The sequence below is a fragment of the Sinosporangium album genome (assembly GCF_900100605.1).
Classification (GTDB): Bacteria; Actinomycetota; Actinomycetes; order Streptosporangiales; family Streptosporangiaceae; genus Sinosporangium; species Sinosporangium album.
On sequence record NZ_FNCN01000042.1, the window covers coordinates 1 to 48,317 of the forward strand.

A 48,317-nucleotide genomic window follows, 5' to 3' on the forward strand; every position below is an offset into this window, starting at 1 on the left:
CTCTCACCCGCCCAGGTGGCGGCTGCGTCCGGGAGCGAGGTCGTCACGGTCTACCCGCACCGCTGGGCCGTACCGCAGGACGCCTGGGGACGGCTGTTCGCCTCCGCGAGGCGGGAGATCGGGGTGCTGGTCTACAGCGGCCTGTTCGTCGCCGAAGACCGCAACCTGGTACGGCTGTTCGCCGACAAGGCCGACGCCGGAGTACGCGTCCGGATCCTGCTCGGCGACCCCGACAGCGCCGAAGTCGCCCAGCGCGGCGCGGATGAGGGCGTGGATGAGGCCATGGCGGCGCGGATCAGGGCCGCTCTCGTGCTGTACCGGTCGCTCCGCGCACGTGGGACGGTCGAGATGCGGCTGCATCAGACGATCCTGTACAACTCCATCTACTTCGCCGACGACGAACTCCTGGTCAACACGCATGTGTGGGGACGGCACGCCACCGACGCGCCGGTCATGCACCTGCGCAAGGCACCGGCCGGGGACATGGCCGCGCTCTACCTGGAAAGCTTCGAAAAGGTCTGGGATCGGGCCGTCCCGCTAGACTCCTGACCCATGGCGCGGCGCATCGACTTCCACGACGACCCGGACGCACCGGCCGCCAACAGCATGGTCCCCTCGGTGAACGTCGTGGTCGTCAACGACGCCGGAGACCTGCTGATGATCCACCGCACTGACAACGACAACTGGGCGGTCCCCGGCGGCGCGATCGATTTGGGCGAGTCGCTGACGGACGCCGCGGTCCGGGAGACCCGCGAGGAGACCGGGATCGACTGCGAGATCACCGGCCTGGTCGGCATCTACACCGACCCCCGGCACGTGATCTACTACACCAGCGACGGCGAGGCCCGCCAGGAGTTCTCCATCATGCTCACCGCCCGCCCTGTCGGCGGGCAGCCCACGACGAGTACCGAGTCGCGCGAGGTCCGATGGGTGCCCCGCGACCTGGTCGAGGCGCTGCGGATGGACCGGTCGATGCGGCTGAGGATCGGGCACTACCTAGCCGGAGGCGGGCCGCACCTCCGATAGCTCCCGCTCGATGCTCCGCACCGCCGAGGTGATGCACCCGGTCGCCTCCCGGATCGAACGGCTCACCACATGGTCTGCCCCGTAGCGGGCGTAGATCTCCGCCAGCCGGCCATCGACGTCGACCGGCTCACCCACGGGGCTGGTCGTCATGTCGCAATAGGTCATCGCCCGCACCATGCGCGGAGTGTCCTGCGGGAACTCCGCATGCAGCACATCCAGCAGCCCCCGCTGATCAGCTTCGAACACCGCGCACGAATGGTGCGCGACCAGACTGCACAATCGCTCATCGGCCCCGCACACATCCCGCAGATACCGCGCCCCGTCAAGCTGATGCGCCCCGGTGTCCACCAGTTCGGGCGCATACCCGATGTCGTGCAGCCACGCGGCGGCGGTCAGCAGTACGGCATCCGCCCCCAAAAGCGGGGACAGCGTCTCGGCCCGGCCCGCCACCCCACGCGAATGGTCGAAGCGGCGGGGAAGCGGGCGTTCGAGCAGCTTGCGCGCCAGATCGCGAGCCCATGCGATGTCTCCCATGGCCTTCACGATAGGCGCGAGGTCAACAGGGATCTGGTGTGGTGGGCGGACTGTCATGGGTCGTTTCTCGTTGCCCGGTGTAGACGACCCTGCGGCCGATGCCCTTCACGCAGGTGATGCGGCCCTGCTCCTGCAGGAGCCGCAGTGCCTTGCGCATGGTGGCCCGGCTGCACTGATACACCTGGGCGAGTTCCAGTTCAGTGGGAAGGAGCGAGCCAAGGGCGTACCGGCCGGCGGCGATCCGCCGGGACAGGTCCTCGGCGATCTCCTGGTAGCGGTGGAGCAGGCCCGGCCCCCGGTCGTCGAGGCGGCGCACCATCCAGCCCTTCGAATGGACTGCGACCACGATCTCAAGATCGGCCATCGTCTTCAGCGCCCGCCGCACCGTGCAGCGCGACCTCCCGAACCGGGCGATCAGCACCGTCTCGGAGGGCAGGTAGGAGCCCGGCACTCCCGGAGGACACCATGGCCAAGCACGTCCCCCATGCACTTGAAGCTGGGGAACGGGGTTGAGTTCCTGATGGCCGGTGCCTACGCCTGGAACATCTCCCACCGCGACTTCCTGATGCACCCCAAGCCATCTTCCGCTACCGGGGAAACAAAACCAATCAATACGAGAGACCCGGATACCTTCATTCGGGTCTCTCGCGAGGAGGGTGATCAAACAATCCTGAGAACTGGCCGAGTGTCGTCGATTCCCAGAAGTTGTCGAACGCGATTGGGCTTCCAGGCCAACTCGGCGGCTAGGCGATTGACAGTAAGATCAGCATGTTTTTCTGCTAGTTCAAATGCCTTCCATATTATGGTGGGCTGTTCGCCAGGATAGCCGTTTACCGGTTCTGGTGAAAATCCGGGAAGATGCTTCAGGGTATTCAGTCGCTGATAGGCGCGACTTATGGTTGCGTCAGAGACTAGACCGAACTCTCTATAGCGATAGATCAATGAATGAACTGAGACGCCCCAAGTCCTCTGCAAGGCAACTAGCTGGGAGAAATCAATTCGTGGAGATAGGAGGGGGTGAAGGCTTGTGCGAGGAGTCAGAAACTCGGCGGCGAACATATCTGCCTCCCGCTCCTGTTGAGCCTCGCCTGTAGCGACAGCATGAAGTACTAGATGACCCAATTCGTGGGCTGCGCTGAACCTGTGGCGATAAACATCATCGCTCCGGTTCGGTGTAAGCACAGCCAGGGGTCTCGGTAGGCCGCTACTTGAGAATGCATCCGTTTTGGTAGCCGTTTCATCAGGGCCTGGTGTCACTACAACTATTCCGTGTGCCTCTATTTGTCGAACTAGATGTCTAACTGGGCCCTCGCCTAGATTCCAGTACTCGCGCAGTTGCCTCGCAGCCTCTACGGGGTCTCGCGATAGCTCTATTCCCGGATGTATCTCCCCGCCCGCGAAGCCGGGTAGATTCACCGGAGGGAGCTGCACTCTTTTCTCAAGCGCGTATGTTAATTCCCAAACCTGCTCAGCGAAGCTCAACGCCTTATTTCGTTGTGTTCCGGATGTTGAGCGAAGGGTGCGGAAGTGGGCCATCGAAGAATCTAGCTTTCCGTGTGGCCGTCCAGCTAGAAAGAATGTGATTGGCACATCGAGCACTTCCGCCAATCGGGGAATGAGGTCAGGGCGCGGGCGGGTGCTTCCGGTTTCGTACTGGCCTACTGCGGCGGGTGATACGCCAATCCCCGCCGCAATATCTTTTTTTGTCATCCCTGCGAGATATCGTGCCTGAGTCAGGCGGGCAGGATCAAATCCTTCCCAGACCGCCTTGGGAGTGATAGGACCCTGAGGGACTCCGGGAAGGGAGAGTTGATTATCCTTCATTGTTTTCGGTGGTATCTGCTTCTGCGGATTCTCGTTCGGTGATTGGCGGAACATTCCGCTTCCGGTCAGCCTCTGGCCTAAGCCTAATTTCGGCCTCGGGCAAGTCTCCGGTGTCGAAGTTGGCGCTCTGATTAGAGGCGTCAGTTGACTTGGCCTTACCTGCTGGGAGAAGTGACGCGGGTTCGCCAACCCATTCGAGTTCGCCGCTATCGGTGAGTAAGGCAGCCTGTCCCCACCAAGCTTGTTGAACTCCTGAAAGGTTCATGACATAGGGGATTAGGACAAGCTGAGGGGTAGGTGCTAGCCTTGCTAAGGCTTCTCGCACTTCAATTTTCTCGTTGTCCTCCATTCCATCGAGGGTGGGAGCTTCCCAGGAGGAGGCAGGCGAGAAGGTGAAAAGCTCTTTCACGATATGCGTCACCTTCTTGGGCCACCTGGCGCCGGGTTTTGCTCGTTCCTTAGTGTCATCCCTGTAGGGAAAAAGCAGCACGTTGTGGACAACGACGAGCTTGTACCAGACGCGCAGACGTTCCACGATATGCGTGTTCGGGATCTCCAGAGCGTTTACGTGCTTGACCAGCTGATCGAACTGATTGGTCATTCGAGCGCCAGCGGCAGCGAACTGGAGGGTAGATTCCGCCTGCGCGTGAGTGTTAAGCATCGCGTTCTCGGTGGCGAGCAGGCTCATGATGACAGCCTCGGCAATCCGGTCGGCGTCTTCCTCGCCGAACAGGCTGACAGCCCATGGGGGTGCGACCTTCTCCATCTTGACCCTGCTCTCTCTGGCTAGACTTCCGAACAATCTATAACTCTATCACTCAGGCTTCAGTTGATCTAGTAAAAATTGCACTGGGGCTATCGAGTTGCGGAGCGCAGCATCACCTTGGTCTGTCGAACTCCACTGATGCCCTCCAGGTGTCACCAGTCAACCCCCATAGCTCCCATGACGCTGAAGTGCTCAGAGCTTGATCGTGCTACGCGTGCTGAGATCCACGCCCTTGGTGAGCTGAGCCATATGTTTTCGCTGATCAACGGCGATAATGGGTGTGGTGAGGCTGCCGTTACGGATCAGACGGTTTGGGGTCCGAGTCCTCTCGGCCGCGCCACATCAGAAGGCCCGTGAACAGGCGAAACGCTGTTCACGAGCCCTCGTGTTTGGCGGCTGGATCGCGTGATCTTGCCGCCGGCCCTGCTGACAGGGCGGCTCGGCTAGTCGCCGATCGTTTTCGCGAAGACATTCGCCGCTGAGGCTTCGGCTGCCCGCACCACGCAGGCGTAGACTCGGAGCGTGATCGCGGGATCGGCGTGGCCGAGGCGGCCACGACCACGTGCACGGGGACGGGGCTCTGGGGAGGAGACGGCCTCGATGCGTAGCGCAGCCAGTGCCGCAGCAGCCTTACGTAGGGTTCGGGGCAACTTGATCATTGACGTGACGCACCAGTCGTTCGAGGCACATGGCTACGTCCTCCCAGTGCCGATCCAGCCATGTGCCGGCACCTTCAGCGGCTCGGTGGCGCACGTTCTTCCGTAGGTCCTTGAGGCCCATGAGCAGGTCGGTGGGTCTCGTGGCATGGTCGCGTGAGTCACCGAAGAGACCAGCGTCTTCTGCGGCAGCGATGAGTTGGGCGAAGCTCAGCCTCTTCGCGCGCTTATTCACCAACTCCTCTAGGACCAACTCGCAGGCTGTGTGGAGTTCTTCGAGAAGCACTTCAGGCGCAATCTCCTCGAAATTCCAGGCAACGATCAGGTTTTCTGTGATGGAAAGCCTGGCGTGGAGACGCGGCACGGACGGGCATTCGTAATCGTATGGCGGGTAGTAGTAACTAGTCCTAGTAACCCCCCTTAGGGGGATAGGGCCACCTTGCTCCACGTGTCGGCCCCGCAGCATCAGGTCAGCGAAGCCCCGACCTATGCGAGCACGCTGTTCTGGGGAAAGCCCCTCAACCATGCATCCTTCGGCAACGAGGGGAAGATCGCGCTCAAGCCGGTAGCCGAGAAGGTCTATCCTGCGTGAGTTGCCGTCGATGGTCAGGACACAGTGACCGCGCTCGGCGTGACGCCATCGCCACGTGACATGGAGCTTGCGGGCCCTAGCCCGTCCGGCAGCCAGGCAGACGCGGACGACCGCTTCCTGCACTTCCGTATATGTGAACTTGAAGTCGAAGCCAGCCATACTGCACGTTCTAGCCGATCAGCATGGCCGGAGTGGAATGGCCGTGCGATAAGGAGGGCGATGAGGTCCTCGTGTGCGTGCACTGCCTGCACCGGATCCGTATCGCCCGCGGCAGCATGATCCCGGCTCCTGCGCCGCCGAGGGAGTCTGCCGCCCGGCACCAGTCAACCGTTCTTGCACGGGAAGATCGAACCTTTGTTGTCGGCAGAACCGTCATCGCATACGGAAGGTAGCTTCATGCCTTCAATCCGTGATGGCCGAGTCGGCGTGTAGCTGGTCTGCTGCAAGACAAGATCGCTAAACCGCCTTGCATGGCATGTTACGGGGCAGTTGATAGCTCTTGCTCTACGGATCTTGCCAACGCTTCGCTAACAACAGTGCCGCTCGTTCACGGCGAGGTTCAAGGCCGAGGCCATCGACGTCTACGCCCTCTCAGGAGCCCCGCAAGCCCGACATCGGATTGTTCGAGATCGCCGCCAAGCGGTGCGGCATGCCTCTCGCCGACGGGGGATGGAGGGGCGGTGACCATCCGGTTGCCGACATCGACGGAGGTGGACAGGCGGCTGGCTTCCGTACGGCAGCGCCGTACAGCAACGAAAGGTGATCGACGCATCTGTCTGCAGGTTACCGAGGCCGGTAGCCTTTCTTTTTACGGCTGGCTGGCGCGGCCCGGCGACGGGAGCCATTCTGTGCGGGTTTTTTTGCCTGCCGCTGTGCTGGTTTCTCCGCAGGGGAGGTGGGGGTACGGCCCCGCGAGCTGTTCACGGTCCGGCCGCGGACGATGCCGATGAAATCTTCCACCAGGTCAGTGGTCGCGTCGGTGGGCCAGGTCAGCGCAACCTGAGACTGCGGCGCGTCCGGCACCGGCCGGTAAGTGAGATCTTTGCGGTGGTGGAGGCGTGCCAGTGACAGCGGAACTAGGAGAATTCCAGCGTCGGCCGCTACCAGCTCGACCGCAGCCGCTGTTGTGGCGGGGTGGGTGAAGGCGGGCAGCCCGGGCCGGACCGTCCACTCGATGGTGTCGTCCAGAGGATGGAACACCTCGTCGTCGATGAGGTCGGCGATGGCCACTTCGTCGGCGGCGGCTATCGCGTGGTCCTTAGGCACCACGACCACTGTGGTCTCCACGTAGAGAGGAATCACGCTGAGTCCGTCCCGGTCGACCGGGAGCCTGGCGAAGCCGGCGTCGGCGCCGCCGTTACGCAGCAATCCCACTACCTCGGCGGCGGGGACCGCGACCAGGGTAATCGGCACGTCGGGCATTCTCTCGGTCCAGATGTTGACCCATTTCGCGGGTGTCACCCCGGGCACGTACGCCAGCCGAAACGTCCTGCCGGTCTCTCCATCAGTCACTTCCTCAGGGTACCGATGTCATAGGAACCTGTTCCGGCTGACTACTCTTGAGCCATGACCTCGCCCAAGCCAAAGACCATCCAGACAATGAAGCCCGCGACCGCGGCCAAGAAGCTGGGTGTCCTCCTCTCGGCCACTCCCGCCGAGTTCCAGGCGGGGGTCGTGTCCAGGGACGAGCTGAACGAGCTGCAGTCGACGCCACCCACCTGGCTCGTTGACCTGCGCCGCAACGGCCCGCACCCTAAGCAGGTCATCGCTGCGAAGCTCAGGGTCTCCATTGCCGGCCTGATCAGAGGTGGGATCACCGGTCCGCTCACCACCGCTGAGATCGATGCACTGAAAGCGGAGAACCCGGCGTGGCTGGAGCGCGAGCGGTCCCTCCAGACTGAGGTCCGCAAAGAAGCACTCCGCCTCAAGCAAGGCTAGACAGCTGAGATTTTGCACGTTCCCCAGACCCGTCTCCAGGTTGCCGCCACCGCCTCGCTGAGTGACTGTCTGGTGACAACGCCCGTGGACGAGGTCCACTCCCGTTGCGTGCACGGGCGTGGTATGTGAGTTGTCGCTGACAAGCCGAGCCCTGCCGCCGTACTCCACGCTTCTGCCCCTTCCAGGCGGATCAGGCGGTCAGGTGTCGTATGAGCCGCCCAGGGTTCGTAAAAGCCGATGGTGTCCTGCCAATGTTCAAGCCCTTCGGGCGCGATGCCGAACACTGCGGACGGCAAGGCATGTCAGCCGGTGCCCGGTAGGCCGCCTGGGGAGATCAGTCCGTCCCGCCCCGGCGCGGATCCACCCGCCGCCTGCGGACACATTCATGGGTCATGTGACAGAGCCGGTGGACGCGGGCAGGCCGTACGGCGGCGCTGGTGCGTCGGCGTACACCGTCCGGTGGGGCACCTCCCAGAGCACAAGGGGCCGGATCCTGCGCGGCGGCGTGGTCGCCGCCGGGCTGCTTGCCTTCATGGCGACCACGTCGGCCGCGTCCGCGCAGTCCGTGCCTGCCTTGTCCGCGTCCGTGCCTGCCTCGGCTGGCCTTTCGCAGACATTGAGCAGCACGCTCTACCTGCCCAAGCCGACCGGTTCGCATCCGGTCGGCACCACATCCCTGTACCTGAAAGACACCTCCCGCTCAGACCCCTGGGTTCCTTCGGTGAAAGCCCGGGAGCTCATGGCCTCCCTGTGGTATCCGGCCAAGTCGCCGGGCCGTAAGCGGGCTCCGTACATGACACCCAAGGAGTCCGAGCTCCTTCTGAAGAGCGGGGGGATCACCAGCGTGCCGGCCGACACGCTGAGCAAGACGCGGACCAACGCCTTCACCGACGCCCACCCGGCAGGCCGCAGGCACGGTCTACCTTTCATCGTGCTCTCTCCCGGTCACACCAAGCCCCGGACCGAACTCACGGCGCTGGCCGAGGATCTGGCGAGCCGAGGCTACGTGGTGGTCGCGATCGACCACACCTACGAGAATGTCGCCGCCACCTTCCCCGACGGACGGGTCACCACCTGTGTCACGTGCGAGATCAACAAGAACCCGGCGTGGTGGGAGAAGCTGGCGAAAAGCCGGGCGGCCGACGTCTCCTTCGTGCTCGACCAGTTGATCGGGTCGCACTCGAAATGGAAGCACGCCCGGCTGATCGACCCGTCTCGTATCGCGATGGCCGGCCACTCCGCCGGAGGAGCGAGCACCATCGCGACCATGCTCAAGGACTCCCGGGTACGCGCTGGCATCAACATGGACGGCACCACAGACCTCCGGATCCCGGACAGTGGGCTGTCGCGGCCGTTCCTGTTCCTGGGCAAGCCGGCCACCTACACCCCGGGTAAGGGAGAGGCAGCCGCTACATGGGAGCGGGACTGGAAGCAGCTGAACGGCTGGAAGCGCTGGCTCCTGGTGACCGGGGCGGAGCACACGTCCTTCACCGACCTCGGCGTGCTGGCCGACCAGATCGGCATCGACGTCGGTGCCGACATACCCGGTGTCCGCGCCATGGACATCACCCGCAAGTACGTCGCGGCCTTCTTCGACCTGCACCTGCGTAAGCAGCCCCAACCCTTGCTGGACAAGCCATCGACCCGCTACCCCGAGGTCAAGCACTGCTCGGTCGAGACGAAAACCTGCCAGTAGGATGCTGCCCGGTGCGGGCCCGGGCCGAAGAGAGGGCGGATCATCCGCCGCGTCGCGCCTGCTTAATACGCATGTAGCAACGGCATAAGGATGCCTTCTTGCGCCGCTTCTTCGGCGGCTTAGTCAACCCTTTGAGGATGCCGTCCATGCTGTCGGCCGCACCGCGCTCCACCTCATCCGGAGCGTGAGATGAGGTGATCGGGTCCATGGCGTGAGTGAATCTCGGCCAGGCGCTCGGTCACGTTGAGATGGGTGCCGTCGGACCGGTGGTCGTGTCGCAGCCTTCAGGCGCCGGTGGGATGAGAGCCGACTGATCGAAAGCCCCAGCTCAGGGGGTCTCAGCCGGGGCGCGGTCGAGTTCGTTTAGGGAATCATCGCACGCCAGGCGCTTGACGGGACAGAACACATCCATAAGGATTTATCGTCTTAATCCGTTTCTATTGCAACGTTCCGAAAGGGTGGAATTCCCTTGTCCGAAATCCCGCTATGGCTCCAGGGGCGTTCCGCGGTGGTTGCCGCCGCGGATTCGAGCGAATGGCGCGGCGGTCTGCCCGACTACGATCTGTCACACGAAGTCATGCCGCAGCAGCGGACGCATCACTTCGAGCCCGACTCGCTGGAGGCCGTGGTCGAGCGGATCGTGCAGGTCTTCGAGATGGAGGTCTCGCACAAGAAGGATCCGGCGACCTGGGTCTCGATGGTCACCGAGCGTTTCAGAACCAACGTCAACGGCGGTCCGTGGGCCACCGCGGCGGATATCGCGGAGATCGGCAGCTACAACATCCTGATCGGGGACAGCGTCTTCTACCGGAGCCGGCAGGAGACCTTCGATTCCTCACACCGCGTCTTCCACAGGGCATTCCCCGGAGGATTCTTCTGGGAGGTTCTCGAAGTGCTCAGCCCGCCACCCGTTGTCACGTTCAAGTGGCGTCACTGGGGCGCGTTTGAGGGTGAGTACCAGGGTTTCCCACCCAACGGGCAGACGGTTGAAATGTACGGCATCAGCGTGGCAAAGCTCTCCGATGACCTGAGGCTGGTGGAGGTCGAGCACTACTACGACCCCAACGATTTCCTCGGCAAGTTGACCGGCGGCTGCCCGGTGGCGCACGGGGAGTCGTGATCGCTCGGGCCTCGGTCATTCGCTGACTCCACGGCCGGACTGTCGTCGGTGGGGCTGTTCCCTTGCCCCCGGTCGACGTCCGGCCCTTCATCTCCTCGGGTAGCGTGACCGTGCCGTGGGGAGAGCGGTCGCCGAGGGTCCTGGGCGTCTGCAGAACCGCTGGGCGGCCATCGCTGGCCTCGTACGGACGTGTGCTCGACCGGTGACGGCCGGGCCTGGAATCATGCCCGCATGATCGACATGAACCACCCCAGCTCCGCCGAGCGCGTCGAGCCGTTCCGCCTGGACGTCGCGGAAGCCGATCTGGCCGATCTGGGCGAGCGCCTGGACCGCACCCGCTGGCCCGACGAACTGCCCGGCGCGGACTGGGATTACGGGGTGCCACTCGCGCACCTCCAAGAGCTCGCCCGGTACTGGCGGCACGACTACGACTGGCGTGCCGCTGAGGCCCGGCTCAACGAATGGCCGCAGTACACCACCCGGATCGACGGCGCCCGTGTCCACTTCGCTCACATCCGCTCACCCGAACCCGGTGCCACGCCCCTGCTGATGACCCATGGCTGGCCCGGCTCCCTGGTCGAGTTCACCCACGTCGCCGGCCCCCTCACCGACCCGGCGCGGTACGGCGGGGACCCCGCAGACGCCTTCCACCTGGTGCTGCCGAGCATCCCGGGCTTCGGCCTCTCGGGTCCCACGCGCGAGCGCGGCTGGGAACCGCGCAGGGTGACCGCGGCCTTCGCCGAACTCATGCGCCGGCTCGGCTACGAGCGTTACGGGGTGCAGGGCGGTGACTGGGGCGCCGCGATCTCCCGCGAACTGGGCCGTACGCGCCCCGAGGTGATCGGTGTCCATCTGAACCTGCTGCCCAACGGCTACATGGCGCGCGAACCCGGAGAGCTTTCCGGACTCTCACCGCAGGAGGCCGCGAACACCCGCCGGTCCTGGCTCCGCTTCCAGGCCTGGGTACGCGACCAGCAGGGCTACGCGGACATTCAGTCGACCCGGCCACAGACCCTGGCGTACGGCCTGACCGACTCGCCGGTCGGCCAACTCGCCTGGATCGCGGAGAAGTTCCACGAGTGGGCCGAACACCCCGTGGACCGTGACCTCCTGCTCACCAACGTCATGCTGTACTGGCTGACCGCCACGGCAGGCTCCTCGGCACGCATCTACTACGAGCGCGCGCACGCGGACTACTGGGGCGCACCGCCCGAACCCTCCACAGCACCGACGGCCGTCGCCCACTTCCCCCACGACAATTTCGTCCTGCTGAAGCACATCGCGCAGGAGACGAACAACATCGTCCAGTGGACCGACCACGACCGCGGCGGCCATTTTCCCGCGCTGGAGGAACCGGACCTACTCGTCGACGACATCCGGAGGTTCTTCCGCCTCCTGGGCCTAGGGGTTCATAACTGAACGGTAGTACGAATTGCTGCGTGCGCCTCGCTGCGCGCGATTGGGGTATGTCGGTCCAGCACACCCCATTCACGGAAGGTGAGAGTGAAGAGCAGTGCCGAGATGCGGCATCAACTGCGCTTCCAACTCCTGGACACCGGCCGCGTTCTCCGAGCCGGTCCAGGAGCCGGTTGGGGATGATCTGTTCTGGACGCTGGTGCATCAGTCCAGAGGGGTGAGCAACCACCCGCGTGATCAACTTACAGGGCCGAGATACAGGCCCACAAGCCCGTGCGATGAGGTGCCGGGTGTGGTCGCGGAGGCCGAGGGCGGTCAGGTCTTCCAGGGGTGGATGCGGCTGTCGAGTGTTCCGGTGGATTCGGCGGCTTTGGTGGCGTGTTTTGGCGACGTTAGGAGGCGACTGCCGTACCGGTCAACTCCCCTTCGGTGGTGATGGGGCGCAGGTCGAAGCGGGCTGGTCAAGGGTCCACTGGGGTCGTCGGCCGGGAGTCGGGTGGCGACGGCGTCTGGACAGAACTGGCGATGTTGGAGTCGTCCCCCACAGAAGCTGGTATCTGGATGCACGGTCAAAGAGGGAACGTGAGGTTCACCGACGAACCCCATACACGCCCGCCCACCCGTCACACGTGACTTTCATCCCCGTGAGCCACAGAGTGACCGCGCCGGGCCCCTGAGCAGGAGGGCCCGCTTGACCTTGACACCGTGACAAGGCTTTCACTGCGGCCAGGAGGTGGTCTCGGTGACTATGCCGAAAGAGGACACGGACATGATGCGGGCTCTCCAAGGGATGGAGGGCAACTCATCGGTACGGCTGCAGGCGGTGCTGGCGATCGGCACGACCCCAGATCCGCGGTTCGTCGACAAGCTCATTGAACGAAGCGCGATCGAGCCCGATTTTTACGTGCGGGACATGCTCACGTGGGCACTGACCCGCCATCCGGCATCGATTACGGTCCCGAAGCTCATCGATGAACTCCGCTCGGAGCGTGCGCAGGCACGCAGCCAGGCGTTGCACACGCTGTCCAAGATCGGGGATCAGCAGGCGTGGCCGGCGATCACACGGGCGCTTCTGACCGACGCCGACGACGAGGTGGCGCGGAGCGCCTGGCGAGCAGCGGTCGTGCTCGTGCCGGAAGGTGAAGACCCCGAGTTGGCCGAAGTGTTGGCGACACAGCTCGGGCGTGGCGAGCGTGAGACGCAGTTGAGCCTCAGCCGGGCGCTGATCGCGCTCGGGGAGGCGAGCATGCCGACTCTGCGCGCCGCGATGACGGATCGCGACCCTCGGGTGCGTCAGCACGCGATCGCCACGGAAAGGCTGTTGCGCAATCCGGACGCCGGGTTCGAGTTTGCGATCGAGGAGGCGAAGCGCATCGTAGTCCTGGGCACGAATAGCCAGGAGGGGTGATGGGCAGTGTTGATCGGTGACGTGGCGCGGCGGTCCGGGGTCAGCGCCCGCATGCTCAGGCATTACGAGTCGCTCGGCCTGGTGCGGCCAACGGGCCGTACCGAGGGCGGCTATCGGGAGTACTCCAGTGAGGACATCCGGCGGATCTTCCATATCGAGAGCCTGCGTTCATTGGGGCTGTCGCTGCGTGAGGTCGGGCGCGCGCTGGATGATCCCGGCTTCAAGCCCTCAGAGCTCGTCGACGAGCTCATCCGCCAGACGCGCGAACGCATTGCGTTTCAGACGGAGCTGCTGACGCGGCTCCGTCGGATCGGTGCCGCGGAACCCACCGACTGGGCGGACGTTCTCCAGGTCGTCGCGCTTCTCCACGCATTGGGGTCGGAAAGCGCTGGGAAACGCCTGCGCGCGGCCTTGTCCTTGGTGGAAGAGGTTTCGGTGCCAGTGGAAGCTCTGGTCGAGGCGACGTTGAGTGAGACGGACCTGAACGTCGCCGGAGCCCTTCGGTGGGCTCTGGAGCAATCGGGCGGTGGCGGATTGGTGCTGCTGGCGGAGGGGCTCGGCTCGCCGGCAGCCGAGGTGCGGAGACGTGCCGCGCGGTCGATCGCCGAGATTCGGAATGATGAGGCGACCGTACTGCTGCGGAAAGCCCTCACGGACTCCGACATCGTGGTCCGCAGGAATGCGGCTCTGGAACTCGGAGCACGGGGAGTGGCCGATGCGGTCCCGACGCTCATCGAGATGATCGTCGAGGGAGTGAACGACGTCGCTGCAGCCGATGCGCTGAGCGCGCTGGCGAGTGATCCCGCGTTGGCGGATCAGATCGCCACTAGGCTCGTCGACCGCCTCGCCCGCGGTGCAGTCGGCCATGCCCACGATGCTGCTGAATCGTCTGTACGTGGACGGTTGACACAGGCGCTCGCGGAGATCCCGGGGGACACGGTGTCACGTGCTCTCGAAGATCTGTCACATGACGAGGACCGTGTCGTTGCGCTTACCGCGACAGCCATTCTCAAGGTACGCAACACGCGATAGCGGTGCACGGTAACGGTGCACGATAACGGTCCTCCCCGGGGTGCTGTGTGTGTGGGAGCGGGCACCACCATGAAATCCGGCATTTCATGTGATAGCGGTTTTCGTGCGGGCGGATATATGCTGATCAAGATGAATACCTACTTCAGCAGATTGGGGGCCCCGTTCGAGCAAGGTGAGTGCTGATGCGCTCCTGGACTGCGAACGAGGACTCCCGTCTTTCCTTCTGGCTGCACGTGCGCAAGTTCGCCGTACCGCCATCCATGATCGAGTCTGCGACTGCCCGCCGTACCGCCGGGGACTGGGCAGGAGCATGTGCCGCGGCACGCGTCGACGTTGATCTGAATCTGCGCTCCGCGGCTCAAGCCCACGGCCAGGAGTTCGCGGCCCTCCTCCGGGCCGACCTCCGCCATCTGGCTCCCGACCTGCTGCGCTGGCATATGCCGAGGATCGCCCCTGACGGCCTGCTGCGCCCCGGCCTGACCGTCTCTCTGGCCCGATACCATCCAGCGTCGCATGGCGGCAGCCGTACGGTGCACCTCGCGGCCCGGACTCCGCCGGCTTGGGCGGATGCCGGTCAGCGGATGAGCCTGGCTCTGTGGGACGGGCCCCGGTCGGGGATCGGTCCGCATCCGCATCCTCGTCCTCACCGCCGCTTCCGCCTTGACCTGCACCGCCACCTGTGGGACGCCCGCAGGCTCGGTGAGCTACGGGTCCGTTCCGGGGCGGACCGGCCGCCCGCCGATGGCCATCCCGCTTGGAACCTGGATGTGCCGCTGGAGCGCGGCTGGGCCGTGGACCGGTGGGCGGCCGAGGCGTGGATGCTGCTCCGCGAGGAAGGGCGTGCCGGTGGTGCGGTCGCCGTACGACTCGGGGGGCGGCGTCAGCTGGTGCTGGAGCCCGCAGTGGACAGGGCAGCCTCCGGGCTGCCGACGCTGCGGATTTCGGCGGCCCCTGCGAGGGGCGGCGGGTCGGCGCTGCCGGTGCTGCCCGACGCGGCGACGTGGGTGCTGCCCGACCTGGCGTTGCTTCGCGCCGGGCTGATCGAGGCCGACCGGCTGCACCCGCTTGTCGCGTCCGCGCTTGTGCCGGGCCATCCCCCGGACAGCGCTGCACGGATCCCGTACGGCGCAGCCCAGCGACGCGTGGTCGAGTGCCGTGGTGCCCAGCACCGGATCGCTCTCGTCGACGGTGTGCTCGTCCCGCTGGACCACGATCCGGCGGAGATCCGCCGCGAGAAGTTGCTGGCCGCGCTGACCGGCACCCCGCTGCCCTGCCTGCAGGTGATCGACGAGGCACACCGTGACCCGGAGTGTCTCAGCGACGTCCGCGCATGCCTGGACCACGGCGACACCACGGGTGCTCTGGCCGTCGTTGAAGATCTTCTCGGACCCGGTGCAGCGTTGCCCAGGGGCGCCCTACAGGACGAGTTGGAGACGGCGGCACTGCGGCGAATCGCTCATGGGCTGTTCCGGGCCGGGCTGACCGGGTTCGGACAGGGCCCGGCTACCCGGCCTGACCGCCGTACCGGCGGCCACCGCGCACGTCCGCGCCACGCGATGCCCCGCTGATTCGCGGCCTCCCCCTCCTCGCACTGTCTCACCGCGTTCCTGTCCCGCCTCCATTCGGCTCGACCAGACCTCAAAGGTGATCTCATGCCCGCATCCGTCCTGCCCGCATCTCCGTCCACTGCCACCGCGTCCAGGCTGGACGTCGCCGCCGATCTACTCGACCTGCTCCACGACACGGCCACAGAACTGCGCGTCGATACGCAGTTGGAGGCCCTGACCCTTGCCGTGGCAGCCGACCTGCCGGTGCTGCTGTGGGGAGAGCCGGGGATCGGCAAGACCGCGGCTCTGGAGCAGCTCGCCGTAGCCCTTGACCTACCGCTGACCACGGTGATCGCCAGTGTGCACGAACCATCTGACTTCTCCGGCCTGCCCGTGGTGGGTGACGACCCCGCGGTCCAGGGCATCCCGATGGCCCCGCCGGACTGGGCCGTACGGCTGGCGCGGACGGGCCGAGGGCTGCTCTTCCTGGACGAACTGTCCACGGCGCCGCCGGCCGTACAGGCCGCTTTGCTCCGCCTCGTGCTGGAGCGGCGGGTCGGCGCCTTGCGGCTGCCCCCCGGAGTCCGGATCGTGGCAGCCGCCAATCCGAGGTCCTCCGCGGCCGACGGCTGGGAGCTGAGCGCACCCCTGGCCAACCGGTTCGTTCATCTGCAGTGGGCTCATGACCACGAGGTCGTGGTACGTGGCCTTGGCGGGACCTGGCCGCGGGCGTCGCTGCCACGGCTCGACCCGGATCGGTTGTCAGAGGCGGTTACGTTCGCCCGACGTGCGGTATGCGGGCTCCTCGCCGCCCGTCCCGCACTCGTGCACCGGTTGCCGAGCAACGAAACCCGCAGGGGCGGTCCATGGCCCTCACCCCGCAGTTGGGAGATGGCACTGCGTTTGATCGCCTTCGCCACCGCGGCGAACACATCCCGGGATGTGCTGTCCATGCTGGTCCGGGGCACGGTAGGGGACGGTCCCGGACTGGAACTGCTGGCCGGTATGGACCGGATGGACCTGCCCGACCCTGAGACGCTGCTGGCCGACCCGGCGGCGGCCGACCTGCCGGAGCGGGGCGACCTGCGCCAAGCCGTACTCGACGGCGTGGTGGAGGCCGTCCGGAAGCGGCCGGAGAAGTCCCGCTGGGACGCAGCGTGGGCACTGCTGGTCCGAGCGTTGGAGACCGGAGCCCCGGACCTGGTGGTCGTACCGGCGAGCACGCTCGCCGCGCTGCGTCGCGCGGATTGGGATGTCCCGGCGTCGATTGAGAAGCTCGCCGGGGTGGTGTCCTTGAGCAGGCAGGCGGACAAGGCCGCGGTTCGGACCGCAGCCGCCATGGGGCCGAACCGATGACGCCCGGCGTGGCGGAGACCCTGGACCGCGAGAAGCTCTTCGCCGCACGGCTTCTCGCCGCCCGGGCTCGGCCCTATCTGGCGACGGCGCTGTTCGCGCTGCACACGGTGGAGTCACGACGTGTGCCGACGATGGCCGTGGACCGCGACTGGCGCTGCTACGTCTCGCCGGCGTTCGTTGATCGGACGCCCGTGGAAGAACTGGCAGGGGTGTGGGTGCACGAGGTCTCCCACCTGCTGCGCGACCATCACGGGCGTAGCGACCGGGTCGCCTTGGAACGAGGATTGACCGGACCGGGGGACCGGCTGCGGATGAACATCGCCGCCGACTTCGAGATCAACGACGACGTGTTCGGGGACGGGTTGGCCCGGCCCGAGGGCGCCGTCGAACCGGGGCTTCTCGGGTTGACCGAGGGGGAGCTCATGGAGGACTATCTGCGCCAGTTCCGGCTCGGGCCGTACACACAAGATCTGGTCTGGCTGGACTGCGGCAGCGGCGCCGACGGGCTGGAACGGGAGTGGGACCTCGGACCGGACGGTGCGAACAGGCTCAGCCCACAGGAACGAGACGCGGTTCGGTTCCGGGTAGCGGAAGGCATCACCGCCCGCCCCGGAAACGTCCCGAAAGGGTGGCAGCGGTGGGCGGAGGAGGCGTTTCACCCGCCACAGCCGTGGCGGGAACTGCTCGGCGCGGCGGTTCGCTCGGCGGCCTCCGGCGCGGGCGGGGGTGAGGACTACACGTACGGCCGGCCGTCGCGGCGGTCGGCCGGCCTGCCCGGCGTTGTCCTGCCGAGCCTGCGGCGCAGGCCGCCGCGGGTCTCCGTGGTCATCGACACATCCGGGTCGGTCAGCGACGCCGAACTGGGCAGCGCACTTCTCGAGGTCGCCGCGATCGTCCGCGTCGTGGGCGGTCGGCGCGACCTGGTCAGCGTACTGTCGTGTGACGCGGCGGCCCAGGTTGTGCACTCGATGTGCCGTGCCGAGGGAATACCGCTGGTGGGCGGTGGCGGGACGGATCTGCGTGCGGGCTTCGCCACGGCGCTGCGAGCAAGGCCGCGGCCAGACGTCGTCGTGATTCTGACCGACGGTCAAACCCGCTGGCCGGATGCGCGGCCACCGTGCCGGACGGTGGTGGGACTGTTCCCTCGGGCAAGGCGGCAGTCCTCGTGGGACGAGGACGATCCCGATTACATGCCGGACACACCGCCCGAATGGGCACGGGTGGTCGTCATCGGATAGCTGTTCCGGACCGCCTCGTGGATGGGAGTGTCGTCAATGAAGGCTTCGAGCATGAACAGCGCGGAGTGCACGCGACGGTACGGCCACGCCTCCGTAGGCCGGTCGGCGGGGTTCGTGGGCCGAGGATGCTGTCGGTGCGGGAAAAATCGGGTGACATTTTGTGTCACTTGCCGGAATGTTGAGCGCGGTCGACGGGTTTTGTCGGTGGCGTACGTCAGTCTGTACACGCCCACAACGTGAGACCCCGGGCTGGGACGCCAGCCATGACCGAGTCACGTCCGACAACCCCCGATCGAGGTACCGTGCCCAGCCCGAAGCTCGACTCACCTGCCAAATCCGCGACCGTGGCACCAGGTCGCACTCCGGCCGTGATCCGGCTGCTGGTGCTCGCCACGTTCGTGGTCATCCTCAACGAGACGATCCTCATCAACGCGATCCCGCGGTTGATGGAAGCGCTGCACATCACCGAGCAGACCGCCCAGTGGCTCTCGACGGCCTTCATGTTGACGATGGCCGCTGTGATTCCGGTCACGGGATGGTTCCTGCAGCGGGTCGTCACCCGCCGGGCGTACGCCGTGGCGATGGGTCTGTTCCTGGTCGGTACGGCGGTGGCCGCCGTGGCGCCGACCTTCGAGGTGCTGCTGGGCGCCCGCATCGTCCAGGCGGCCGGGACGGCCGTGATGATGCCGCTGCTGATGACCACGCTGATGCAGGTGGTGCCCGTCGGCGATCGGGGCCGGGTGATGGGCAACGTGAGCCTGGCCATCTCGGTCGCACCCGCGATGGGCCCAACGGTCTCGGGGGTGATTCTCCAGTTCGGGTCGTGGCGCCTGCTGTTCGTCGTGGTGCTCCCCATCGCCGCCTTGATCACGTGGGGCGGTCTGAAGAAGCTTGAGAACGTCGGAGAGCCCCGGTTCAGCACGGTCGACTGGTTGAGCGTGGTGACGGCGGCCGCCGGTTTCGGCAGCCTGGTCTACGGCCTCAGCCAGTTCGAGGGCGGTGACGTCGGCGTCGCCGCCACGATCGTGGCGGTCGGCCTGCTTCTCATCGCGGTCTTCGTCGTCCGCCAGTTGTCGTTGCAGAAGCGCGGCGTGCCGCTGTTGGATCTGCGCGTCCTGCTTCACCGCACCTACACGGTCGGGCTGGTTCTGATGTCGGTCGCGTTCCTGGCGATGCTCGGCTCGATGATTCTGGTGCCGCTGTATCTGCAGAACGTGCGCGAGCTCAGCGCCCTGGAGGCCGGGCTCCTCATGATGCCGGGCGGTCTCGCGATGGGGTTGCTCGGTCCGACGGTCGGCCGTCTGTTCGACCGGTTCGGCGGCCGGGTCCTGGTCATCCCCGGCTCGATCGGGATCACGCTCTCGCTCGCCGGCTTCACCCAGGTCACGATGACCATGCCTTTCTGGCAGCTCCTGGGTCTGCACGCGCTGCTGATGGTGAGTCTGGCCGCGATCTTCACCCCGGTGTTCACGCTCGGGCTCGGCGCGGTGCCACGTCACCTCTACTCCCACGCCAGCTCGATCCTGAGCACGCTGCAGCAGGTCTCCGCGGCCATCGGCACCGCGCTCGTGATCACCGTGATGAGCGCGCGGGCCGACGCCTTGAGAGCCACGGGGGTCGCGGAGGCGGTCGCCAGCCTCGACGGCATGCGGCTGGCCTTCATCATCAGCGCGGCGCTGTCCGTGATCGTGGTCGTCACGGCCTTGTTCCTGCCGACCCGGGCGGACAACGCCGGTGAGCTTGAGGGGCCTGTCCATTAGGGCTTGCCGCGACAGTGGATCTTGGCGTTCCGTGCCGCTATCCGGGAGGTGGTGGCGCTGATCTGTCGGCGCCCGTCTGACGAAAGGGCCCTCCTCGGGCCGGGGCACCCGGCCCGAGGAGGGCCCTTTCGAGGCCGTCGAGGATCAGGTCGAGCCCGAACGTGAACTCGTCCCCGTAGGCGTAGCCCGGCTGAAGGGCGTGGTCTGCGATCATCTCGGCGAGGTGAGGGTAAACACCTGCGGGCATCCGCTGGACGATTGTTTCCGCCATGTCCTCCAGCTCTTCCGTCGTGCGGAACGGCAGGTTCGACTCCTGCAGGACGAATCCGTAGATGTAGCTGTCGAGGGCGGAGAACGCGTGGGCGGCCATCCCGATGGAGAACCCGGCGGCCCGGAGGCTCCCGATGACGGAGTCGTGGTGCCGCAGCGTCGACGGGCCGGGATGGCGCCGCGACTCCATCAGCCCGAGTGCCCACGGGTGGCGCGCGAGCACGTGGCGGGCGGAGACGGCGCGCCGACGCATGGTGGTCTTCCAGTCGAACTGGCCGACCGGTAGCTCGATCTCGCCGAAGACCACGTCGACGATCCCGTCGAGGATCTCGTCTTTGTTCGCCACGTGGTGGTACAGCGACATGGCCTCGACTCCGAGGTGCTCGGCCACCTTGCGCATGGTGACCGAGGCGATGCCCCTTTCGTCGGCCACCTGTACGGCGGCCGCCAGGATGCGTTCTCGGCTCAGCGAGGTCCGAGGCGTTCGTTGCCGACCGGGGCTCGATGGCATGTGCGGTCTCCCGATGATCCCTGGCGTTCCCAACGCTCAGGGCTTGACTGCCTTACGTGCGTAAGGATAGCGTCCGCCGTATCTTACAAGTGTAAGGATCAGCGGCCCTGCGGCCGGACCGGAACAGAGGGAGAAAGGCATGGACACACACGGAGGTTCGGGGAGAGCCGGTGCTCCGGGGCGCAAGAAGAGCAAGAAGGTCTGCGTCGTCGGGGCTTCGGGGAAGCTCGGTCGCTACATGATCCGGCACGCTCTGGACAGGGGCTACGAGGTGGTCGGCGTGTGCCGTGAGCAGAGCGTCGGGAAGCTGGAGGAGTTCGCGGGGCGCATCACGATCCTGCCGGGGGCGACGAACGACCGCGAGGTCATCAGGCGCGCGGTCGCCGACTGCGACGGGGTGCTCACGGTGCTGGTCCCGTGGGGGATCCGGCAATACTCGACCGGGACGGCCCAGGCGGTGCTGGATTACGCGCCCGAGGGGGCGCGGCTGGTCTTCTCGTGCGGGTGGCACATCACGCGCGACGGGAAGGACGTGTACGGGCTCAAGCTGCGCACGATCGTCAAGCTCTTCGGCCCGCTCGCGCGGCTCGCTCGCATCGCGGACCTCGACGACCAGGTGGAGGCATGCCGCCGGGTGTTCGCCAGCGGCACCCGCTGGACCGTCGTGCGAGGCAGTGACCTGGAGGAGGGCGAGAGCCAGGGGCTGCCGGTCTGGAGCCGGCACGTCGGTGACCCGATCCTCAAGAGCAATCTCACGCGGCGGGTGGATTTCGCGCTGTTCATGGTGGAGGCCCTCGTCAATGACGAGCTGGTCGGCGAGGCTCCGGCGATCGTCGGCCGCCAGACGCCGTCGGCGCGTGCGCACGCCCGGTCCGCCGCCTGACCTCGGCACCGCTCGCCACGGCTGATCCCGCTCCGCGGCCGTCTTCCCCCGTGAACCCGGACAGCCCCGTGAACCCGGACAGCCCCGTGAACCCGGACAGCTCCGTGAACCCGGACCGTGAAGCCGGTCCCAGGCAGGACTTCGCCAAGAACAGTGAAACTCATGGCCTCATTTTCACGGGTGTCGAGAGCTTGTCCTTTCTGCATTCATTGGCGTGCAAGAGCGCAGGGTATCAGCGTAGATATTTCCGGTCAAGGATTTCGTGGTGATAATTCTTTTGCTGGAAACTCTGTGTTGATATAAATCGCATGGCTCTCTACCCCGGCCCGTGCCCTCCGGCCACGGCCGGAACGCTCAAATGTGCCGACTCTATTTTCGCGATCTCTTTTCAATGGACGTCGGCTGATGCCATCCGAGTCCGGACCTTTCAACGATGTCGGTCATAGTGCTTTAAGACGTTGGTCAAAAGCCTTCGTGATAGCCGACCTTCCGACGGTCCTGTGTTCTGCTGGAAGTGTGCGGCCTCTTTTCGAGAGCTCGCGCGTAACGGGTGGCCCGTGAACACGGGTGGCGCCAGGCAGCCCGCCCTAGGGTCCCCACCACCTCGATCTGAGGAGGTAGACACGATGGCACCGCCATTCAAGCCGCCGCCGCTGAAGTATCCGCCGCCTACCCAGACCCCGGCTGTCAGCCAATGGCAGCAGCAGCTGAGGGCGCGCGGCTGGCACATCACCGTCGATGGTGACTACCAGAGCGAGAGCAAGCGCCTGTGTGCCAACTTCCAGATGGAGCACCGTTTGGACGAAGACGGCGTCGTCGGCCCGGACACCTGGGAGGCCACCTGGGAAGCTCCCAGCACCAAGCCTCAGCCGGCGCCCGACCACACCCTGCAGAAGGGCGATACGAACAACCAATACGTCCGCAAGTGGCAGCGGCAGGTGAACAACCGCGGCTGGCCGGATCTTGAGGTCGACGGTGACTTCGGCCCGCAAACCGAGAAGATCTGCAAGGAACTGCAGCAGTTCAAAGGCCTGCCGGTGACAGGCAAGATCGACCGTCACACGTGGGACGAGGCCTGGCTGGAGAAGGTTCCTGTGGGCGCGGCCATGTGAGCGCGCCGTCCGAATCCCTGGCCGGCGTTCTGTTCAAGGGCGCCGGCCACCGCTCGGGTCCTCTCCCGGTGCACACGTGATCTCAGGTGTCGTAGGTGCCGTCCCAGGGCTCGTAGAAGCCGAGGTTGTCCGGATAGAGCTCGGCATGCCGCACGCCTTCGAAGGTCTCGATGACGAGGCCGAACAGCACGCCGTCGAGTTCGCGATGGAAGGGCCGGATGGCGATGTCTCCGAAGTGGTGGCCGGGAAGAGTGTCGAGCCACTCCTTCAACAGACCGTGGGCGGCGTCGACGGACGCCCGGTAGTCGGCGTCGGTTCCGGTGCGCTCGATGCGGGTGTCGAGGTGGCGGCCTTCGTCGTCGAAGGTGTGCAGGACGGCGTGCCAGTGTTTGTGCGAGCGCCAGTCGTCGGTGTGGGCGTAGCCGTCGGGGAAGACGGCCACGACGGAGCCGAGGAACTGCCCGCCGTCCCAGTGGCCGACCGTGTCGGTGTGAAAATCGGGCTCATAGGCGATGGGGATGACTTCCGGGATCGTCATGCGCGGGATGGTAGTCGGCGGCCACGACAGAAGAGTGGCGGCATGATCGGTGCCCTGCGGGTAATGGTGGTGGACGACCACCCCATGTGGCCTCCGGCGAGCCGGCCCAGTTCGGCGGCCTCGCCGCCGATTTCAAGCCGGCGGCGTCGCACCAAGGAGAGTAGGGTGCTCGTTCAGCCGCGACTCGTTCAGCCGAGATACGCCTCGTGCACGCGGGGGTCGGCGAGCAGTTGGTCTCCGGGGCCGGACAGGGTGGTGCGGCCGAGGTCGATGACGTAGCCCTGGTCGGCCAGGGTGAGCGCGGCCAGAGCGTTCTGCTCGACCATGAGGACCGTCGCGCCCTGCGATCGGAGCACGGCGATGGTCTGCATGATCTGCTGGATCATGATCGGGGACAGGCCCATGGTGGGCTCGTCGAACATGATCAGTTTCGGCCTGGCCATCATGGCTCTGCCGATCGCCAGCATCTGCTGCTCGCCACCGGAGAACAGTCCCGCCCGCTGGGTGCGGCGTTGCCCGAGGACGGGGAAGAGTTCGTAGACACGCGCCATGTCCGCGGCGATGTCGCGATCTTTTCGCAGGTGGGCGCCTAAGAGCAGGTTCTCCTCGACGCTCATGTCGGTGAACAGTCTGCGGCCTTCGGGGCAGTGCGCGATGCCCGCGGCGAGTACGGCGTGCGCCGGCAGGCGGTGGATCGGCCTGCCCCAGAGGAGGATCTCGCCCCGGCGTGGCCGGAGCAGACCGGACACCGTTTTGAGGGTGGTGCTCTTACCTGCGCCGTTGGCGCCGATCAGGCAGACGATCTGCCCCTCCGCGACGGTGAAACTCACCTCCTTGACCGCCTCGATGGCTCCGTACGCGACCGCGAGTCCGTTCACTTCGAGCATTCCGTCGCTCCCAGGTATGCCTCGATGACCCGGGGGTCGGTGCGTACTGTCGCCGGGGGGCCGTCGACCAGCATCCGTCCACGGACCAGCACGTAGACGTGGTCACAGAGGGAGAAGATGAACTTGGTGTCGTGTTCGATCACCACCACGGCGATTCCGCGGTCGCGGATGGCGGTGATGAGGGCGCTGATGTCGGCGGTCTCCGTGCCGTTCATGCCCGCCGTCGGTTCGTCGAGCATGAGCACCGCAGGGTCGCCGGCCAGCGCTCTGGCGATCTCCAGGCGGCGTTGGTCGCCGTACGCGAGGCTGCGCGCCGGCATGTGACCCTCGGGGCCGAGCCCCACGAACTCCAACTCGGCTCGGGCCCGCTCGGTTGCCGCCGCCTCGCTCTTGCGGAAGCCCGGGCCGTGCAGAAGCGCGGCCAGCAGGCCCTGCTTGATCCGGGTGTGCCGGCCGACCAGGACGTTGTCGAGGGCGGACATTCCCGGGAAGAGCCGGATGTTCTGGAAGGTTCTGGCCACCCCGCCGCGCATGGCCTGCGCGGGGTCGGCCGCCAGGGGGCGTCCGTCGAGCAGGATGCGTCCGGAGGTCGGGGCGTACAGGCCGGTGAGGCAGTTGAACAAGGTGGTCTTGCCGGCCCCGTTGGGGCCGATCAGGCCGGTGATGCGGTTGCCGGGTACGGCGAGCGTCACGTCGTCCAGCGCCACGAGACCGCCGAAGGTCATCGAGACGCGCTCGGCCGTCAACGTCATGAGGACACCAACCCCCGGGGTCGGAAGCGCATGATCAGGATGAGTGCGAGGCCGAAGAGCATGAGCCGGTAGTCGCTGAACTCGCGCAGCTTCTCCGGCAGCACGAACAGCAGCGACGCGCCCACGACGGCGCCGGGAACCGTGCCCATCCCGCCGAGGACCACCGCGGCCAGCAAGGTGACGGACTCGCTGAAGTCGAAACTCTCGTATCCGACCGTCCCCAGCTTGTGCGCGAAGACCGCACCGGCCAGACCCGCCATCATGGAGCCCACCAGGAAGGCCAGGATCTTGGCCCGCCCGGTGCGCACCCCCATGGCCCTGGCGACGTCCTCGTCCTCCCTGATCGCCGCCCAGGCCCGGCCGGTACGGCTGTGCCGGAGGTTCACCAGCATGACCATGGCCACGGCCACCATCACCACGGTGACCGCGTAGTAGAGGGAACCCGCGGGGAGAACGCCGAGCGGCTTGTCGAAGGCGTGGCCGAACATGCTGATCGGGGGGATGCCGGGAATGGAGTTGGCGCCGCCGGTGAGCCCGCCGATGTTGTTCTGCGCCGCTCTGAAGAAGATCTCTCCGAACGCGAGGGTCACGATGGCCAGGTAGTCGCCCCGCACGCGCAGGGTGGGCGCGCCGACCACGATGCCGAGGATGCCCGCGGTCGCGGTGCCCGCGAGGGCGGCCACCGGGAAGGGCACCACGTGGGCCAGGTTCGCCGCGGTGAAGGCGCCGATGCCGAGGAAGGCCACATAGCCCAGGTCGAGCAGCCCGGCGAGGCCGACGACGATGTTGAGCCCGATCGCCGTGGCCGCGTAGACGCCGATGGTGGAGGCCACGGTCATCCAGTAGCCCGTGCCCGCGTCGGTGAAGGGCAGCGCCAACGCGCACACCAGCATGACCGAGAAGGCGAAGAACCGGTGTCTGTCGGTCAGGGCGGCGAGCCAGGCCAGGACGCCGTACGCGGACAGCGCGCAGGCCAGGGCCAGGACGAGGCCGCAGAAGGCCAGGAACTCGGCTCCGCCGTACGGGTTGGTGGCTCGGCTCTGGCCGCCCGCGGTCAGTGTCTCCGACACCAGCCACACCAGGGCCGCGAAGGCGACGAGCAGCACCAGCCGGGCCACTGCCGGCCCGGGTGGTTTGAGTTCGGGAGCCGGTGCGGTGAGGCCCGGCCACATCAGCAGCAGGCCGCCGGCCAGGGCGACCGGCCCGCCGATCGACGGCGCTCCGAGGCCGATGAGGAACCCCATGTGGACCAGCGCGATGACGGCCACGCCGATGCCCGCGGGTTTGCGGGCGCGCGAGAGGAGCGCCGCCAGGACGCCCAGCAGCACGAGGTGCAGGCGGAAACCGCTGACCAGGTGCGGAGCGTCGAAGAACTGCAAGGTCGCCCGGTCGGGGTAGGCCCCTCCGGGCAGGACGGTGGAGGCCCAGGGGAGCAGGGCGCCGACCAGCACGAGCGCGACGCCCGCCGCATGGATCCAGGCTGCCCGCCGTGACCGGCGGCTGTGGGCGTGGCGGTCGGCGGTGCCGTACGGCGAAGCGCCGCGTCGGCCGGGTCGTGGAGCCCGGTGTTGCCCGGTTTCACGCGCGCATCCCTTCCGGCCGGCCGAGGAACCCTTGGGGACGGAACATGAGCACCAGGATCAGCAGCACGAAGACCCAGACGTAGTCGTATTGGACCCCACCCCAGACGTATTGACCGGCCAGCGACTTCACCAGGCCGATGCAGAACGCGCCCAGCATGGCGCCGCGGATGCTGCCGATGCCCCCGAGCACCGCGGCTGTGAAGGCGAAGATCCCGTTCTGGAAGCCGATCGCGGTGTCGATCTGCGTGTAGTGGATGCCGTACAGCACGGCCCCCACTCCGGCGAGGCCGGCCCCGATCACGAACGTCGCCAGCGTCACCCGGTTCGGAGAAATGCCCATGAGCCGGGCGGTGTCGGGGTCCTGCGCCGTCGCCCGCATCGCACGGCCGAGCCGCGAGCGCTCCACATAGATGTGCAGCGCCGCGGCCAGCAGCGGTGCGACGGCCAGGGCCAGCACCCCGGTCCACAAGATCGTCACAGGCCCGATGGCGAGGTGGCCCTCGACGAACATCCGCGGAAACGCCAGCGGGGCGGTCGCGCCCGGATAGAAGACCCGGACGACCTCCTGCAGCAGGATCGACACGCCGAGCGCGGTGATCAGGGGGGCCAGGCGGTGCGCGCCGATCAGCGGCCGGTAGGCCAGCCGCTCCATCGCGACGGCGACACCGATGGACACCGCCACCGCCGCGAGGCACATCGCCGGCAGGGCTACATACCAGCGCACATCCTCAGGAAGCACGTATCGGGCGAGGAAGTGGGCACCGAAGGCCCCCACCATGAACACCTCGCCGTGGGCGAAGTTGATCAGCTGGATGATGCCGTAGACCATGGTGTAGCCGAGCGCGATAAGTCCGATCAGCGCGCCCAGCACCAGGCCGTTGACGATCTGTTGGGCCAGGACCGCCACAGGTCACTTCGCCTCGGCCTGGTCGCTCAGCTCGTCCTTCCAAGCACCGGATGTGACCTTGTAGACGGTGAACACCTTGTTGAGGCTGTCGCCGTACTCGTCGAAGCCGACCAGGCCGTTGGCGCCGTCTTCGGCGCGGTATGCCTGGACCTCTTTGATCATCTGGGTGCGCTGCTCCGGCGAGCCCGTCCAATCGGCGCTCACGGTCACCTTGCCAACCCCGGAAATGATCACTTTGGCCGCGTCGTAGGCGAACGAACCGAACCCTCCGTAACCATCGGAGAAGTTCTTCTTCGTGTACGCGTCCACAAACGCCTTGCCGGTCTCCACGCTTTCGATCGGAGCGCCGACCGAGGTGGCGACGTCGCCGTCCTTGCCGCCGAGGGCGATGAACTGCGGGTCGAACAGGCCGTCGGTGCCCGAGATCGGCACGTTGAGGCCGAGGTCCTTGGCCTGCTTGCTGAGCGGGCCCGCCACGTGGTACTCGGAGCCGACGAAGATCGCTTCAGGGCGGGTGGCCTTGACCTTGGTCAGGACGCTGGAGAAATCGTTGTCGTTCTCGTTGATCTTCTCCCGGATGACGATCCGCGCGCCCAGCCGCTCGGCCTCCTTGGCGAACTGCGTCGCGGTGTTCTCACCCACGGCTTTGCCGTCGGTGATGATCGCGATCCGCTTCATACCCTCCTTCTCCACCAGGTAGCGGGCGTTGAACGGACCCTGGAGATCATCGGTGCCCACCACGCGGAAGTAGTTCTCGTAGGGCCGCTTCGGCGCGGTCGCGAACTCCGGCCCTCTCGACAACACCGGGTCGGTGTTACCCGGTGAGATCTCCACCAGCCTGGAAGACGCGATCTTCGGTTGGATCGCCCGCGCCACCCCGGAGTTGTACGGCCCCACCAGCCCCACGACGTTGGAGTCGTCCGCGAACCGCTGGGCCGCCGCCGCGCCCTTGTCCGGGTTCGCCTCGTCGTCCTGCGCGTCCATCTTGAGCTGGTATCCCTTGACCGCGCACTTCTCGTTCGCCTGCTCGACCGCGAGCTGCACCGAGTTGCGGATCCCCAGCCCGATCGCCGAGAGCTTGCCCGACATCGGCGCGATGACGCCGACGACCAGCGTGCCTTTGCTCGTGTCGCACCCTCCGGTGCCGCCCACGGCCTCGGTCTTGTCCGCGCCGCACCCACTGGCCCCCAAGACCACGCCCATGGCCAGCAGCCCGGACAGTGCAGCGGTGCTTTTCCTTCTCAACGGAGAACTCCTTTGTCACCGATTAGTGACGTTTACTTCAGAACGGAGGCAGGCTAGGGCCCCGGATTATCCATCTGGAAGGTCAATCGCTGACCAATCGTCTGTCATGGACCCGCCCATCGGCGGCGGACGAGTGAACAGTTTCTGGTCTCGGAAACGGGCACCGACCCCGCCTAACCTTCCAGCGTGAAGGGAATGAAACGGGGTTCCATGCACACCATCGGTCTGATCGGCGGGTTGAGCCGGGAATCGACGATGATCTATTACCAGGTCATCAATCAGAAAGTGCGTGAGCGGCTCGGCGGCAGCCACTCCGCCAACAGCCTCATCTGGTCGGTCGACTATACGAGACCGTGGAAGACCTGATTTTCGCCGACCGCTGGGAGGAGATGAGCGAGTCCAGCTCATTAGCGATCTCGTCGATAAGGGCGCCGAAGGCGTCATTCTCGGCTGCACCGAGATCGAGCTCCTGGTCAGTGAGAAGGACACCCCCGTCCCGGTGCTGCCGAGCGCTCGGCTGCACGCCGAGGCGGCGGTCGACTTCGCCCTCGCGGGCTGACGGCCGCGTGCGGGTGCGCGCGTGTCGCGCGTGTCGGCGGGTCACTCGCGGCGTGCGGGTTCGGGGGACCGGTCCGCCCCGGCGCCGGCGCCGTACAGCTCGTAGTGCCACAGATCCGCGCAGACGCGCTCGATGCCGGCTGTCAGGTGGCGGCGGTAGGTGGTGAAGGGCAGCCCGAGTTGTTCGGCGGCCAGTTGCTGGGTGGGTGTGCCGCTCAGGAAGGTGACCGACAGGGCTCGGTGGAACTTGACCGAGCGGGGATCTTCGCGCAGGTCGCCGATGGCCTGGCGGAGCAGGTCGTGCAGTGCCGCGGCGGGGTCCCGCCCGTGCCGCCCGCCGCGTTCGGTGACCAGCCTGGTGCGCGTCAGCGGGGACGCGGCCAGCACGTCCATCCGCGAGATCTGGCGCAACGCCTGCCGGACCGCCTCGGTGAACTCCGTCCGCGACAGTACGGCCAGCTCCACGGACGCAGCGCCCGTGTCCGTGGCCTGCGACCGGTTCAGCCGGTTCAGCCGCTCCAGCCACACCTGCGCCGGCATCGCCCGCCAATCGTGGGCGAACAGGCTGTAGGTCGCATCCCCTAGCCGTGGCCTTTCGGCAATGCGGTCCATACCGTAATGACGGAAATGCTCATCTATGGATGGGGTTGAGTCGCGTATCGCTATATACGATCGGGCCATCCGCTCGGTCCGCAAACAATTGCCGACCGTCCGCCAATGAAGCAGCTCAATCGCCGACGCATCACCCCGACAAGAGGGCGCCACCCAGACCCGGGCGACGGCCAGGTGCTCATCGGCGCGCAACGGCGCGGTAGCACGCGCATGGCTCCACACCCCGGCCACGACCGGATCGGCCGCCGACTCCTCCTCACGCGGCTCCGGCAACCGCAACCACGCGCTGAAGGCCACCGGCTCACCGATCCCGTCCTGCCGGTACACGCGAAACGCCTCCGGCTGACGTTCCACCCAGAAAGCAGCGCAGGCCGCCGACGCGTCACCCTCCGCCGCCGCGGCGATCCGCAGCAATGTGCCCACGTCCTCGGGCCGCAGCACGGCCTCCTGGACTTCGGAGATCTTGTACGCGTCGCGGAGACCGATCCCCGCCCCATTGCCGCGATGCAAATGAAGCAGGGCCCCCACCGCGCCGAGCACATCGGGATCCGGGACCGTGCGCACCTTCTCCGTGAGATGCGCGTGAATGCGGTCGCGCATTTCCGCGTGACCCTGCGGATCCCGCCAGCGGAAATCCGCTTCCAGCCACTCCCGCACGACGTCGTGCGGGAACAATCCAAGGCTGTTCGACTCCACGAACGGCAGCCGGCGCAACCACCGGAACACCGTTCCGGCATCCTCCTGCAACACCGCCCGCAGCAGATCCTCCGTCGTCACGTAGGCATGCGCGCAGATCTCCAGGGCGCGCTGGTGCACCGGCGAAGGCACCTCGCCCACCATCCGATCCAGCAGCGTGGCCGTGATCTCCTGTTTCAGCGACGGCCCGTTCGACCTGTCGCACTTCGCGGCTGCCCCCAGCAGCAGCGCCAGGGGATGCCCGCCCGCGAAAGCCTGCAACGGCTCGCGCAGGGCATCCGGCACATCGCAGCAGTCCAGCAATACCCGCGTTTCCTCGGGCGCCAAGGCGGGCAGCGGCATCACCTCCATCGCCCCCGCCCAGCCGGGGTCGGCCTGCCAGTGCATATCCGGCGGAAGGCGCCCCGCGATCACGACCAATGTGCCCAGCGGTATTCCGGGCAGGAAACTCTCCCGCAGCCATCCCTCCAGGCTCCGGATCTGCTCAAAGGCATCTATCAACAGAACCGCGTGCGCGTCACGCAGCGCCGGCTCCGCCTCTACCGCGAACGCAGCGGGCGACAACACCGACCTCGCCCCGTCGATCCTCGTCACCGATCGCCCGGCCGACGCGGCCTCCTGCGCGAACCGTCGCAACAACGCCGACTTCCCGATGCCGCCGGGACCGTGCACGTACAAGACACTGCAGCCCGCGCCGTGCAATGCCGTACGAAAAACGGCCAGCTCCCTCTGGCGTCCGACAAACGCCAGCTCGCGCGCGACCTGCACCCGCCATCCCAGTAAGCCGAATTTGTAGTCGAGTTCCTGTGACATGCTCCTACCAGCCCTTCCGGCACGCTGATCGAGCCTTTTCCCGCGGAAACACCGCTCGTGCGCGTCAAAGCTATGAGACGACCGAAAGCCGTGACGATACCGCCCGCTACCCATTCCGGGTACAGCAGGCTGCACAATGCGAAAGCATTCGGAGTGACGGAATATGAGCAGGCGACAGTGAGTCCGGCGGATATCGGTGCCCCGCGGCCATGCCTATCGTTGATCAGACCTCGGCCGGCTCGCGCGCGCAAACGCCCAGCCCGTACTCGCTGGACGCCCTGACGAGCACCACGTCCCCCAGTGCGAGAAGGTCGGCCGCCCGCCTGACCGCCCCGGCCACATCCTCCACCATGTGGACGGCGACAGCCGGGTTCGACGACTCCGCCTCCCTCGCCATCGCGACCGGATCCCCCGGCAGAGCGTCGAGTACCGTCTGAGCCGACTGCAGCGACACATCATGCTCGGCGGACGGCCCACCCGCCAGTACGGCCACGCGCAGGCGCTTGGTCATGATCGATCAGCCTCCTGTCAGGACACGCGGACATCGCCATAGCGGTACGGCGTTCCCAACCGCAGCCCCCCGGCGTGCCGAGTCTCGGCCCTGAGGCTGATCAATTCCCAGGCCGTTCCTTGTCCACTTCCTGATCAACACCGGAACACGCCAGGCTGAAGGGGGCTGAGAATGGCTGAAGGGGGCGCGCGGCGTGACCACGGCGCGACCACCGCCCCCTGGCTTGTGGCCTTAGAAGTTGCCGGCGTCCGTCGGAATGGGCTCGTTCTGCTCGCGGATGTATTCAAGGAGGTCGGCTTCGTCGATGACCTCGTCGGCCGGCGGGGCGCTGACGACGAGACGGAAACCCCACGCGGTGTAGCGCGTGTCGGTCTGCTTGAGCAGCGGCTCTTTCCCCGCTCCCACGGCGTCGGAGGTGACCAGGCGCTTGAGCAGACCCTTACGGTCGGTCCAGAGCCGCCAAGAGATCTTCCCCGTGGTCTTCGCGGTGATGGGCCGACCCGAGGCCCAGTTGATGAAGGGGCCCTTGAAGACCTTGCTCAGCTCCTTGTAGCTCACGCTACCCCGGTATACGTAACCGCCGGAGACGGGCTTGCTCGTCGAGCGCTTCACCATGGCCTTCACCGCGGACGGGTCGTACACGTCGATCGGCTGCAGACTGGCGTCGCGGGCCATGTCCCGGCCTGAACTCCCCTTGTGCTTGCCCGGGAACCGGACCCACTTCTTACCGTCCGGAACCGGCCCGGGATATCTGTCGGCGCTGTCGTAAAAGCCTTTACCGACGCGGATCACACGGTAGGGGGCTGACCGCTCGGACGGAGGCCGCTCCGCTTTCGGTCCGGAAAGGGTCCACCACGTGAAATCCGTGGCCACCGGCCCCGCCGGGGAGAGCTGGACCTTACCGCTGATCCGGGTTCCGTTTCCGGATGACTTCGACGCGGCGCCGAAGTAGGTACGGCTGGTCTCAGAAATCCGAACGCCGCGCTCGGGTTCGAGTCGCCGCTTCAGCGCGCTTGCCGGATCAGGAGTACCCGCCTGCGCCGCGGCGGGGGCCGCGGCGACCGGCACAGACGCGACCAGTACGGCGACCGCCAGGGCAGCCCGTCGTCTCATGGACCACTCGTCCTTGTTCTTGAGCTTTAAGGCGCTCATGGGGTTGAGGGGAAGGCGAAGCTTAGATGAGATGGTAACGAGTGCATTCCGCCAGAGATAGGGCCGCGCGATTGCCGAGGCGGCCAGGTACGGCGGTGCGCAGCATGCTTGCGGGTGGTCTCCCTGGTCAGCACCCTCGGGCGGCGAAGGCGAGGAACTGGGTGGTCTCGCGCGCGTCGAAGTTGTCGTCGGAGCCGACGACGAGGGTGCATTCGCCGCTGAGAAGGCGGGGGCCGAAGGCGAGGCTTTCGAGATTCTGGGTAGGGGATTCCAGATCGCCGAAGTCGTACACGAGGCGCTTGGACACGGGCTGGTAGGCGTCACCGTTCGCCAGGCCGTCGCGATCCAGGATGTTGGTCGCGCCCCGAAGGTCGAGCTCATACAGCTTGACCTTGTAGCCCACGCCTTGGATGGAGAAGCGCTCCAAGGCAAGAAAACGGTTGTCGTCAATGGCCAGGATCTCTGAAACCCCGCCACCGCCGGAACCGGTCGCAGGGATGGGAGTAGCGGGGAGGGCATCGACGGGGTAGGCGTATTGCGCGCGGATTCGGCCGTTGCGGCCCCAGACGTTGATACGGACGGGAGCGCCGCTCCCGACGGTCGGCCGCGGGCCGTCTTCGAAGCGCGGGCCTTCGACGACGGCGGCGATGGTGGTGGGGGTGAAGGTCAGACCCTCGAAAGCGCCGTTGCGGCGCGGGCCGCGTTCGGTGTCGGTGTTCTTGAGGTTGGTGGGCAGGGGCAGGTCGCGGAGATGTCCGCCGTCGCGGTCGATCCAGCGGACAGCAGGCTGGGAGACCGGGACGGTGGGTTCGGCGGTGTTGGGACGGTCGCCTTCGTCTGCCCAGAGAAGCCGGCGGCTCCATCTGTCGAAGCGGATCGCTTCGGGGTCGGCGCTGTCCGGCAGGCCGACTCCGGGATAGGGGGAGCCGTCGGGGCGCTGAAGCGTTTTGACACCGGTGAGCTGCACTCCGCCGAACGCCCCGGTCCGTCGGTTGATGTCGAGTGTGCCGGTGTAGAACCGGGCGGGGTTGAAGCGCGACCGGTCATCGGAGATGAAATACCAGGTGCCGGTGATCGGGTCGCGGTCGAAGCCGGAGAGTCCACCGACCGTCGTGTCAGCGTACTGCAGTTTGTGGGCCAGACTCTGTTCGCCGAGAAAGCGGGTGACTTGGAAACTACTGGACGCTGCCGTGGCCGGTGTTGCGCCGAGGGTGCCGAAGCCGACTACGGCGGTGAGGGCGACTCTGGTTATTACCTGCCAGCGTGGCATGTATATCCCATCTGGTAAGCGGAGATGAAAGATCGTGGATCACATAAGATCGCGAATCCCACACCATGTCCACCTAAATCGGCGAGTATCCACCTAGATCAGCGAGTAAAGACTCCGCTTCGGCCACGCCGTTCGCTCCCGACGAGATCAGGGCTGTGTGCTCAGTGCTTCAGCGCTCAGGTCGGCCCCCGTCGACTTGGTGCACATGCGTCCATGTGGCGCCGCACTTGCACCGGAGTTCCTCGATCAGGTGTCCGTCGTCGGTGATGGCCAGAGCGTGGCGGAGGCGGACGTGGACATGCATACTCATGGGACCTTCCTGTGGGGGATGGCGAGACCGCGCCGGGGCGTGCGCTGGGCGGGGTGCCCTTGATGGCCCTCACCGGGGTGAACATGGGGGACCCAGATTGGATGATCTTGTTTGCTGGGGGTCATGCTCGCGTTTGTGCAGCTCATAGTACCCGGAGAGGTTTCAGGTCATATGCGGCCTCGACCTAGGTCATGTGCGGCCTCGACCTTTGGATAGCGTCATGGCATGCGGCTTCATGTGGGATGCGCGATGTGGACGCACACGCCGTGGCAGGGGCGGTTCCTGCCCCATCCGCTTGCTCCCGGAGAGAGATTGCGGGCCTATGCCACGTGGTGCAATGCGGTGGAAGGCAACACGACGTTCTATGCCACTCCGACCAGGGACACCGTGGAGTCATGGGCCCGGCAGACGGGGCCGGAATTTCGCTTCGTGGTCAAACTGCCTAAGACAATCACGCATGAGCGCCGTCTGAAGAACGCCGAGGAGGAGCTTCGGTCGTTCCTTGACGTGATGGAACCGCTCGGGCCGCGAATCCATGCGGTGTGGGTGCAGCTTCCGGGGTCGTTCACCCCGAATGACCTCGGCGCTCTGGCGGGCTTTCTCCGTCATGTTCCGCGCTCGTTGAGATGCGCTGTCGAGGTTCGCCACCGCGGGTTCTTCGAGGATGCGCGGTCCGAGGGATTCCTGGAGAGGGTTCTGGGCGCCGTCGGCGCCGAATGGGTCCCGTTCGACACCACGGCGTTCTTCCAGACCCCGCCGACCACGGACGCCGAACGCGATGCGTGGGTGAAGAAGCCTCGGGTGCCGCTCAGGTCGGCGGCGCTCACCGATCGCCCGATCATTCGCTACCTGGGCCGGGATGATTCAGCGCTCACGGTCGAGGGATGGCGGAGGTGGATCGACACGGTCGCCGAATGGTTGCGTGAGGGCCGGTCACCGACCGTGTTCATCCACACCCCCGACAACGGTGACGCGCTACCGCTCGCCCGCCGCTTCCACGACGAGGTGCGGGCTCGGCTGCCCCAGGTCGAGCCGCTGCCCGAACCCATGCCGACCGAGCCGCCGACCTTGTTCTAGTCGACGTTCTCGTCGATGTTCTAGTCGACGTTCTCGTCGACCTCGTTCCAGCGGGCCGGCGGGTGTCAGACGGGGCTGAGTTCGGCCATGCGGGACCAGCCTTCGCCGGGTGCCTCCACATGGATGATCTCGGGGGTTTCGGCGATGGCGGCGGGCATCCAGGCCATGGCGGTGCGGAAGTGTTCGGAGTTGACGTGGGTTTCGCCGTCCGAGGGGGACCTGAATGCTTCGAGCAGGACGAACTGGTTGGGCGTGTCGACGCTCTTGGACCATTCGAAGAAGACGTTGCCCGGCTCCTGGCGAGTGGCCTGGGTGAAGTCCTCGACGAGGGAGAGCCAGTCTGCGCTCCGCTCGGGCCGAACGGTGAATTTGACGGCGATGAAGATCATGGGCCGGGTTCCTTCGTGTCGGGCGGGCACGCCAGACCACGATAGAGGAGAGCGGGCTTCGAGCGTCTGAACTGCGGCGATGGCCGCATTGTGTGGCGTGAGCAGGGGGAGGGCGTCGTTTCCGAGAATGGGGAACTCCCGGAGATTCCCGTTGTCCGTGGATCGGTCCGATGGTCTGTGACAGCATCCGGCTATGGTGATCAGGGCCTTGCTGTTCGATGTCGACGGTGTTCTCTTGGACTCCAGTGCGACACATAGGCGGATCTGGGATGCGTGGTCTGACCTGCGTGGGCTGGATAGAGATGTCGTCTGGGACCTCACTCATGGCCGCCGCCCGGAGGACACCGTGCGGGATGCGGCGCCGGCACTCGACGCGACGGCCGAGCGCAAGGTGCTCAACGCGTTGATGGAAGACGAAGGCGATGCCTTTCCGGCGGCAGGTGGAGCCGCGGAGCTGCTCGGTGCGTTGAGGGAGCATCCGTGGGCGCTGGTGACGTCGGGCAGTTGCGGGCCGGTGCGCAGGCGCTTCGAATTGGCGGATCTGCCGCTGCCGTTGGTTCAGATCTATGGCGAGGACGTCGAGCAGTGTAAGCCGCATCCCGATGGATATCTGAAGGCGGCCCGGCTTCTCGGTATGCCTCCCTCGAACTGTGTGGTGGTCGAGGACGCCCCTCACGGTGTGACGGCGGGCAAGAGGGCGGGGTGCACCGTCGTGGCCCTGGCGACTACTCATTCGGCTGACGATCTGAGGGAGGCGGACCATTGTTTTCCCTCCTTGGAACAGGCTGCGCCGCATCTGCTCGCGATGAGCGGGAAGCTGTGAACGATGGCGACCGGGCGAGGGGAGTGCGAGGCCGTGGGGGGCGCGTTGCCGTACGCTCTGTTCGGGATACTTCGGGCATCTGGATGATATGAACATCTGAACGTGGTTGATCGGCGGTCGGCGTGTCTTGAGCGGAGTCGTCCCCTGCGGGACGTACGAGGTGGGTTCAGGTTGCGTGTTGGGCTGTTTGTGTACCCCTGCCGCGGGTCGACGTGTTGAGATGAAGGTCCACAACAGGAGAAGGTCGTACCGCCAGGCGGAGTTCCGACGTTGGCGGCCGGCACAGGCAACCGGTGAGGGGACGTTTCGGAGTGGCACGCGTTGGCGATGGTGGGGACCTGCTGACATGCACGTTTTGCGGGAAGAGCCAGAAGCAGGTGAAGAAGCTCATTGCCGGCCCACGCCGCATCTGCATCTGCGACGAGTGCGTTGAGCTTTGCAACGAACTTATCGAGGAGGACCGCCAGGCCGCGGGCGGCGGCGGTCTGAGAGATCTGCCTCGACCGCAGGAGATATTCGCATTCCTTGAGCAGTATGTGGTGGGCCAGGAGCGTGCGAAGAAGACTCTCGCCGTGGCGGTGTACAACCATTACAAGCGTGTCCAGGCGGGATCCCGGGCCGGCGGGCGCCATGAGCCGGTGGAACTCGGCAAGTCGAACATCTTGATGATCGGGCCGACCGGAAGCGGAAAGACCTACCTCGCGCAGACCATGGCCCGGATGCTCAACGTTCCGTTCGCCATCGCGGACGCGACGGCACTGACCGAGGCCGGCTACGTGGGGGAGGACGTCGAGAACATCCTGCTGAAGCTCATTCAGGCCGCCGACTACGACGTCAAGAGAGCTCAGACGGGCATCGTCTACATCGACGAGATCGACAAGGTCGCCCGCAAGAGTGAAAACCCCTCGATCACGCGGGATGTGTCCGGCGAGGGGGTTCAGCAGGCTCTCCTGAAGATCCTTGAGGGGACGACCGCGAGCGTTCCTCCCCAAGGGGGCCGCAAGCATCCGCACCAGGATCTGATCCAGATCGACACGAGCAACGTGCTGTTCATCGTGGGAGGAGCGTTCGCCGGTCTGGAGCAGATCATCGAGCAGCGGGCCAGCCGGCAGGGAGTGGGATTCGGCGCCCAACTCCGGAACGCCAAGGAGAGCGGTGACACCCTGGCCGAGGTCATGCCGGAGGACCTGCTGAAATTCGGACTGATCCCCGAGTTCATCGGCAGGCTTCCCGTTGTCTCGACGTTCGAACCGCTGGACCGTACGGCGTTGATGCGCATTCTGACGGAGCCGCGCAACGCATTGATCAAGCAGTATCGGCGGCTGTTCGAGATCGACGGCGTGGAGCTGGAGTTCACCGAGGAGGCGGTCGGGGCGGTTGCCGAACAGGCGTTGCTGCGCCGTACCGGGGCTCGGGCGACACGGGCGATCATGGAAGAGGTGCTGCTCAACGTGATGTACGAGGTGCCGAGTCGAAATGACGTCGCCCGTGTCGTCGTTGATCGCGATACCGTGCTCGGCAACGTCAATCCGACACTGGTGCCGCGGGACCAGCTCGATCTCGACCGTGAACGCCGTGAGAAGTCGGCGTGATGCGCGTCTAACCGATGCCGAGCCGGTTGAGTTTCTCCTGGTGCTGGGGGCACAGGGCGACGACCGCGGCTCCGAAGATGAAACCTGAATCGACGACGGAGAATTCGTCGGTGCCGCTCAGCATGACCTCGCTGACCGGAGTGCCGGAGTCGAGCGCCGTGCACATGGTGCGGCCCATTTCCAGCACCCTGGCGGGTTCGACGTCCTTCAGCGACTGCTGGGACTGAATGGCCATCAGGAAGATCTGCTCGTTTTCGGCGTCGGACCGGTTGCCGGGCACAGGAAGCCGGTCGAGCCCGGGAGCCTCCGCGGTGGGGAGGGGGCGGAGCGGGGTCGGGGTGGCCTGCACGACGGAGGCGGTGCCGACGGTGTTGACGAGGTAGTAGATGGCGCCGCCCAGGAGGAGCACGCCGGCGACGGCCGCGGCGATGATGACGGCCACTAAACCGGTTCTGCGGGCGGGCGGCGGGGGCGGCGGCCAGTAGTGGCCCTGAGGCTGCCATTGCGGGTGAGGCTGCTGCCACCCGGGCTGCGGCCCGTGGCCATACGGGGGCGGCGGGGCGTCACTGAGGGGGCTGCCATAGGCGCCTTGAGGGCTGCCATGGGGGTAGTTGTGGGGGCCGCCGTGGGGGTAGGGCGGTGGCGGGGTGGCGTTGCCGTACGGCGGGTGCGGAGAGTCGTACGGCGGGTGCGGAGGGTTCTGCCGTGCTTGAGCGTCATCGGGGTGCCCCGATGGCGGAGGTGGGTATCCGTCTGTCACGAACTCGAAGATATGCCCCCAGTGCGATCCTTGTCATAACGTGGGGGTGTGTATGTGGTTTTATGGGTGCTTTTTTCTTCGTCGTGTTCTCGTGAAGACCGGCACATCCCGCACCGGGCCCTTTCGTGGGCACAATGCTATTACGTTTTTACGCCTCCGCGGTTTTTCAATCCACGGGGGCGCCCCCAGCCCCAGCTCCACCCTCGATGGAGCTGGGGCCCGTCTTTAATCGGCGGCTAGCCGTTCTGCCTCTTCGTGCAGAGCCCACACCAGGATGAGTTCTAGGCGGAGCTCCGCATCGGTAAGGCCATCGAGGGTTTGCGTCATCGTGGGCCTCCCTGTCTAGTGGGACGCCCCGGGCGCCACATTGGTTCACGCGATACCGGAAGAAATCCACCCCCCTCAGCATGGCCCCCAAAGATGGGCGAACTACTCTAGGTAGTCATTGCATCACAAGGGGGAGTGATGGCTCATAAATCCACGGCTTGGGTCGTGATGGGGGCAGCATTGCTGGTGCTCGCGATGGTGACGTCGGCGTGTGGGCAGCGGGCGGAAACCATTGAAAATACAAGAATGCGCTCGGACGTCACACCGTCCGCCACACCTCCGGCGGGGGGCGCCGAGTCGCTGTCGTCCGCGGTGCCGCCGATGGGGGACGTAGGCGGGAGATTGGGCGGCGGCTCGTCGTCCAGATTGAGGGGAAACGAGACGAAGACGTCCAAGCGGGCGTTGAAACGGCTCTACGGGCAGGCATTGAAATGGGCTCCGTGCCCGCCCCGACAATCCGGCGGGACGAAACCGGATGTGAAAGCGGAATGCACGTGGGTGGAGGTGCCGCTCGACTATGCGAAACCCGAGGGGCGCACGATCAAGCTGTGGGTGGCGCGGGCCAGGGCGACCGATCAGGCGCACCGGATAGGCACGATCTTCTTCAACCCCGGCGGCCCCGGGGCATCGGGCGTCGATTCATTGCTCAACGGACTTCCGGTTTCCGCGGAGGCGGCCAAACGCTATGACGTGGTGGGGTTCGACCCCCGGGGCGTTGGAAAGTCGGCCCCGGTGGCCTGCGGGACAGGGCCTTCGCTTCCGATCAACTCCTGGCCGCGCAACGAGCGTGAGGTTCAACTGCTGGTGCAGGACGCCCGCGGCTTCGGCCGGGAGTGCGAGCGGAAGTCGGGGAAGCTGCTGCCGTACGTCGGGACGGTCAATGTCGCCAAAGACCTGGACGTGCTGCGGGAGGTGGTCGGCGACAAGAAGCTCACCTACCTCGGCCAGTCGTACGGCACGCGTATCGGCGCCTACTACCTTGAGCAGTTCGGAGGGAACACGGCACGGATGGTCCTCGACGGGGTCGACAACCCCGGTGAGAATCCGGTGGCGGGGCGGCTCGGACAGGTCAAGGGGTTCGAGAGCGTCTTCCGCAGCTACCTCGCCTGGTGCGCCAAGCAGTCCAACTGCGCGACGGGAACGGACGTGCAGGCGGGATACGACAAGGTCGTGAAAATGGTCGGCGACCTCCGGGACAACATGCTGCCGGCGCAGAACGAACGCAAGCTCGGCGTGTCGGACGCGATCACCGGCATCATCGCGACGCTCTACAGCCAGAATTCGTGGCCGATTCTCAATCGGGCCCTGGGCAACATGATCCTGGGCGACGGCGTCGTCATGCTCCGGCTGGCCGATCTCTATGTCGGTCGCGACTTCGACACCGGCAGGCCGAAGAACAACTCGGCGGTGGCGGGCGCGGCGGTGGCCTGTGCGGATGACAAGGGGCCGACGAGCCTGACCGAGATCAGGGCCGTGGCGCGAGAGTTCAAGAAGGTTTCGCCGCTGTTCGGGGAGCAGACCGCGTGGAGCCTCCTCGGCTGTGCTGTGTGGCCCTACAAAACAGATCAACGCGCCGAGCCGGTGAGGGCGCCCAATGCGCCGCCGACCGTGATCGTGACGTATTCCCAGGACCCGACGACGCCCATAGCCAACGCACGTATCGTGCACAACGAACTGCCGGGGGCCAGTTTGGTGACCCGTCAGGGCCAGGGGCATGTCGCGTACGGCACGGGCAGTCCATGTGTGGACCGCGCCGTCGACGGCTATCTGATCGGCGGACGGCTGCCCGTGGATCCCACGGTCTGCTAGATCGGGATGGAGACTCCGACTCCACCGCGGGTCTGCCCGCCGTATCTCGCCTTTTCGCGGGCCAGGTCGAGGGGGCGTATGCGGCTTCGGGCGGCGAGCATCTCTTCGGTGATCAGGTCGGCGGGCACGAGCCAGGAGACTTCGAACTCCAGGCCGTCGGGGTCTTTGCCGTACAGCGCTTTGGTGGTCGAGTGGTCGGAGGTTCCGGCGAGTGCGCCGAGTTCGCTGAGTCCGGCGGCGATGCGTTCGAGCTCGTCGAGGGTGTCGACCTCCCAGGCCAGGTGGTAGAGGCCGACGGTGGCGCGTCCGGCCTGGGAGGGGCCGGCCTGCGCGCCGATCTGGAAGAGGCCGAGGTCGTGGTCGTTGGTGGACCCGGACGCCTGGAGGAACGCCGCTCCCGGAAGGGACATCGTGGTGCGGAAACCCAGGGCTTCGCGGTAGAACGCGACGCTGCGGTCGAGGTCGCGGACATAGAGCACGGCGTGGTTGAGCCGCTGGACCGGCATGGGACCTCCCCGGAGTTTGCTTGAACGCTCAAATACTAAGGCAAAGTGATTGAGCGTTCAAGTACACTCGGCTGTGTGACGAGATGGCTGGACCCGGACGAACAGCAGGTGTGGCGTTCCTTCCTGGCCGCTACCCAGCGCGTGCAGGAAGAGCTGGACCGGCAGTTGCAGCGTGATTCGGGCATACCGCACGCCTACTATGTGGTGCTCGCCATGCTGTCGGAGGCGGACGGGCGCACATTGCGCATGAGCGATCTCGCCTCCAAGGTCAACAGCTCGCAGAGCCGCCTGTCCCATGCCTGTGCCCGTCTGGAAGAGCGCGGCTGGGTACGGCGGACGCCGTGCTCGACGGACAAACGCGGCAGCCTCGCCACGCTCACCAATGAAGGATTCGCAGTGTTGGAGGCCGCGGCCCCCGGGCATGTGGAGGCGGTACGGCGGGCATTGTTCGATCCGCTCACCCCCGAGCAGATCCGGCGGCTCGGGGAGATCTGCCTGGCGGTGCGCGACTCATAGCGATGTCCGAGTCGGTGTCCGGGTCGGTCCGGCTCGGTTCGGGTCGATGTCCGGGTGGGTGTCCGGGCGAATGTCCGGCGCGTGCCTCTGCGAAATTGTCGGTGCCGGGCCGTACGGTGTCCCCCGGGGTGAGCCCGCGGCGGGCTCGGGGGGTGCCGTTGTGAAGGGGGCGCGTGACATGAAGGCGTTCGAGGCGGTTCGGGCGGGTCGTCCGGTTGAGCTGGAGCGGGAGGCCAACCTGGCGCTGTTCCGGACGGTTCACGAGGTGGCGGTCCGGTTCGCGGGCCGGCCGGCCCCCGTGGTGTTCGAGGCGCTGTGGCACGCGCTTCCGCCCGCCCCCGGTCTGGAACGGGCGGAGATCCGCAAGATCGCGGAGGAGATCAGCGTGGGGCGCGACCCGTCCGGCCTCTGACCCGCGCGCCGCACCGCCCGACAGGGGTCCCGGCGGGAGGGGAGGACCGCACGGGCGGGCGTCCATGCGTGCCGGGCGGGCGTCACGGGCACTGCGGGCCTTCTCCACGAGGGGCTGACCGGCCGGGAGCGTCTGCTCGCGGGCTAGTCCTTCCCGATCTCGACGAGCCCCGCGTGGGTGGCGAACACCGCGGCCTCCACCCGGGTGCGCAGGCTCAGCTTGGTGAGCAGACTCTGCACGTGGGTCTTGACCGTGCTCTCCTCGACGTGCAGGGCCCGGGCGATCTGCGCGTTGCTGAGGGCGCGTCCGAGCAGCGCCAGGACCTCGCGTTCGCGCGGCGTCAGGCAGGGGGGCAGCTCGGCCCGCGGCGGGCTCGGGATGGCGGCGCGTGCGATGAGTCGCCGTGTCGGCCCGGGGGAGACGAAGCCGTCGCCGCGCGCCACGGCACGGATGCCTTCCAGCAGGGTGGCGGCGCTGTCGTCCTTCAACACGAAGCCCGACGCGCCTGCCTGCAAGACGCCGAAGAGGTATTCGTCATGGTCGAAGGTGGTGAGGGCGAGCACGGCGGGAGCGGGGCTGATCTCCTCGGTGATGCGCCGGGTCGTGGAGACGCCGTCCATGCGCGGCATGCGGATGTCCATGACGACGACCTGCGGGCACAGCCGCCCGGCCAGGTCCATGGCGGCGACCCCGTCGGCGGCCTCCCCGACGACGGTCAGGTCGGGTTCGACGTCCAGCATCATGCGCATGCTCGTGCGGATCAGGTCTTGATCGTCAACGAGGAGGACCGTCACGGTCACCGGGCGCCGCCCGAGATGGGGAGACTCGCCACGACCGTCCAGCCGCCGCCGGGCCGCGGACCCGCCAGGGCCGAGCCGCCGCACAGATTCGCCCGCTCCCGCATACCCGTGATCCCATACCCTCGCCTGGCCGCCCGCGGGCTCCTCGGCGCATCGCCGAAGTCGTCCACCCGGACGCCCAGGCATTCGTCGCCGTAGTCCAGCCGCACGGTCGCTCGCGAGGGCCGGGCGTGCTTGGCCACGTTGGTGAGCGCCTCCCGCAGAATGCGGTAGGCGGCGAGGTCGACGCTCCTGGGAAGCGGACGGGGATGGCCGCTGACGACAACGGCGACCTCGGTGCCCTCACGACGCGCCTGATCGGCCAGGTCGTGGACGTCGCTGATCGACGGGGACGCCATGTCGTCGCTCCCGTCCTGCTCGGCCCGGATCACGCCGAGCATGCCGCGGAGCTCCTGGAGGGCCTCGCCGATCTCCTTGCCCACCTCGGTGAGGGTTTCGGCGGCGTATGCCGTGCGTGAGCCTCCGTGTCCATGGACATGCTCTGCGGCGTTGATCCGCATCGCCGCCGCGCTGAGCCGGCTGGCCACCACGTCGTGCAGGTCGCGGGCGAGCCGCAGGCGTTCGTCGTCGGCCGCGGCCCTGGCGTCCAGCTCGCGCAGCCGTTCGGCCTGGTCGGCACGCTGCGCGTGGGCGGCAGCCAGCAGGTGGCGTTGCCGTACGGCGTCGCCCGCGGCCACGACCAAGGCGATGGTGACGCACAGCATCAGTGCCTGCGCGAGGAAGATCGTGGGTTCGGCCGGCAGCGCGTCGGTCTGCAGCATGACGACAGCCGACTCCAGCACGATGAATCCGATGATGAAGACGATCGCCGCGGCACGCAATCTGGCGCTGCCTTCGGCGATCACGCTGAAGGTGATGACGCAAACGCTCAAAACGCTGACGAACGGTGAGGGGTAATAGCCGAGCCGGGAAAGTCCGACCACCCCCAGATAACCGAGACCCACCACGGTGAGTGCCGCGGCCGGACACGAACGCCGCCAGGTTATGGGGGCGTTCATGGCCACCGCACAGGAGACCGCGACCACGGTCGACGCCGTGTCACCCTCCAGGAAGACCGCCTGCCCCAGTTCGAAGACCACGGCCGCCCCGGCTAAGCCGAAGGCCAAGGCCGCGTCGGAGCGCAGCGAATAGCACGGTTTTCGTGTCATGGAGGTCATTCTGATCATTTCGAATGACCATTGTGATGTGTTCGCGATGTGGCGGTGATTCCGTGCGCCGAACGGCATTGCTGAATCGGCGAAGTGGCGAGAACGGCAGGCGCCGCCCGCTGCGAAACAGCGGGCGGCGCCCAGAAGGGAGACTGGCTATCAGCCCGTCACGATGTTTCCTCCGTGAACCGCGAAGATCCGATCGAGGGGGATGTAGAGGCCGACGTTAGAACAGCGGCGCGAGGCCGTACCGGCGGTTTGAGCGCCGATGCAGCGGCGTACGAGGCGTTGGTCCCACACCGCCGCGGCGACCATGATGCCGTTGGCGACGGCGTAGTGGCCGTTTCCGATGGTGAGGACCGGACCGCCGCTGTCGCCTTCACCCCAGACGGCGGTGTTGCGGGTGCTGCTGACGCGCACGGCGTCTTCGATCCACCCCGTTCCCCTGACGTTTTCACGGACGCCGACCGCGTCGATCCTGATGCCGCATATCCCGCCGGACAGACCGCCGGACGTGCACACCTGGTTGCCGACGTAGCTGCGCCCGTAGTCGCGTACGGGCCACGTGCTCCGCGTGTTCTCATCGCCTATGTAGACATGCCCTTGAAAGAACCGCGGATTTCCGCCGGACGACCTGAGCGTCGCGATGTCGCGGGCCGCGTCCCGGGAACCCAGAGAGGCGAACCATCCCCCTCTGGGGGAAAGGGCGGCGTCGGTGCTCTGGGGAAGGCAGTGCGCGCTCGTCAGGTTCCTGGCCTCGCCGTTCGCCGCCCACACCGCGAAGCCGGTCGAGCAGTAGCCGCCTGTCCGGGAATTGATGTAACGCGCGCCGGCGAACGCCTGCTCGGTGATTCTGCTGTCCGCTGACACCTCGGGAACCGGGTTCTCCGGAACGGAGTCGCCGGCGGCCTTCTGGTCGACCACGGTGACGGCCACTCCGCCCGCCAGCGACTCGACCGTGCCCTGCACGGCCGCGGCGGCGACCGTGCCCGCCCCCGCCTCCCGGTCGACGCCGACGGTGATGCCGGCGCCGTCGGGGTCGGGGCTGACCGACACCACGGAAGCCCCGTCGAGCTGCGGTTTGTCCGCGACCGCGTCGCGGGCCGTCAGGAGGCGGCGCACGGTGTACGGCGCCTGCTTCGTCGTCACGGTGACACCGGCGTCCTGCGACGCCGCCGTGTGGACGGAGGCGGGGACGTCTCCGTGCCAGTAGAGCGTGATGCCCGCCTTCTCCGGGTCGGTGATGAGCCCGGCATACCCGGAATCTCCGGTGATCTTGTCACGGGCGGCGATGATGGCGTCCGCGACACCGGTCACGCGGTTCTGCTTGGCCCAGAAATCGGCGCTGGGATTGTGCTGACCGGCGATCTGCGGCGCGGGTCCGGCGGTGGGTTCGGCCGGGGTCGGGGCAGCCGGGGTCGGGGCAGCCGGTGTCGGGGCGCCCGGGGTCGGGGTGGCCGTGGCGCCCGCGGAGGGACCGGCGAGCACGGCGGACGCGGCGACGGCCAGAATGGCCGCACCGGTGGTGAGAGCACGTCGCATCTGGTGTTGCGCCTCTCTGTGCGTGGCGTCCGCGCACCCTTCGACGGCGCACCTTGTGAGGGGCCGTTTCCGAGGGCGCGCCTTTCGCGGGGGCGCGCGGACGCGATATCGCGAGGAATTGAGGGGGTCAACGCGACCGGCACGTGCGGCCGGCGGCTTTCTGAACGGTCACTCGCCCTTGTGGGTGGAAACAATGCGGTACTGGCCCGACGGGTAGTCATAGGTCCAGTAGGCGGTCCAGTACTCACCCTGTGCGGGGATGCCGGTGTCGTAGGACTGTCCGTACGACGCCCACTGCCACGTCTTGTAAGCCCACTTGTCGTGCTTGAGGGGGTCGTGCGTGTAGAGAGCGACCCAGTCCCACTTGTTGATGAGGTCGCTTGACCAGTTGATGACGACGGTATTGCCGTTGTAGCTGATCCAGCTGCGCGGTACGGCTGCCGCCTGCTGCGCGTCCGGCTGCACGGCCTGCTCGGAGGCCGGCGGAAGCGGCGGCGGAGCCGGGACGGTGGACGCGCCGGCGGACGTGGGGAACGCGAATGCTCCGGCGACGAGGCAGCCGAGCACGGCTGTCTTGCCGAGGCGGGAGAGCAGTGACATGAGGATCCACCTTCCGTGGTGCCGCGTGAACGTCGTGGCGTGCGGCGATGGGCATTGGGATCCGGTCGACGAAACCGGTCGTGCTTCGCGTGCCGCTGGACGGGCGACCGGGGCCGCCCGTCCGGCGGGCCGGTGAGTGTCCCCCGGCGGGAACTGAGATTAGGTTTCGCCGACCGTCGGCCACCTCGGCAGAGTGGGGGATCTTTCCCTCCCCAATTCGGGGGAGGCCGGGCGGTGTCCGGTCGGGGTGGCCGAGGTCGCGGACGAAGCCCTGCCGGGGCCGAGCCGTAGGAGCCGAGCGACGAGTGCCGCCTGGCGCAGGCCGGGACGAGGTGCCCGTCCACCTGGACAGCCTGCCCTCAACCGGTCGTAGCAATCGAGGTTCTCCTGGTGTAGCCCTATTCGGCGTGTGATCGTCGGGGGGAGATTCCGTGGGGGCGGTGCGCCAGATGCTGACAATGCAGGATCGGGAGGAGATATCACGTGGTATCGCCGAGAACCTGACCGGGAAGGAGATAGCGGCACGGATCGGGCGATGCCCGAGCGTGATCTCACGGGAGATCTCCCGTCACGGCGGCAGGCGGAGATACCGCGCCACCCGTGCGGAACAGGCGGCCGGCCGGGCCAGGCGACGCCCGAAACCCCGCAGGCTCGACGCCGATCCGGTGCTGCGGCTCATCGTCACCGGCCTGCTCGAACGGGGCTGGTCTCCGGAGGCCATCGCGTACCGCTTGCCGATCGACCACCCCTGCCGCCAGGCTGTACGCGTGTCGCACGAGGCCGTCTACTCCTGGATCTACGCGCTGCCGGTCGGCGTCATGCGGGCCGAGGGCATCGCCCTGCGCTCCGGCCGCACCCGCCGCAGGCCCGCCCGCGGCCGGGTTCCCCGCGCGCCGCGGATCACCGGGATGCGGTTCATCGACGAGCGGCCCGCCGACGCCGCCGGCCGGGCCGTCCCCGGGCATTGGGAAGGGGATCTCGTGGTCGGCCGCAACTGCGCCTCGGCCGTGTCCACGCTGGTCGAGCGCACTTCCCGGTATCTGATCCTCGTGCCGTTGGCATCCCGGGACTCGGCGACGGTCACCGCGTCGGTGGCCGAGCGGATCAAGGGGCTGCCCGCGGCGTTGCGCCGGACCCTGACCTGGGACTGCGGGGCGGAGATGGCCCGTCACGCCGCTCTTTCGGTCGCCGCGGATATCGAGGTGTACTTCGCCCATCCGCATTCCCCTTGGGAGCGCGGGACGAACGAGAACACGAACCGGTGGCTTCGTGAGTATTTCCCCAAAGGGACCACGATCACCAGCGACCCGGGGTATCTCCAGGCCGTCGCCGACGAGCTCAACGACCGTCCGCGGCGTATCCTGGGATGGCGTAAGCCGAATGAAGTGTTCGCCGAGCTACTGACCAGCGGAATTGCTTCCACCAGTTGAGGGCAGG

49 protein-coding genes are annotated in these 48,317 nt (G+C 66.7%); 23 read left to right on the plus strand and 26 right to left on the minus strand.

Features of this window, described 5'->3' with window-relative positions:
• Nucleotides 1-549 (plus strand): DUF5919 domain-containing protein (locus BLQ73_RS32850; protein ID WP_093174935.1); only part of this gene is annotated, 549 nt, incomplete at its 5' end.
• Nucleotides 550-552: 3 nt separating this feature from the next.
• Complete coding sequence (locus tag BLQ73_RS27395) at nucleotides 553-1,026, plus strand: NUDIX hydrolase (RefSeq protein WP_093174938.1); 474 nt, start codon at nucleotides 553-555, stop codon at nucleotides 1,024-1,026.
• Here the strand turns inward: BLQ73_RS27395 and BLQ73_RS27400 are convergent.
• From BLQ73_RS27400 to BLQ73_RS27430, 6 genes are all read right to left on the minus strand, one after another.
• On the minus strand, nucleotides 997-1,560 hold the full coding sequence (locus BLQ73_RS27400) for an HD domain-containing protein (RefSeq protein ID WP_093174940.1): 564 nt from the start codon (nucleotides 1,558-1,560) through the stop codon (nucleotides 997-999). The genes BLQ73_RS27395 and BLQ73_RS27400 overlap by 30 nt on opposite strands.
• Nucleotides 1,561-1,582: 22 nt before the next feature.
• Nucleotides 1,583-2,011: a GntR family transcriptional regulator gene (locus BLQ73_RS27405; RefSeq protein ID WP_176955714.1), complete on the minus strand. Its 429-nt coding sequence runs from the start codon at nucleotides 2,009-2,011 to the stop codon at nucleotides 1,583-1,585.
• A 209-nt stretch (nucleotides 2,012-2,220) separates the two neighbouring features.
• A complete protein-coding gene (locus BLQ73_RS27410) occupies nucleotides 2,221-3,438 on the minus strand; it encodes a helix-turn-helix domain-containing protein (protein ID WP_338056660.1) in 1,218 nt (405 codons plus the stop codon).
• Nucleotides 3,374-4,150: a hypothetical protein gene (locus BLQ73_RS31770; protein ID WP_143020470.1), complete on the minus strand. Its 777-nt coding sequence runs from the start codon at nucleotides 4,148-4,150 to the stop codon at nucleotides 3,374-3,376. The genes BLQ73_RS27410 and BLQ73_RS31770 overlap by 65 nt, the downstream gene beginning before the upstream one ends.
• A 630-nt stretch (nucleotides 4,151-4,780) precedes the next feature.
• Nucleotides 4,781-5,557: a hypothetical protein gene (locus BLQ73_RS31775; protein WP_143020471.1), complete on the minus strand. Its 777-nt coding sequence runs from the start codon at nucleotides 5,555-5,557 to the stop codon at nucleotides 4,781-4,783.
• A 624-nt stretch (nucleotides 5,558-6,181) separates the two neighbouring features.
• Nucleotides 6,182-6,910, minus strand: a complete 729-nt coding sequence (locus tag BLQ73_RS27430; RefSeq protein ID WP_093174953.1) for a LysR family substrate-binding domain-containing protein — start codon at nucleotides 6,908-6,910, stop codon at nucleotides 6,182-6,184.
• A gap of 87 nt (nucleotides 6,911-6,997) precedes the next feature.
• Between BLQ73_RS27430 and BLQ73_RS27435 the strand changes: the two genes are divergently transcribed.
• Nucleotides 6,998-7,336: a DUF5997 family protein gene (locus BLQ73_RS27435; protein WP_245691472.1), complete on the plus strand. Its 339-nt coding sequence runs from the start codon at nucleotides 6,998-7,000 to the stop codon at nucleotides 7,334-7,336.
• Nucleotides 7,337-7,721: 385 nt separating this feature from the next.
• Complete coding sequence (locus BLQ73_RS27440) at nucleotides 7,722-9,032, plus strand: alpha/beta hydrolase family protein (RefSeq protein WP_245691474.1); 1,311 nt, start codon at nucleotides 7,722-7,724, stop codon at nucleotides 9,030-9,032.
• 40 nt (nucleotides 9,033-9,072) lie between these two features.
• On the opposite strand, the gene BLQ73_RS32855 is transcribed toward BLQ73_RS27440, so the two are convergent.
• Entirely contained in the window at nucleotides 9,073-9,240 is a 168-nt protein-coding gene (locus BLQ73_RS32855; protein ID WP_176955715.1) for a hypothetical protein, read from the minus strand.
• 261 nt (nucleotides 9,241-9,501) lie between these two features.
• Between BLQ73_RS32855 and BLQ73_RS27445 the strand changes: the two genes are divergently transcribed.
• The 8 genes from BLQ73_RS27445 to BLQ73_RS27480 all read left to right on the plus strand — a co-directional run bounded on the left by BLQ73_RS27445 (nucleotide 9,502) and on the right by BLQ73_RS27480 (nucleotide 19,909).
• Complete coding sequence (locus BLQ73_RS27445; RefSeq protein WP_093174958.1) at nucleotides 9,502-10,152, plus strand: nuclear transport factor 2 family protein; 651 nt, start codon at nucleotides 9,502-9,504, stop codon at nucleotides 10,150-10,152.
• 231 nt (nucleotides 10,153-10,383) lie between these two features.
• Nucleotides 10,384-11,571 (plus strand): epoxide hydrolase family protein, encoded by a 1,188-nt coding sequence (locus BLQ73_RS27450; RefSeq protein ID WP_338056661.1) that lies wholly within the window; start codon nucleotides 10,384-10,386, stop codon nucleotides 11,569-11,571.
• A gap of 745 nt (nucleotides 11,572-12,316) precedes the next feature.
• Nucleotides 12,317-12,976, plus strand: coding sequence for a HEAT repeat domain-containing protein (locus BLQ73_RS27455; protein ID WP_218126040.1), 660 nt, complete (start codon nucleotides 12,317-12,319; stop codon nucleotides 12,974-12,976).
• A 6-nt stretch (nucleotides 12,977-12,982) separates the two neighbouring features.
• Nucleotides 12,983-14,008, plus strand: coding sequence for a MerR family transcriptional regulator (locus BLQ73_RS27460; protein WP_093174963.1), 1,026 nt, complete (start codon nucleotides 12,983-12,985; stop codon nucleotides 14,006-14,008).
• 182 nt (nucleotides 14,009-14,190) lie between these two features.
• A complete protein-coding gene (locus tag BLQ73_RS27465; RefSeq protein ID WP_093174966.1) occupies nucleotides 14,191-15,576 on the plus strand; it encodes a hypothetical protein in 1,386 nt (461 codons plus the stop codon).
• 84 nt (nucleotides 15,577-15,660) lie between these two features.
• Nucleotides 15,661-16,911: an AAA family ATPase gene (locus BLQ73_RS27470; protein ID WP_093174968.1), complete on the plus strand. Its 1,251-nt coding sequence runs from the start codon at nucleotides 15,661-15,663 to the stop codon at nucleotides 16,909-16,911.
• A complete protein-coding gene (locus BLQ73_RS27475) occupies nucleotides 16,908-18,149 on the plus strand; it encodes a vWA domain-containing protein (RefSeq protein ID WP_093174971.1) in 1,242 nt (413 codons plus the stop codon). Before BLQ73_RS27470 ends, BLQ73_RS27475 begins: the two co-directional genes overlap by 4 nt.
• A gap of 302 nt (nucleotides 18,150-18,451) precedes the next feature.
• The gene (locus tag BLQ73_RS27480; RefSeq protein ID WP_245691475.1) at nucleotides 18,452-19,909 is read left to right on the plus strand and encodes an MDR family MFS transporter; all 1,458 of its coding nucleotides are present in this window, start codon (nucleotides 18,452-18,454) and stop codon (nucleotides 19,907-19,909) included.
• 37 nt (nucleotides 19,910-19,946) lie between these two features.
• Here the strand turns inward: BLQ73_RS27480 and BLQ73_RS27485 are convergent, their stop codons facing one another.
• Nucleotides 19,947-20,690 carry a TetR/AcrR family transcriptional regulator gene (locus tag BLQ73_RS27485; RefSeq protein ID WP_093174976.1) on the minus strand — a complete coding sequence of 248 codons (744 nt, stop codon included), beginning with the start codon at nucleotides 20,688-20,690 and terminating at the stop codon, nucleotides 19,947-19,949.
• Between the two features lie 139 nt (nucleotides 20,691-20,829).
• On the opposite strand from BLQ73_RS27485, the gene BLQ73_RS27490 reads away from it, so the two are divergent.
• A complete protein-coding gene (locus BLQ73_RS27490; RefSeq protein ID WP_093174979.1) occupies nucleotides 20,830-21,573 on the plus strand; it encodes an NAD(P)-dependent oxidoreductase in 744 nt (247 codons plus the stop codon).
• Nucleotides 21,574-22,199: 626 nt separating this feature from the next.
• Nucleotides 22,200-22,685 carry a peptidoglycan-binding domain-containing protein gene (locus BLQ73_RS27495; protein WP_093174981.1) on the plus strand — a complete coding sequence of 162 codons (486 nt, stop codon included), beginning with the start codon at nucleotides 22,200-22,202 and terminating at the stop codon, nucleotides 22,683-22,685.
• Nucleotides 22,686-22,767: 82 nt separating this feature from the next.
• Here the strand turns inward: BLQ73_RS27495 and BLQ73_RS27500 are convergent, their stop codons facing one another.
• The 6 genes from BLQ73_RS27500 to BLQ73_RS27525 all read right to left on the minus strand — a co-directional run bounded on the left by BLQ73_RS27500 (nucleotide 22,768) and on the right by BLQ73_RS27525 (nucleotide 28,597).
• Nucleotides 22,768-23,223, minus strand: a complete 456-nt coding sequence (locus tag BLQ73_RS27500; RefSeq protein ID WP_093175039.1) for a hypothetical protein — start codon at nucleotides 23,221-23,223, stop codon at nucleotides 22,768-22,770.
• Nucleotides 23,224-23,411: 188 nt separating this feature from the next.
• Complete coding sequence (locus BLQ73_RS27505; protein ID WP_093174984.1) at nucleotides 23,412-24,110, minus strand: ABC transporter ATP-binding protein; 699 nt, start codon at nucleotides 24,108-24,110, stop codon at nucleotides 23,412-23,414.
• The gene (locus BLQ73_RS27510) at nucleotides 24,098-24,862 is read right to left on the minus strand and encodes an ABC transporter ATP-binding protein (protein WP_218126041.1); all 765 of its coding nucleotides are present in this window, start codon (nucleotides 24,860-24,862) and stop codon (nucleotides 24,098-24,100) included. The genes BLQ73_RS27505 and BLQ73_RS27510 overlap by 13 nt, the downstream gene beginning before the upstream one ends.
• Nucleotides 24,859-26,313, minus strand: a complete 1,455-nt coding sequence (locus BLQ73_RS27515) for a branched-chain amino acid ABC transporter permease (protein WP_093174987.1) — start codon at nucleotides 26,311-26,313, stop codon at nucleotides 24,859-24,861. Before BLQ73_RS27515 ends, BLQ73_RS27510 begins: the two co-directional genes overlap by 4 nt.
• 127 nt (nucleotides 26,314-26,440) lie before the next feature.
• Nucleotides 26,441-27,352, minus strand: a complete 912-nt coding sequence (locus tag BLQ73_RS27520; RefSeq protein ID WP_093174989.1) for a branched-chain amino acid ABC transporter permease — start codon at nucleotides 27,350-27,352, stop codon at nucleotides 26,441-26,443.
• A gap of 3 nt (nucleotides 27,353-27,355) precedes the next feature.
• Nucleotides 27,356-28,597 carry a branched-chain amino acid ABC transporter substrate-binding protein gene (locus tag BLQ73_RS27525; RefSeq protein WP_218126042.1) on the minus strand — a complete coding sequence of 414 codons (1,242 nt, stop codon included), beginning with the start codon at nucleotides 28,595-28,597 and terminating at the stop codon, nucleotides 27,356-27,358.
• 195 nt (nucleotides 28,598-28,792) lie between these two features.
• Here BLQ73_RS27525 and BLQ73_RS34330 point away from each other — a divergent pair, with 195 nt between their 5' ends.
• Nucleotides 28,793-28,963, plus strand: a complete 171-nt coding sequence (locus BLQ73_RS34330; RefSeq protein WP_245691476.1) for a hypothetical protein — start codon at nucleotides 28,793-28,795, stop codon at nucleotides 28,961-28,963.
• A complete protein-coding gene (locus BLQ73_RS34860; RefSeq protein ID WP_338056662.1) occupies nucleotides 28,887-29,156 on the plus strand; it encodes an aspartate/glutamate racemase family protein in 270 nt (89 codons plus the stop codon). Before BLQ73_RS34330 ends, BLQ73_RS34860 begins: the two co-directional genes overlap by 77 nt.
• Nucleotides 29,157-29,197: 41 nt before the next feature.
• Here BLQ73_RS34860 and BLQ73_RS27535 read toward each other — a convergent pair whose 3' ends face one another.
• The 5 genes from BLQ73_RS27535 to BLQ73_RS32865 form a co-directional block, all read right to left on the minus strand.
• Nucleotides 29,198-31,276 carry an ATP-binding protein gene (locus BLQ73_RS27535; RefSeq protein ID WP_176955716.1) on the minus strand — a complete coding sequence of 693 codons (2,079 nt, stop codon included), beginning with the start codon at nucleotides 31,274-31,276 and terminating at the stop codon, nucleotides 29,198-29,200.
• 223 nt (nucleotides 31,277-31,499) lie between these two features.
• A complete protein-coding gene (locus tag BLQ73_RS32860) occupies nucleotides 31,500-31,787 on the minus strand; it encodes a hypothetical protein (protein ID WP_176955717.1) in 288 nt (95 codons plus the stop codon).
• Nucleotides 31,788-32,018: 231 nt separating this feature from the next.
• The gene (locus BLQ73_RS27545; protein ID WP_245691478.1) at nucleotides 32,019-32,939 is read right to left on the minus strand and encodes a hypothetical protein; all 921 of its coding nucleotides are present in this window, start codon (nucleotides 32,937-32,939) and stop codon (nucleotides 32,019-32,021) included.
• Nucleotides 32,940-33,066: 127 nt separating this feature from the next.
• Nucleotides 33,067-34,209: an esterase-like activity of phytase family protein gene (locus tag BLQ73_RS27550; protein WP_093174999.1), complete on the minus strand. Its 1,143-nt coding sequence runs from the start codon at nucleotides 34,207-34,209 to the stop codon at nucleotides 33,067-33,069.
• Nucleotides 34,210-34,378: 169 nt separating this feature from the next.
• On the minus strand, nucleotides 34,379-34,519 hold the full coding sequence (locus BLQ73_RS32865; protein ID WP_176955718.1) for a hypothetical protein: 141 nt from the start codon (nucleotides 34,517-34,519) through the stop codon (nucleotides 34,379-34,381).
• Nucleotides 34,520-34,744: 225 nt separating this feature from the next.
• Between BLQ73_RS32865 and BLQ73_RS27555 the strand changes: the two genes are divergently transcribed.
• Nucleotides 34,745-35,596: a DUF72 domain-containing protein gene (locus BLQ73_RS27555; protein ID WP_093175002.1), complete on the plus strand. Its 852-nt coding sequence runs from the start codon at nucleotides 34,745-34,747 to the stop codon at nucleotides 35,594-35,596.
• Nucleotides 35,597-35,661: 65 nt separating this feature from the next.
• Here the strand turns inward: BLQ73_RS27555 and BLQ73_RS27560 are convergent, their stop codons facing one another.
• Entirely contained in the window at nucleotides 35,662-35,985 is a 324-nt protein-coding gene (locus tag BLQ73_RS27560) for a putative quinol monooxygenase (protein WP_093175004.1), read from the minus strand.
• Between the two features lie 193 nt (nucleotides 35,986-36,178).
• Between BLQ73_RS27560 and BLQ73_RS27565 the strand changes: the two genes are divergently transcribed.
• Nucleotides 36,179-36,808, plus strand: a complete 630-nt coding sequence (locus tag BLQ73_RS27565; protein WP_093175006.1) for an HAD-IA family hydrolase — start codon at nucleotides 36,179-36,181, stop codon at nucleotides 36,806-36,808.
• A gap of 311 nt (nucleotides 36,809-37,119) precedes the next feature.
• Entirely contained in the window at nucleotides 37,120-38,400 is a 1,281-nt protein-coding gene (gene clpX, locus BLQ73_RS27570; RefSeq protein ID WP_093175009.1) for an ATP-dependent Clp protease ATP-binding subunit ClpX, read from the plus strand.
• 7 nt (nucleotides 38,401-38,407) lie between these two features.
• Here the strand turns inward: clpX and BLQ73_RS31790 are convergent, their stop codons facing one another.
• Nucleotides 38,408-39,160 (minus strand): DUF732 domain-containing protein, encoded by a 753-nt coding sequence (locus tag BLQ73_RS31790; RefSeq protein WP_143020472.1) that lies wholly within the window; start codon nucleotides 39,158-39,160, stop codon nucleotides 38,408-38,410.
• Between the two features lie 804 nt (nucleotides 39,161-39,964).
• Between BLQ73_RS31790 and BLQ73_RS27580 the strand changes: the two genes are divergently transcribed.
• Complete coding sequence (locus tag BLQ73_RS27580) at nucleotides 39,965-41,296, plus strand: alpha/beta hydrolase (RefSeq protein WP_176955719.1); 1,332 nt, start codon at nucleotides 39,965-39,967, stop codon at nucleotides 41,294-41,296.
• On the opposite strand, the gene BLQ73_RS27585 is transcribed toward BLQ73_RS27580, so the two are convergent.
• Complete coding sequence (locus BLQ73_RS27585; protein WP_093175016.1) at nucleotides 41,293-41,802, minus strand: VOC family protein; 510 nt, start codon at nucleotides 41,800-41,802, stop codon at nucleotides 41,293-41,295. The genes BLQ73_RS27580 and BLQ73_RS27585 overlap by 4 nt on opposite strands.
• A 75-nt stretch (nucleotides 41,803-41,877) precedes the next feature.
• Here BLQ73_RS27585 and BLQ73_RS27590 point away from each other — a divergent pair, with 75 nt between their 5' ends.
• Together BLQ73_RS27590 and BLQ73_RS27595 are read left to right on the plus strand one after the other, a co-directional pair.
• Nucleotides 41,878-42,318, plus strand: coding sequence for a MarR family winged helix-turn-helix transcriptional regulator (locus BLQ73_RS27590; RefSeq protein ID WP_093175019.1), 441 nt, complete (start codon nucleotides 41,878-41,880; stop codon nucleotides 42,316-42,318).
• 178 nt (nucleotides 42,319-42,496) lie between these two features.
• Nucleotides 42,497-42,730, plus strand: coding sequence for a hypothetical protein (locus tag BLQ73_RS27595; protein WP_093175022.1), 234 nt, complete (start codon nucleotides 42,497-42,499; stop codon nucleotides 42,728-42,730).
• A 143-nt stretch (nucleotides 42,731-42,873) separates the two neighbouring features.
• On the opposite strand, the gene BLQ73_RS27600 is transcribed toward BLQ73_RS27595, so the two are convergent.
• From BLQ73_RS27600 to BLQ73_RS27615, 4 genes are all read right to left on the minus strand, one after another.
• Nucleotides 42,874-43,530, minus strand: a complete 657-nt coding sequence (locus tag BLQ73_RS27600; RefSeq protein ID WP_093175045.1) for a response regulator — start codon at nucleotides 43,528-43,530, stop codon at nucleotides 42,874-42,876.
• On the minus strand, nucleotides 43,527-44,738 hold the full coding sequence (locus tag BLQ73_RS34335; RefSeq protein WP_143020474.1) for a sensor histidine kinase: 1,212 nt from the start codon (nucleotides 44,736-44,738) through the stop codon (nucleotides 43,527-43,529). Before BLQ73_RS34335 ends, BLQ73_RS27600 begins: the two co-directional genes overlap by 4 nt.
• Nucleotides 44,739-44,897: 159 nt before the next feature.
• Complete coding sequence (locus tag BLQ73_RS32870; RefSeq protein ID WP_093175027.1) at nucleotides 44,898-46,280, minus strand: chymotrypsin family serine protease; 1,383 nt, start codon at nucleotides 46,278-46,280, stop codon at nucleotides 44,898-44,900.
• A gap of 168 nt (nucleotides 46,281-46,448) precedes the next feature.
• Nucleotides 46,449-46,880 carry a hypothetical protein gene (locus tag BLQ73_RS27615; RefSeq protein ID WP_093175031.1) on the minus strand — a complete coding sequence of 144 codons (432 nt, stop codon included), beginning with the start codon at nucleotides 46,878-46,880 and terminating at the stop codon, nucleotides 46,449-46,451.
• Nucleotides 46,881-47,329: 449 nt separating this feature from the next.
• Between BLQ73_RS27615 and BLQ73_RS27620 the strand changes: the two genes are divergently transcribed.
• Nucleotides 47,330-48,310: an IS30 family transposase gene (locus tag BLQ73_RS27620; RefSeq protein ID WP_093171674.1), complete on the plus strand. Its 981-nt coding sequence runs from the start codon at nucleotides 47,330-47,332 to the stop codon at nucleotides 48,308-48,310.
• The last annotated feature ends 7 nt before the right edge of the window (nucleotides 48,311-48,317 follow it).

Coding starts and splice junctions, on each gene's coding strand:
- BLQ73_RS27395 (WP_093174938.1), top strand. CDS start 553: ATGGCGCGGCGCATCGACTTCCACGACGACCCGGACGCACCGGCCGCC.
- BLQ73_RS27400 (WP_093174940.1), bottom strand. CDS start 1,560: ATGGGAGACATCGCATGGGCTCGCGATCTGGCGCGCAAGCTGCTCGAA.
- BLQ73_RS27410 (WP_338056660.1), bottom strand. CDS start 3,438: ATGTTCCGCCAATCACCGAACGAGAATCCGCAGAAGCAGATACCACCG.
- BLQ73_RS31770 (WP_143020470.1), bottom strand. CDS start 4,150: ATGGAGAAGGTCGCACCCCCATGGGCTGTCAGCCTGTTCGGCGAGGAA.
- BLQ73_RS31775 (WP_143020471.1), bottom strand. CDS start 5,557: ATGGCTGGCTTCGACTTCAAGTTCACATATACGGAAGTGCAGGAAGCG.
- BLQ73_RS27435 (WP_245691472.1), top strand. CDS start 6,998: ATGAAGCCCGCGACCGCGGCCAAGAAGCTGGGTGTCCTCCTCTCGGCC.
- BLQ73_RS27440 (WP_245691474.1), top strand. CDS start 7,722: ATGGGTCATGTGACAGAGCCGGTGGACGCGGGCAGGCCGTACGGCGGC.
- BLQ73_RS32855 (WP_176955715.1), bottom strand. CDS start 9,240: ATGGACCCGATCACCTCATCTCACGCTCCGGATGAGGTGGAGCGCGGT.
- BLQ73_RS27450 (WP_338056661.1), top strand. CDS start 10,384: ATGATCGACATGAACCACCCCAGCTCCGCCGAGCGCGTCGAGCCGTTC.
- BLQ73_RS27455 (WP_218126040.1), top strand. CDS start 12,317: ATGCCGAAAGAGGACACGGACATGATGCGGGCTCTCCAAGGGATGGAG.
- BLQ73_RS27465 (WP_093174966.1), top strand. CDS start 14,191: ATGCGCTCCTGGACTGCGAACGAGGACTCCCGTCTTTCCTTCTGGCTG.
- BLQ73_RS27470 (WP_093174968.1), top strand. CDS start 15,661: ATGCCCGCATCCGTCCTGCCCGCATCTCCGTCCACTGCCACCGCGTCC.
- BLQ73_RS27475 (WP_093174971.1), top strand. CDS start 16,908: ATGACGCCCGGCGTGGCGGAGACCCTGGACCGCGAGAAGCTCTTCGCC.
- BLQ73_RS27485 (WP_093174976.1), bottom strand. CDS start 20,690: ATGCCATCGAGCCCCGGTCGGCAACGAACGCCTCGGACCTCGCTGAGC.
- BLQ73_RS27490 (WP_093174979.1), top strand. CDS start 20,830: ATGGACACACACGGAGGTTCGGGGAGAGCCGGTGCTCCGGGGCGCAAG.
- BLQ73_RS27495 (WP_093174981.1), top strand. CDS start 22,200: ATGGCACCGCCATTCAAGCCGCCGCCGCTGAAGTATCCGCCGCCTACC.
- BLQ73_RS27500 (WP_093175039.1), bottom strand. CDS start 23,223: ATGACGATCCCGGAAGTCATCCCCATCGCCTATGAGCCCGATTTTCAC.
- BLQ73_RS27505 (WP_093174984.1), bottom strand. CDS start 24,110: ATGCTCGAAGTGAACGGACTCGCGGTCGCGTACGGAGCCATCGAGGCG.
- BLQ73_RS27510 (WP_218126041.1), bottom strand. CDS start 24,862: ATGACGTTGACGGCCGAGCGCGTCTCGATGACCTTCGGCGGTCTCGTG.
- BLQ73_RS34330 (WP_245691476.1), top strand. CDS start 28,793: ATGAAACGGGGTTCCATGCACACCATCGGTCTGATCGGCGGGTTGAGC.
- BLQ73_RS27535 (WP_176955716.1), bottom strand. CDS start 31,276: ATGTCACAGGAACTCGACTACAAATTCGGCTTACTGGGATGGCGGGTG.
- BLQ73_RS32860 (WP_176955717.1), bottom strand. CDS start 31,787: ATGACCAAGCGCCTGCGCGTGGCCGTACTGGCGGGTGGGCCGTCCGCC.
- BLQ73_RS27545 (WP_245691478.1), bottom strand. CDS start 32,939: ATGAGCGCCTTAAAGCTCAAGAACAAGGACGAGTGGTCCATGAGACGA.
- BLQ73_RS27550 (WP_093174999.1), bottom strand. CDS start 34,209: ATGCCACGCTGGCAGGTAATAACCAGAGTCGCCCTCACCGCCGTAGTC.
- BLQ73_RS32865 (WP_176955718.1), bottom strand. CDS start 34,519: ATGAGTATGCATGTCCACGTCCGCCTCCGCCACGCTCTGGCCATCACC.
- BLQ73_RS27555 (WP_093175002.1), top strand. CDS start 34,745: ATGCGGCTTCATGTGGGATGCGCGATGTGGACGCACACGCCGTGGCAG.
- BLQ73_RS27560 (WP_093175004.1), bottom strand. CDS start 35,985: ATGATCTTCATCGCCGTCAAATTCACCGTTCGGCCCGAGCGGAGCGCA.
- BLQ73_RS27565 (WP_093175006.1), top strand. CDS start 36,179: ATGGTGATCAGGGCCTTGCTGTTCGATGTCGACGGTGTTCTCTTGGAC.
- BLQ73_RS27585 (WP_093175016.1), bottom strand. CDS start 41,802: ATGCCGGTCCAGCGGCTCAACCACGCCGTGCTCTATGTCCGCGACCTC.
- BLQ73_RS27595 (WP_093175022.1), top strand. CDS start 42,497: ATGAAGGCGTTCGAGGCGGTTCGGGCGGGTCGTCCGGTTGAGCTGGAG.
- BLQ73_RS34335 (WP_143020474.1), bottom strand. CDS start 44,738: ATGACACGAAAACCGTGCTATTCGCTGCGCTCCGACGCGGCCTTGGCC.
- BLQ73_RS32870 (WP_093175027.1), bottom strand. CDS start 46,280: ATGCGACGTGCTCTCACCACCGGTGCGGCCATTCTGGCCGTCGCCGCG.
- BLQ73_RS27615 (WP_093175031.1), bottom strand. CDS start 46,880: ATGTCACTGCTCTCCCGCCTCGGCAAGACAGCCGTGCTCGGCTGCCTC.
- BLQ73_RS27620 (WP_093171674.1), top strand. CDS start 47,330: ATGCTGACAATGCAGGATCGGGAGGAGATATCACGTGGTATCGCCGAG.